The sequence below is a fragment of the Streptomyces sp. NPDC102360 genome (assembly GCF_044766085.1).
In the GTDB taxonomy this organism is placed as follows: Bacteria; Actinomycetota; Actinomycetes; order Streptomycetales; family Streptomycetaceae; genus Streptomyces.
The window spans coordinates 1,587,940-1,642,378 of sequence record NZ_JBIWLG010000001.1; the positions used below are offsets into that span (position 1 = coordinate 1,587,940).

The following is a 54,439-nucleotide window of genomic DNA, read 5'->3' on the forward strand; positions in this document are numbered from 1 at the left end:
TGTCGCGGTAGACGGCGGGCCGGATCCGGAACTTGGTGAAGCGCCGAACCCGGAGCATTGCCAGGGCGGTGGCGTCGAGCTGCACGCGGCCGTTCGGATTGTCGTCAACCAAGAGAGCTTCTCCTGTAGTTGGTGCCGGAAGATGGGCGGGGGAGGGCCGGGTGTCAGCCCTTAAGGGCGCCGCCGAGACTCGATCGCATCAGGTGCCGGCGCAGGAAGATGTAGAGCACGGCGGGCGGTGCCATGTAGACGACGGCGCTCGCGGCGAGCACGCCCCAGTCGACCTGGTTGAAGGCGGTGAACGAGCGGAACAGGCCGATCGAGAGCGGATAGAGGTCGGGTGACTGGAGCAGCACCAGTGGGGTGAGAAAGTCTCCCCACACGGCCATGAAGGTGAGCATCGCGGCGGCGCCGAGCCCGGGGCCGACCAGCGGCAGAACGACCCGCCGGATGGCGCCGAAGCGGGTGTTCCCGTCGAGCCAGGCCGCCTCCTCCAGCTCGAACGGGACGGCGTCGATGGTCCCCTTCAGCAGCCACAGCGTGATCGGCAGCGCCGCCGCGGCCTCGACCAGGATCAGGCCGAGATACGAGTCGTCCAGGTGCATCTTGACCATGAGCAGGTACAGGGCCACGATCGTCGCGGGCGGCGGGATCACCCGGATCAGCAGGATCGCGAACATGAACGTCGTACGTCCGCGGAACCGGTAGCGGGAGAGCCCGTAGGCGCCGAAGACACCACAGGCCAGATTGAGCGCGGTCGCCGAGAACGACACGAGGACGCTGTTCAGGAACAGCCGCGGGGTGTCGCCGTCGGTGAAGAACCGGACGAAGTTGTCCAGGGTGAGCGTGGGAAGGCCGACCGTCGGCCCGCCGTCGGCGTCGAGCGCGGTGAGCGCGACCCAGGTGAACGGGACGAGACAGAACAGCCCGAGCAGCACCATCAGGGCGTACTGCAGCGTCCGTTGGACCCGCTTCCAGCGCGGCGCACGTGTCCGCGGGCCGGCGGGCGCGGCGCTCGGGCGGGGCTCGACCGCCGCCGTCTTCGTGGTCGTGGTAACCATCAGACCTTCACCTTGGCCAGCCGGGCGTATGTCAGGCCCAGGATCATCAGCAGGACGAGCAGGATCACCGAAGCGGCGCTTCCCAGGCCGATCTGGGAGTACTTGAAGGCGCGCTGGAAGATGTAGATGGACGCCAGCTGCGTCTCCTGGCCCGGACCGCCCTGGGTCAGGAAGAAGACCAGGCCGAAGACGCCGACCGTCGTGATGGTGGTGAGCAGCAGATAGAGGAAGACCGGGCCGCGGATCAGCGGCAGTGTGACGTGGCGGAACACCTGGAGCGGGCTCGCGCCGTCCACCCGCGACGCCTCGATCAGCTCGTCGGGTACGTCCTCCAGGGCGGCCTGGAACATGATCATGGCGAACGCGATGCCCCGCCAGACGTTGATGATGATCACCGACAGCATCGGATGGTCCTGCAGCGGAGCGGCCGCCCCGGAGCCGAACAGACCGAGCAGCCGGTTGAGGGTGCCGTCCCCGTCGGAGGACAGCACGCTCGCCCAGGTCAGCGAGGCCACGACCTCCGGCACCACCATCGGGAGGAGGATCAGCGCCCCGAACACACCTTTCCCGCGCAGCCACTTGGCGCGCAGCAGCAGCGCAGCGAGCATGCCGAGCACCGTCTGCCCGATGATCGCCGACCAGAGGACGAACTCGCCGGTGCGGCCGAGGGAGGCGAGGAAGTCCTTGGAGCCGAGCAGATCGCGGAAGTTGTCCAGGCCGACGAACTGCGGATCGCGGGCGCCCCAGCCGGTGAGCTGCGTGTCCGTGAGCCCGAGATAGAGGCCGTACGCGGCGGGCGCGATCACGAAGACCGCGATCAGCAGGACCGAGGGGCCGAGCAGCAGCGACAGCGCACCCCGCTCCCGCCATCGGTGGCCCGGCCGGGCGGACAACAGGGTGTCGGCGGAGGTCACTTGGCGACCCGGTTGTCGCCGAGGAGTTCCTTGGCCTCCGCCGCGAAGGCGGCGGCCGCCTCGCTGCCGCTCGTGCCCCCGGACAGCAGCTTCGCCGTCGCCTCCTGGGCCGCCTGGGAAACCTGGTCCTCGCCGTCGCCCAGCGGCGGCTGGATGCTGGTCTGGAGCTTGCGCTCCGCCTCCAGGAGCGACGGCTCGTCCTTGTACGGGGCGGTGCCGGAGAGGCCCTTGCGCGGCGAGACCGCACCGACCGTGGACAGCTGGGTGGCGAGGGCCTTTCCGGAGCTCAGCCACTTCGCCAGCTCGACGGCGGCATCGGGGGCCTCGGACTTGGCGTTGACGCTGTAGACGTAGCCACCACCGCTGACCGAGTACGGCTTGGTGTCCGGCACGAGAGCGGGATAGTCCCAGGTGCCGACCTTGTCCCGGACGTCCTTGATCGGCGCCGCGCCCTCGGGACCCCAGTCGTACTTCCAGCCCCAACTGCCCTGCGCCGACACGGGAAGCGTGCCCTTGGGGAACTTCTTGTACTTCGTCGGCTCCCAGGGGTTCGGGTTCTGCAGGTCACGGACCGGCAGCAGACCGTCCTTGACGAGGTCGGCGTACAGGTCGAAGGTCGCGCTCAGGCCCTCGCTCTTGAGCTGCCATTTCCCGGACTTGGCGTCGAAGAAGGTGCTGCCGGTGCCGGCCATGAGGGGGAGCAGGCCCTCCGTCCACGTGCCGGCGCCCCAGGCGGTGCCCGCGGGCAGCACGATCGGGGCCTCACCGGTCTTGGCCCTGACCTTCTTCAACCGCTTGGTCAACTCGTCCCAGGTACGCGGCTGCGAGGTGGAGACCCCGGCCTCCTTCAGCACGTCCTTGCGGTAGAAGAGGCTCTGCACGCTCGCTTCGTGGGGGAGGGAGTAGTAGCTGCCGTCGGGCTGCCGCGCGCCCTTCTTCACCGACGGGTAGTACTGGCCCCAGCCGTCCCACTTGTCCAGGTACTCGTCCAGCTTCAGGAGATAGCCGGCGCCGGCCATGCCGGTCACGTTGCTGCCGCCCATGTCGATGACGTCCGGTGCGGTTCCCGAGTGCAGCTGCTGGGTGATCTTGGTGTGGAACTGGTCGTCGGTGAGGGTGTCGGCGACCAGCTCGACCTTGACCTCGCGCCCCTGCTTCGCCATCGCCTTCTCGAACTGCGGTATCAGGCCCCTGACCACCTTGGCGCGGGCTTCCTGGTACTCAAGAAGCTTGATGGTCACCGGGCCGTCCTCGCCCGAGCCGGAGCCGGACCCCGACGAGCAGGCCGTGAGTCCCGCTGTGAGCAGCGCTCCGGCCGCGGCGGTTGCTAGGACACGGTTGCGCCTCATCGCGTCACCTCTCCTGACTCTGGTCCGTCCAGTGCTTTTATCAAGTGGATCGGATAAAGTTCGGCGATCGTAAGGAGCGTGTTCGCGCGTCGTCAAGGGTTTACGCACAGCCCACATGCCTTGGCAACAATCCGGCAGGTGCGTGCAGTTGGGTCCCGATGGCGATCCGATCGTCGATCGGTTTGATTAATGAAGGGGCTTGCATGCGACGAGGGAGTAACCAGCTCCGGCTGGCGGACTACAACCAGGCGGTGGTGCTGGAGTTGGTCCGCCGGTCGCCCGGAGTCAGCCGAGCCGACCTCCAGCGCGAGTCCGGACTGAGCTCGCAGACCATCTCGAACATCATCCGCCGGCTCGTCGACGACCAGCTGATACGGGAGATCGCCCCGGCCGGCAGCGCCCGCGGCCGTCCGAGCATCCCGCTCGTCCCCGAGCCCGACGGCGCCTACTCGGTCGGCGTGCACATCGACCCCGCCCGGCTCACCGTCGTCCTCCTCGACCTCGCGGGCGAGGTCCGGCTGGCCCGGCAGGAACGCACGCCGCAGGCCACGAACCCGTCCGAAGTGACCGCCTTCATCGCCGACGTCGTCGACGGACTGATCGCCGAGGCCGCACCCGACCGGTCCCGGGTCCTCGGCCTGGGCATCGCGGCGCCGGGACCGCTCGACGTGGAGGCAGGTCTGCTGCTCGACCCGCCCCAACTGGCCAACTGGCGCGACGTCCAGCTCCGCGCGGACCTGCACGAGGCGACCGGGCTCCCCGTCCTCCTCGACAAGGACGTCACCGCCGCCGCCACGGCGGAGCTGCGCCGCTCCCCGGAGGCGTCGAACACCTTCGTCTTCCTGTACCTGGGCTCCGGGGTGGGCGCCTCGGTCGTCCTCGACAACCAGGTCGTCCGCGGTGTCACCAACAACATGGGCGAGGTCGGCGACCTGCTTGTCGACCCGGACGCCGAACAGTTGGAGTGGGACGGCCGCCGCGGCGGTCTGGCCGCCGCCTGTGTCCCGGAGGCCCTCGTCCTCCAGGCCGCCCGCGTCGGGCTGATGCCGCTACCGAACATGAACGACTACGTGGCCGTCGACGACGCCTGCTCCGTGCTGTGCGACCTCGCGGCCTCGGGCGACGCCGTCGCCTCCCGCATCCTGCATCGGTCGGCGCGCGGGGTCGCCGTCGGCCTCGGTGTGCTGGTGAACCTGCTCGACGTGCGCAGAGTGGTGCTCGGCGGGCCGCTGTGGGACCGGCTCAGCCCGGCGTTCCTCCCGGTCGTCCCGGGCCTCGTGGCGAACGAACTCGTGGCGGCTCGCGAAGGCATCCGCGTCGAGGGTTCCGCGGTGGGGGACCGGGTCGCCGCGCAGGGCGCCGCGGAGCTGGTGATGGACCACTTCCTGGCGCCGCGGGCCTCGGCGTTGATGGTGGACTGAGGCTGGCCGGGCACGTCCGTATCGCGGCCGCCCGCTGAACCGCCCGCGCCCGCCGGCCCCTTGCCCGGAGCGGCGCCCGTATGCGATCTTAAAGTCATCCATGCTATGGAAACGTTTCCATGGATTCCGTGAGGTTCATGGCGTCCGCGGAATCCATGAATCCACGAGGAGGTGGAGCAACGGATGGCCACGATCAAGGACGTCGCGGCGCGGGCCGGGGTCGCGCTGGGGACCGCTTCGCGGGTGCTCAGTGGGAGCAGTCAGACCTCGGCCGATTCGCGGGCGCGCGTGCTCGCGGCCGCCGCCGAGCTGGGCTACGTCGCCAACGGGCCCGCCCGAGCCCTGCGGCGCGCACGGACCGACGTACTGGGGCTGCTCGTCTCGGACATCCGCAACCCGTTCTTCTCCGAACTGGCGCACGCCGCCGAGCAGGAGGCCCGCCGGCACGGCTACACCGTCCTGCTGGCCAACGCCAACGAGGACGCCGACCAGGCCGACGCCTACCTGCGGACCTTCGCCTCTCAGCGCATCGACGGCCTGCTGTTCGCGCCGCAGAGCACCGTGTCGCCGCAGCTCGCCGCCACCGTCGCCGCCGGCCTTCCGCTCGTCTTCCTCAACCGCACCATCGACGGCATCGACGTGCCGATGTACGGGACGGACAACGCCCAGGGCGTCGGGCAGGTGCTCGACTGGCTGCGCCGGCGCGGGCATCGCGACGTCGCCTTCATCGGGGGCCCCGACACCATCTCCACCGGCGCCGAACGCCGCGCCGCCTACCTCGCAGGGCGCGAGCAGCACGGCATCAGCACCGCCGAAGGGCTGCTGGAGGCCGGTGACTTCCTCGCCGAGGGGGCGGCCAAGGCGATGAACAGGATCCTCGATCGCGGCGTCCCGTTCACGGCCGTGTTCGGCGCGAACGGCCCGACCACGCTCGGCGCCGTGCGCGCGCTGCGCGAGCGGCTCGGCGTCGAGGAGGCGGCCCGGATCGAGGTCGTGTCCGTCGACGACCTCGACTGGTTCGAGTTCGCCTCGCCGCCCATCAGCGCGGTCCGCCAGGACGCGGCGGAGATCGGACGGCTCGGCGTACGCGGGGTCGTGGACCTCATCGCCGGGCGCGAAGCCACCGGCGAACGCGTGCCCACGTCCTTCGTCGACCGGTCGCCCGAGCCCCAACAGTGAGCGCCCGCACGGCACTTGCGCACAGTGAAATTCGAAAGGCAGGACAACACATGAGGGTCGCCCTCGGCGCGGACCACGCAGGTTTCGCACTCAAGGACACCGTCCGGCAGGCCATCGAGGCGCTCGGGCACGACGTGGTGGACTGCGGCACCCACGGCAGCGAACCCGTCGACTTCCCCGACATCACCCGCGCCACCTGCGAGCCGGTGCTCAGCGGCGCCGCCGACCGCGCCGTGCTCGTGTGCGGCACCGGACAGGGCGCCGTCATGGCCGCCAACAAGCTGCCCGGCATCCGCTGCGGTCTCGCCCACGAGCCGTACTCGGCCCATCAGTCGGTCGAGCACGACGACGCCAACGCCATCGCCATGGGTGCCTGGCTGGTGCCGCACGCGCTCGTGCCCGACATCGTCCGCGAGTTCCTCGGCGCCACCTTCGACGACGACGCGGACACCCGCCGCCGCGTCGCGAAGCTCAACGCCCTCGACACCTTGACGCCCACCACCGCCTGACACACCCTCCCCGCCGCACCACCCCCTGCTTTTCCCGTTCCCGCACCGACGCCCCTCCCCACGCCCGCGCACGCACCGCGCCGGGCGTCCCCTCGGCGTACCCGCACGTGCCCCGAACCCGCAGGAGATCCCCATGTCCACCCGCACACCCGCAGCACAGCCGAGCGTGCTCGGCTCCAAGGACCGCGTCAAAACCGCGATCGCCGCCGCCTTCGGCACCAGCGTCGAGAATTACGACTTCATCGCCTACGGCACCGCGTCCGCCCTCTACTTCGGCGCCGTCTTCTTCCCCGAGAGCGACCGCTTCGTCGGCACACTGCTCTCCTTCGCCACGCTCGCGGTCGGCTTCGTCATGCGCCCGCTCGGCGGCGCCGTCGGCGGCTACTTCGCCGACAAGTTCGGCCGCAAGCCCGTCCTCGTCGCCGCGATGATCGTCATGGGTGCGGCCACCTTCCTCATCGGCGCGCTCCCCACGTACGAACAGGTGGGCGTGCTCGCCCCGGTCCTGCTCACCGTGATCCGCATGGTGCAAGGCCTCGCGTTCGGCGCCGAGTGGGGCGGGGCGATCACCATGGCGTACGAGCACGCGCCCTGGCACCGGCGCGGCATGTTCGCCGCGATACCTCAGTCGGGCAACCCGCTGGGCATCGCCCTGGCCAGCGGCGTGTTCGCCTGGAGCTCCACGCTCGACGGCAGTTGGCAGTGGCGGACGCCGTTCCTGGTGAGCGCCGTCCTCGTGGTCGCCGCGCTGATCGTGCGCTCGCGGCTCTCCGAATCGCCCGAGTTCCAGGAGGCCCGGTCCGAGGGCAGGACGGAGAAGAACCCGTTCCTGGCGACGCTGGCGGGGGACTGGCGCGGCATCCTGCGCGTCATTGCGCTGCGTATCGTCGAGTCCTTCGCCTACTACTCCACCGCGACCTACCTGCTCAGCTACATCACCGACCACCACCCCGACCTGCGGCCCGTCGCCCTGGCCGCGATCACTGTCGCCAGCGTCCTGGCCATCGGCGTCACCTTCCTGGCCGGCGCGCTCACCGACCGCATCGGACGCCGACCCATCTACATCGCCGGGTGCGTGGCGGCCATCCTCTTCGCCTTCCCCATGTACCTGCTCACCAATTCCGCTCAACCCGCCCTGGTCGTCGCGGTGTTCATCGTCGGCATCGGCCTCATCCACGCCTCGCTCACCGGCACCCAGGGCTCCCTGCTCACCGAGCAGTTCCGCACGGCGACGCGTACGTCGGGCGCCTCGCTCGGCTACCAGATGGCGGCGGCCATCGGCGGCTTCGCCCCGCTGCTCGCCGCCGCGCTGGTGGGCGCCTTCGGCTGGCCGGGCGCCGCGCTGCTCTACCTCGGCGCGGCGGTGATCGGCCTCGTCGGCATCCTGGTCACGAAGGAGACGTGGGGCCGCGCCGAACGCGAGCGCGTAAGCGGCCTCGTCGCCGAGGAACTCCGCATCGCTGAGGACACCACCGCATCCGCGGCGAGCGGCGTGACGACCTGAGGCGATGCACGCCGGTTCATCCCGGCCCCGGCGCGGGCGACTCCAGTTGTGCGAGCCACGAGGTCAACAGGTGCTCCAGGGCCGCGGCCTCGGACGGGGGCAGAGCGGCGAGGAGCCGGTGTTCGTTGCGGATGTGGTCGGTGAACACCCGGTCGAAGAGGGCGCGGCCCGCGTCCGTGAGCGCCACGACCCGGCCGCGTCCGTCCCCCGTGGCGCGGCGCCGGGCGACCAGGCCCGCGTGCTCCAGGCGGTCGATGCGCTTGGAGATGGCTCCGGTGGTGACCATGGTGTGCGCGGCCAGTTCGCCGGGCGCGCGTTCAAAGGGGGCGCCCGCGCGCCGCAGGGCGGCCAGTACGTCGAACTCGCCCTCACTGAGGTCGTAGCGGCCGTAGACCGTGTACAGCTCCTGCGTGAGCAGCGTCGCGATCCGGTGCAGGCGGCCGATGACACCTTGCGGCGCGACGTCGAGGTCGGGGCGTTCCTGCCGCCAGGCGGCCTGGATGCGGGCGACGTGATCCATACGAGGCGTGTCCGCGTGAGTCACGTCTGCGTGAACCTTGTCGGCACTGGACGGGGTATCTTCCATGGAAGCTATATTACCTTCCATGGAAACTACTTACCGGTGGGGCGCCGTCACGGCGCTCGCCCCGGTGGCCTGGGGTGCCAACTACTTCGTCACGCATCAGTACCTCCCGGCCGACAGCCCCTGGTGGGGTGCCGCACTGCGGGCCCTGCCGGCCGGATGTCTGCTGCTGGCCCTGTCCCGCAGGCTTCCGCGGGGCGCCTGGTGGTGGAAGTCCGCGGTGCTCGGGCTGCTCAACACCAGTACGTTCTTCGTTCTCGTCTACCTCGCCGCCCATCTGCTGACCACGGCGACCGCCGCGACGCTGATGGCGCTGTCACCGGCGGCCCTGATGCTCAGCGCGTGGGCCCTGCTGTCCGAACGGCCACGGGTGGCGCCGCTGGCCGGTGCCGCGATCGGTTTGGGCGGTGTGGTGCTGATGCTGGCGGGTCAGGCCGGTGCGCCCAGCGTTGCCGGCCTGGCCGCTTCGACGGGGGCCCTCGCCTCGTCGTCGATCGGCTACGCCCTGTCCAAGCGCTGGGGCGCGGGGGCCGGAATCCTGGCCGGCACGGCCTGGCAACTCACCTTCGGGGGAGTGCTGTTGCTCGTCGCGGCCCTCGTCTTCGAAGGCGGGCCCCCGCCGCTCACCGCCCCCGGGGTGGCGGCCCTCGCGTATACGGCGCTGATCGCCACGGCGCTCGCGTTCGTCGCCTGGTTCGCGGGCCTGCGCCATCTGCCCGCCGCCACGGTCGGCCTCATCGGGCTGCTCAACCCGGTCACCGGCGTGGCTCTCGGAGTCGTAGTCGGGGGAGAGCCCCTCACCGTGCGCCAGGCGGCGGGCATGGCCCTGGTCCTGGTCGGTATCGCGCTGGGCCGGCCGGCCGCGTCCAGGAGCGTAAAACCTGTGACGGTCGACGCCACGGGTCCCGAGGCAACGGGCCGGCCGGAAACCGGGCGAACCAACTCCTCGGCTACGACTGGGTGATGGCGACGAGCGCCGCTGCGAAGGGGGCGGGGTCGACGTCGTCCCGTACGGCGAGCTGCTGGCTGTAGGCCTGGCAGAGGGCCACGAAGGCCTCGGCGATACGGTCCGCGTGCGCCGGTTCGTGGTCGGGCAGGAGTGCGACCACCGCCTGGCGCAGTTCCTTGAGTTGGCGCGCGACGAGCGAGGCGAGGTTCGCGGAGACCGCGGCCTCGGCGTAGATCTGGGCGACCAGCCGGGCGTGGCCCTCCTCGCGCGCCAGGGTGCGGATGTGATCGAGGAAGTCCTGGATGGCCCCGGCGGTCAGCTCCGCGGGGAACGCCTGGCCCGACTGCTCGCAGATCGCGGCGACGATCTCGTCCTTGCCCTTGAAGTACCGGTAGATCGCCCCGGTGGAGAGCCTGGAGGCCCGGACGATGTCGGGCATGGAGGTCCGCGCGAAGCCGTCGGTGGCGAAGCGGGCGCGAGCGGCGTCGATGATCTGCTGGCGGCGGGCGTCGAGGTGGGCCTGGCTGACCTTCGGCATAAGAGAATGACCATTCGTTTTACGTGTTAGTGTCGTCGACCGTACCGCAGATTCCGAGGAGGATTCCATGCGCTACCAGACCTTCGGACGACACAGCGGCCTGCGGGTGTCGCAGTATGTGCTGGGCACGGCCAACTTCGGCTCGGCCCCGGCGGCGGCGGGCCTGGCGGGGGCCAAAGGCATCTTCGAGTCGTTCGTGGCGGCCGGTGGGACCACCTTCGACGTCTCGAACATCTACCAGAACGGCGAGGCCGAGACCGTCCTCGGCGAGCTGCTGGGCCGCGAGCGCGACGACTACGTGGTGATCACCAAATACAGCGGCACCAGGAGCGCCCAGGTCCGCCCCGGCACCACGGGCAACAGCCGCAAGACCATGATCCGGTCCCTGGAGGAGAGCCTGCGGCGGCTGGGGACCGACTACGTCGATGTCTTCATGCCGCACTTTCCCGACGGTGTGACTCCGCTGCCGGAGGTCCTGGCCGCCTTCGAGGACCTGATCCGGGCGGGCAAGATCCGCTACGGCGGGTTGTCGAACTTCCCGGCCTGGCGGGTGGCGGGCGCCGCCGTCCGGTCGGAGCTGAGCGGACGCATGCCGTTGGTCGGGGTCCAGAGCGAGTACAGCCTGGCCGAACGCTCCGCGGAACGGGAGCTCTTGCCGATGGCCGAAGCGCACGGTCTCGGCGTCGTCCTCTATTCACCGCTGGCCGGTGGCCTGTTGACCGGGAAGTACCGTCACGGTGAGCAGGGCCGGCTGAGCGCGAGGGCCGCGACCGACGGCGCCGCCGGCGAGGGCGGCGACCAGCGCACCGCCGTGCTCGACGCCGTCCTCGCCGTGGCCGAGGAACTGGGCACCAGCCCGGTCCAGGTCGCACTGGCCTGGCTGCGTGAGCGCGCGGCGCGAGCCCGGACCTCGCTGATCCCCATCGTCGGGCCCCGCACCCCGGCCCATCTGGAGGGTTACCTCGACGCCCTGGACGTCGAACTCGCCCCGCACCACTACCAGAAGCTGGACGAGGTCAGCGCGATCCGGTTCGGCGCCCCGCACGAGGATGTGGCCGCCGCGCTGGCCCACGGCGCCGACGGGGACCGGGGCCGCCTCGACGGCCCGGTCGTCCCGGTGGCCTGACGCACCGGCCGGCTCGGCGTCCGGGTCACCCGCTCACCTCACGCCGTCCCGCGTGCCACCAGGCGGTGAGTCACCGTCAGATCCTGTGCGGGCACGGCGTTGCCGGGGCTGTATATGCGGTCGGCCAGGCACTGCAGGGAGCGCAGGGCGATCTGCTGCTTGTCGGGCGCGATCGTGGTCAGCGGCGGATGGCTGTAGCGCCCGTCCTCGATGTCGTCGAAGCCGACGACCGCGATGTCCTCCGGCACCCGCAGTCCCCGCTGGTGGGCCATGTGCAGGGCGCCCAGGGCGAGTTCGTCGCTGAAGGCGAACACCGCGTCCGGAGGTTCGGGGCCGTCGAGGAGTTCTGCCATGGCGTGGGCGCCGTCCGCGCGGTGCAGCGCGGCGACGGGCCGCTGCAGGTCATCGGCGGGGTGAGGGAGGCCTGCCCGCTCCAGCGCCTGGTGGTAGCCCTGCGCGCGCTGCTGCGCCGTGCCGTTCTGCAGATGCGGCTGCAGGCCGATGGCGGCGATGCGACGTCGGCCGATCCGGACGAGGTGGGAGGTGGCCTCGTCGGCGGCCGCGACGTTGTCCACGGCGACCCGGTCCAGGGCGCCGCGCGGGCTGCGCTCGCCCAGCAGGACGAGCGGGACGGCCGGAGCGGCGGTCGCGGCGAGTTCGGTCAGCTCGGCCGGGTCGAGTGCCCAGGGGCTGATGATGAGCCCGTCGACCACGCGTCCGCCGCCGCGTGTGAGCAGTCGGCGCTCGGCCTCGGCGTCGCCGCGGGTCTGGTCGATCACCACGGTCCAGGAGCGGCGCTGGGCCTCCTCCACGAGCAGGCCCGCGAGTTCGCCGAAGTAGGGGGAGTGCAGTTCGGGGATGGCCAGGCCGATGATCCCGGTGCGGCCCGCCCGCAGGCTGCGGGCGGCCAGATTGGGCCGGTAGCCCAACTCCTCGATGACTTCCTGTACGCGCTGCCGGGTCTCGGCGGCCACGGTGGCGGATCCGCTGACGACGTTCGACACCGTACGCACGGAGACCCCGGCCCGTGCGGCCACATCCTTCAGTCGGCTGCTCACCGGCTCATCCTTTCACGCATGCCGAAAATCCTTGCCAGAAGGGTATTGCAACGTTGCATGCATCGATGCAATCTTGTGGGCGGAAGTTCTGCTTGCAAGGAGGCAAGGATGGCTGTGCACGCTTCGACCAGTGTCGTATCGCCCGGCGGCGCATTTCCCGGTGTCGTTCCCGCCGAGCTCGATGTCGACGTGTCCGGGGATGTCGAGAACCTGTACACCGACGGCATCACCGCGCGGAAGGGCGCCTTCACCGCCGAGTGGGCCGACCGGCTGCGCGAGGACATCGAGACGGCCTACGAAGAGGCGCGCACCCGGCCCGGCGGCGCCGTGGGCCGGGGGCCGAACCGCTACTACGTCGAGATCCACCCCGAACAGCTGCGCGGCTTCGTCGACCTGGTCGACCACCCGTGGGTGCGCTCGGTGGCCACCGCCGTTCTCGGCCCGGACTACCGCATCGTCGAGCTCGGCTTCGACGTGCCGCTGGAGGGCGCCGTCAACCAGCCCTGGCACCGCGACTTCCCGATCCCGGACGAGACCCGCGACGAACGCCGCCTGACCTCCCTCGCGTTCAACGTCACCGGCGTCGACACGAAGGAGGACATGGGCCCCTTCGAGATCGTCCCCGGCACCCAGTGGGACGACGAACCCGACTTCGAGCACGGCATGTTCCCGCCCCGCGAGCACTACGCCCGCTACGAGGAGCGCGCCGTACGCAAGTACCCGCAGCGCGGCGACATCTCGGCCCGCACCGCGCTCACCATCCACCGCGGCACCAAGAACGAGTCGGCCACCTCACGGCCGGTGCTGATCCTCGGCATCGACGGTCCCGAGGCCACCAACGGCGACCGGCACGACACCGCCGTCACGCGCGCCTACTGGGAAGCCCTGCCCGAGCGCGTGCGCCGCCACCTCGACTGCCCGGTCGTCGACGAACTGACGCCGGTCACCCAGAAGCACACCATCGAGGGTCTGGTCATGGGCGATGCCTGAGCCGACCGCCGTGGCCGCGCGACCACCGGACCAGGACAGCGGAGCGAAGTTGGGGCGTACGCCCGGCCTTGTCTACGCCGTCGCCGCCGTCTCGGCACTGGGCGGCCTGCTCTTCGGGTACGACACCGGCATCATCTCCGGCGCCCTGCTCCACCTCAGGGACGACCTCGACCTGACCTCGCGCGAACAGGAGATCGTGGTCAGCGTCATCCTCCTCGGGGCGATGGTCGGCGCCGTCGTCTCGGGCCGCGCCGCCGTCCGGCACGGCCGCCGCAGGGTGGTCGCCGCCGTCGCGGTGATCTTCGCCCTGGGCGCGGTCGCGGCCGCGCTGGCGCCCGGGGTGGCGACACTGATCGCCGCCCGGTTCGTACTGGGCCTCGCGGTGGGCGGCGCGTCCAACATGGTGCCGGTCTACATCGCCGAGCTGTCGCCGCCCGCGATCCGCGGCCGACTGATGGTCGTCTTCCAACTCATGGTCGCCATCGGGCAGCTCATCGCCTACGTGTGCGGCTGGGCGCTGAACGAGAGCGGCGGCTGGCGGGTGATGTTCGGTCTCGCCGTCATCCCGGCCGCGGCGCTCGCGATCGGCATGACCTTCCTGCCCGAGAGCCCCCGCTGGCTGATCGAGAACGGCCGGACCGAAGCGGCGCTGCGCACGCTCCGGCGGCTGCGGCCCACGGGCACGGATGTCGCGGCCGAGGCCGCGGAGATCACGGCCGTCACGGCCGCCGCCCCCGCGCACGGCGGCAGTTGGCGGCGGCTGGGGCAGCGCTGGCTCCGCCCCGCCCTGCTGATCGCCGTGGGCATCGCCGCGTTCTCGCAGCTGACCGGGATCAACGCGATCGTCTACTACGCGCCCACGATCCTGGCCGACGCCGGCTTCGGGGACTCGGTGGCCCTCCTCACGGGCATCGGCATCGGAACGATGCTCGTCGTGGCCGGAGTGGTGGGCGCCATCGCCGTCGACAAGACGGGCCGGCGCCGTACGATCCTGTGGTTCCTGCCCGGTTCCGCGGTGGCGATGACCGTCCTCGCGCTCGCCTTCGGCGTCCTCGGCGACTCCTCCACCCAGCGCTGGACCGTGATCATCGCGCTGTTCGCGTACATCCTGTTCAACGGTGTCGGCATGCAGGCCGTCGTCTGGCTCATCGGCCCGGAGATCCTGCCGCTGAGCGTCCGCGGCCAGGCCACCAGCCTGGCAACGGTCTGCCTGTGGGGCTTCGACCTCCTCATCGCCATGACCGCCCTGACCGCGATCAACACCATCGGCCGTTCCGGCACGTTCCTCTTCTACGCGCTGATGAACGTGGCCTGCATCGCGTTCGTCGCCCTCAAGGTCCCGGAGACCAAGGGGCGTTCGCTGGAACGCATCGAACAGGCGCTGCACAGCCCACTGCCGTTCCGGAAGGCGCTGGAGGAACGGTGAGACATGAGCGGCCTGCGGTTTGCGGGCCGCTCATCGCCCGCGTTCCTCTTCCGCGAGCCCCCGCAGCGCGGCATCGTCCGTGCTGCCGGGGCACGCGAAGTAGACGTACAGGACGTGCCCTTCGGGCCCGGCGAGGGCGAACGTCTCGAAGTCGAGGGTGAGGACGCCGCTTTCACCGACTCCGTCGACCGCGAGCCGCTTCTCGCCGGTCACCCGGTCGTACACCTGGTGGGAGTCCCACAGGGCGCGGAAGGTCTCGCTGCGTTCCCGCATGTCCGCAACGAGGCCGTCGAGTTCGCCGGGGCGGGCCGCCGCGGTGGTGCGCAGACCGGCGACCGCCTGGAGGGCGATGTCCTGCCAGTCGGGGAACACCTCACGGGCGCGCGGGTCGAGGAAAGTGAACTCGATCAGGTTGCGCCCCGTGCTCCACGCCGGGTTGAGGCGCGTCGCGAGGGCGGTGGCCGCCAGTACGTCCCGGCCGGGGCCGACGACGAAGGCAGGCAGGTCGGCCCAGCGTTGGAGGAGCACCAGCACTCCCGGCCGTACGGGGCCCGTGCCCTGCCGGCCGGCGGAGGCGAGCGCCGGAGCCACGAGACTCCAGAGGTAACGGCGTTCGGTGTCATCCAGGCGCAGGACTTTGGCCAGGGCCTCGAGGATCTCGCGGGAGGGGTGCCGGTCGCGGCCCTGCTCGATGCGCGTGTAGTAGGAGGGGCTGACGCCGGCGAGCAGCGCCAGCTCCTCGCGGCGCAGGCCCTTGACCCGCCGCCGGGAGTTGTCGACGACGCCGGCCGAGGCGGCGTCGATCCGCTCCCGGCGACTGCGCAGGAAGGAACCGAGTGGGTTGTCGTCCTGGTTGCCGTCGTCGCGAGTCATCGGGTGGGACCTTACCGTCGGCGGCGGGCCCGGTGGCGGTCTGCTGAACCTGACCCTCCGAGGGCCACCCTCAAGGGGGCGTGGCACGCACACCGAAGCCCTGTTGCACTGAAGACATGACGAACCAAGACGCAGCAGAAATCGACGGGTTGACCGACGCGACCACTGCCGCCGACGAGAGCGCCCGGGTGTGGCTGATCACGGGATGCTCCAGCGGACTGGGGCGTGCCCTCGCCGAGCATGCTCTCTCGCGTGGTGACCGGGTGGCCGTCACCGCGCGCGACGTGACGAGCGTGACCGCTCTCGCCGCCGCCCACGGTGACCGCGGGCTCGCCCTGTCGCTGGATGTGACCGACCCGGCCTCGGTGGCCACGGCGGTCGAGGCGTGCGAGAAGGAGTTCGGCCGTATCGACATCCTGGTCAACAACGCCGGCCACGGATACCTCGCCGCCGTGGAGGAGGGCGAGGACGCCGAGGTCCGGGCCCTGTACGACACCAACGTGCACGGCGTCGTCACCGTCCTCAAAGAGGTGCTGCCCGGCATGCGGGCCCGCCGGTCGGGACGGATCGTGAACGTGTCCTCCTTCGGGGGCCTCGCCGCCTTCGCCGGGACCGGCCACTACCACGCCACCAAGTTCGCCCTCGAAGGGCTGTCGGAGTCGCTGGCCGCGGAGGTGGCTCCCCTCGGCATCGCGGTCACCCTGGTCGAGCCCGGCGGGCTGCGCACCCGGTGGGCCGGATCCTCGATGCGGCAGTCCGCAACACACCTCGCGGACTACGAGGAGACCGCGGGCCGGCGCCGGGCCTCCACCCTGGCGGTCTCCGGTCGCCAGCCCGGTGACCCCGTCCGAGCCGCGGCCGCGATCGCCACTGTTGTGGACGCCGAACTGCCGCCGTTGCGCCTCCTGCTCGGCTCGGACGCGCTGGCCGGCGCCCGGGCCCGTATCGAGCGCCTGCGTGACGAGGTGGACGCGAACGAGAAGCTGACCGTCAGCGCGGACCTGGCGCAGGTGTGAAGGACCGTGGCTGTGACCATTAGGTGAGGGCGGCATAACGGTTCGGACAGGTCCGCGCCCTCGTGCGGCGCAGTGTCGTTTCCCCGGTATGAGCGACACCGTGCGCGCCGAGCAACAGGCCGAGCTTTCCGATCCGTACTGGCTCGATTCACCCGTGCTCGGGCGCGGGCCCGCCGTCCGTGAGTGTGACGGCTCCGAGGCGCCACGGAACCGGGCGATGGCGCTGCGGTTGGTTCTCGTCGGAGTGGCGAGCGGGCTGATCGTCGTGGCGCTCGCGGTGTCCCTGATGGAGTAGGGGCCGCACTTCCCTCACGTCGCGCTGCGCTCGCCGGCCTCGCGGTACTCGCGTGAAACGGCCCGCGCGTACTTGTCCGCGGGACTTCCCGTACGCAGGAGTTCGCGCCACTGCTCGACGCTCCAGTCGCCGGGAGTGGTGGTGGCGATGAACTCCTCCAGAAGCCGGACGAACCGCGCGGGGTCGGTGTGGTGCGGGAAGTGCCCGGCGCCCGGGAAGATTTCGAGCCGGCTGCCCGGCATCGCCTCGTACGCCGTGTAGGCGTGCGCCACAGGCAGCACGCTGTCGCGGTCGCCCCAGACGAGGAGCGTGGGGAAGCCCCGCGCCAGATAGCAGCGGTCCAGCATGGTGACCACCTGGCCGCGCCAGTCCACGACGGCCCGCAGCGTCCGCGTGAAGGCGTCGCGGGAGTTCTGGTCGGGCAGGGCGTCGACGACGTTGACGAGGTCGGGCGCGTCCACGCCGAGACCGGTGTCCAGGAACTGGAGGGCGCGGACCGCCGCGGTGACCGGCAGGCGTGCCCCGGCCACCTTCAGCAGGCCGAGCGCGAGCCCCGCGCCGGGCAGGGTCGCGGCCCGCAGGATGGGCGTGACCTGGCGGCCGACCCCGCCGGTGGAGATCAGGACGAGCCGGTCGACGCGCTCGGGGAACTGGTACGCGAACTGCATCGCGACCCCGCCGCCGAAGGAGTGCCCGACAAGGGTGACGCGGTCGATGTCGAGCACACCGAGCAGGTCACGCAGGCCGTTCGCGTACGCGGCGACCGAGTAGTCGGCGCGCGGCTTCGCCGAATGGCCGTGCCCGAGCAGGTCGGGGGCGATGACCGTGTGCCGGCGCGCGAGTGTGTCGATGCAGTCCTCCCAGTGCGCGCAGGAGGCCCCGACGCCGTGGATCAGCAGGACGGCCGGGCCCTCGCCGGCGATCCGGTAGGCGCGGCGGTAGCCGTGGACGGTGGCGAAGGCGAGCGCGCTGCCGGACTCCGGCGCGCGCACGGCGGGCTTGCGGATCGGAATGACGTGCGCCATGGCCCTACTCCCCGTGCCGGTCCTGTACGGGCGCGTGCCGGATCCCGGGGCCCGGGACCGGTACGGCGAGCGTACGGAGCGCGGCGCGGCGGAGGGTTTCGTGCCGGTTGCGGCTGGATTCCGTTTCCCCGGCGGGCACGGGCGCGGCGTGCCTCATGGGCGATGCGGGGCCGGTCCGCCGCGCGCCGTGACGGACGGACGTGTCCTCACACCCCGCCCCACACCTCTTCCGCCGTCTCCACGATGAGGCGCAGCTTGGCCCTCTGGTCCTCCGCGGTGAGTTTGTTGCCCTCGACGGTGGAGGAGAACCCGCACTGCGGGGACAGGCTCAGCTGATCGATGTCGATGTACCGCGAGGCCTCCTCGATGCGCCGCTTGAGGGTGTCCTTGTCCTCCAGTTGCGGCCGCTTGGTGGTGACGAGGCCGAGGACGACCTGCTTGCCCTTGGGGACGTGGCGCAGTGGGGCGAAGCCGCCGGAGCGCTCGTCGTCGTACTCCAGGAAGAAGCCGTCGACGTCGAGGCCGCCGAAGACGGCCTCGGCGATGAAGTCGTAGCTGCCCGAAGCGGCCCAGGAGGAGGCGAAGTTGCCGCGGCACATGTGGGTGGTGACACGCAGGTCGTCGGGGCGGCCGGCGAGCGCCCGGTTGATGTTCGCGATGTACGTCTCGTGCTGGTGCTCCGCGTCGCCGCCGATGGACGCCACGTAGGAGCGCTGCTCGGGGTCGTTCAGGTAGGCGAGCGAGGTGTCGTCCAACTGGAGGTAACGGCAGCCCAGTTCGTACACGCCGCGGATCTGGGCCGCGTAGGTGTCGGTGAGGTCGGACCAGAAGGTGTCGAGGTCGGGGTAGACGGACGTGTCGATCGCGGCGCGGCCGCCGCGGTAGTGGACCATGCTCGGCGAGGGGATGGTCAGCTTCGGGGTGACGCCCTCGGCGACGGTGTCGCGCAGGAAGGCGAAGGCGTCCGCGAAGATCGTGCGTTCCAGTGTCACCTTGCCGTCGATGCGCGCGGAGGGCGGCGCGAACTCGATGTCGCCGTCCTCGTTGTGGAAGCGCACGTGCAGCGACTCGTCCTCGACGCGCCGGACGCCGCCGAGCGCGTAGATGAAGTCCATGTGCCACGAGGCGCGGCGGAACTCGCCGTCGGTGGCGCTGCGCAGTCCCGCTTCCTTCTGCATCGAGACCACCTCCCGCACCGCCGCGTCCTCGGCGGTGGCGAGCGCGGCGTCGTCGATCTTCCCTGCGGCGTGCTGCTCGCGGGCCCGGAGGAGCGCGGGCGGGCGCAGCAGGCTGCCGACGTGGTCGGCGCGGAACGGGGGCTGAGTGGTGGCGGCCATGGCGGGCATCCTTTCCTCGGCTACGGCCAACACCCTCACCCGAATCATTGCGCTCCTCAACCACTTTGACCGGGGCACCCGGACAGTGGCCAGATTCTTTCACCCCATGGCCGTCTGGCCACTGACGTCGTACGAGGGTCAGGGCGCACGCTCGAGGCATGAACATTCTCTGGGTCTTCGCCCACCCCGAACAGCGTTCCCTCAACGGTTCCCTGATGGCCGACGCGCTCGATGCCCTCGACGGGTTCGGGCACGCGTACCAGGTGTCCGACCTGTACGCGATGAAGTGGAAGGCGGTCCTCGACGCGGGCGACTTCGGCTGCGGATCGCCCGGCGGCGAGCGGCTGTTCGTCGGCGCCGAGCAGGAACGGGCCTATGCGGCAGGGGAGTTGAGCGCCGACATCCGGGGCGAGATCGAGAAGCTGGTCTGGGCCGATGTGGTGGTCCTGCACTTCCCACTGTGGTGGTTCGGGCCTCCGGCGATCCTCAAGGGCTGGTTCGACCGCGTCCTGGTGCAGGGGCTCGGGTTCGGCGTGAAGGCGCCGGACGGGCACACCCGCCGGTACGGCGACGGCGGTCTGGCCGGAAAGCGGGCCCTGGTCGTCACGTCGGTGGGGGCCAGGCCGTCCGGGTTCGGGCCGCGAGGGATCCACGGGCAGGCGGACCAGGTGCTGTTCCCGCTGCTGCACGGCACGTTCTGGTACACGGGGATGGCGCCGCTCGCGCCGTTCGTGACGTACGGCGCGGACCGGCACGACGCGGCGGACTACGCCCGCACCTCCGCCGCACTGAAGGAGCGGCTGCGTACGCTTCCCGACGAGGAACCGCTGGCGTACAGGACCGAGGCCGGCGGTGAGTACGACGAGGAACTCGTCCTGCGCCCCGAGCTCGCGGCGGGCGGCGAAGGGCTCGGGGTTCACCGGTTCCCGGCGCGTTCCGGGTCCTCCATGATGTAGACGTAGCGGTGCTCGGCCACCTCCCACACCGCCTCGATGTCGATCGGCGGGAACGACGGCTTCGCGCCGAAGAGCCGCTCTTACCAGGCGGGCGCCGCGGCGTGGTCGGTGACGGGGGTGCCGGTGAAGACGTCCAGGGGCATGGCGTTCTCTGTGGGGAGTCGAGATGCCGGCAGTGGCTGCCTGTTGTGCGTACTGACCGCCGCCGTGCCGAGAAGTCGTCGCGACGGGGTTGTGCGCTCCGCCCTACGCCGACGGCGCCCGCGGCGCCCCGCCCACCCGCCGCGTCAACTCCCTTGCCGTCTGCGCCACATGTCCCGCGATCCGCCGCTGCTCCGCCTCGTCGGCCGTCTCGTCGGGGAACGTCACCGCGATCCCGGCGATCGGGTGGGCGTGGTGGTCGAGGACGGGGGCGGCCACGGAGGACAGGCCCGGGGTGACCTCGCCTTCCTCCGTCGCGTAGCCGCGGCGGCGTGCCTGGGTGAGCAGGGTGCGCAGCGCGGTGAGCGTCGCCGGGCCCGCGCCGTGGCGTTGCACGAACGCCGAGCGGTCGGGGAAGAGCGCGCGCACCTGCGCGGGCGGAAGGAGGGCGAGGACCGCGCGTCCGCTCGCCGTCAGGTGGGCGGGCAGCCGGACGCCGACCTCGCTGATCAACGGCGGACGCCCCGGTGCGCGTTCCTCGATGACGTAGATGACCTCGCGGCCGTGCAGCACGGCGAGGTTCGCGTTGTGCCCCGTGCGGTCCACGAGCGCGGCGAGCGGGGCGCGGGCCAGACGCTGGAACGGGGCCTGGCGCTCGTAACCCGAGGCGAGCTCGAAGGCGCTGACCCCGAGCCCGTAGCGCCGCTCCTCCGGCAGATGGACCACGAAGCCGTCCGCCGCCAGGGTGTCGAGCAGGTGGTACGTCGTCGAGCGCGGCAGCCCGACGTCCCGGCTGATGGCGGCCGCGGGGACGGGGGCCGCCTGACGGGCCAGGTAGCGCAGGACGGCCAGGACCTGGGCGGCGGCCGGGACGATGCTCATGGGGCGAGCGTAGACCAGAGATGTCGCAAACCATCTGTCTGGTATCCCAGATGAAGCGTCTTGGATCCCAGACACAAGACGTGTCGTACGACTCGCGAACCCTTGCCCGCCTGCGGCTTCATAGGGGCATGAACGTTGTTGTTGGTGTCGGTGCCCTCGCAGCCGACGAAGTTGTTTCCGTTGCCCGTCACGGCGCCCAGGTGACCCTCGCCCCCGAGGCCCTCCAGGAGGTCGCCCGCAGTCGCGAGGTCATCAAGGCCCTCGCCGACGACGTCAAGCCCCACTACGGCGTCTCCACGGGCTTCGGCGCGCTGGCCACGCGGCACATCCCCACCGAGCTGCGCGCCCAGCTCCAGCGCAGCCTGGTGCGTTCCCACGCGGCGGGTTCGGGTCCCGAGGTCGAGCGCGAGGTCGTGCGCGCCCTCATGCTGCTGCGTCTTTCCACCCTCGCCACGGGCCGCACCGGCGTGCGCACCGAGACCGCCGAGGCCTACGCCGCGCTCCTGAACGCCGACATCACCCCGGTCGTTCACGAGTACGGCTCGCTGGGCTGCTCCGGCGACCTGGCCCCGCTCGCGCACTGCGCGCTCGCCGTCATGGGCGAGGGCGTCGTCCGCACCGCCGACGGTGAGAAGAAGCCCGCCGCCGAGGCCCTCGCCGCCGCCGGCATCACCCCGGTCGTCCTGGAGGAGAAGGAGGGTCTCGCCCTCATCAACGGCACCGACGGCATGCTCGGCATGCTCGTCCTCGCCGCCCACGACCTGCGCCGTCTGCTGAGCACCGCCGACATCGCCGCCGCCATGAGCGTCGAGGGCCAGCTCGGCACCGACGCCGTGTTCGCCGCCGACCTGCAGGCCATGCGCCCGCACCCCGGCCAGGGCGACAGCGCGGGCAACCTGCGCTCCCTGCTCGCCGATTCGGGGATCATCGCCAGCCACGCGGGCCCGGACTGCACCTACGTGCAGGACGCCTACTCGCTGCGCTGCACCCCGCAGGTCCACGGCTCCGCCCGTGACACCCTCGGCCACGCCGAACTCGTCGCCTCCCGCGAGCTCGCCAGCGCCGTCGACAACCCGGTCGTCACCCTCGACGGCCGCGTCGAGAGCAACGGCAACTTCCACGGCGCTCCGGTCGCCGCCGTGCTCGACTTCCTCGCGATCACGGTCGCCGATGTCGCCTCGATCTCCGAGCGCCGTACCGACCGCTTCCTCGACCCGGCCCGCAACCGCGGTCTGAACGCGTTCCTGGCCGACGACCCGGGCGTCGACTCCGGCCACATGATCGCCCAGTACACGCAGGCCGCGATCGTCTCCGAGCTCAAGCGGCTCGCCACCCCGGCCTCCGTCGACTCCATCCCCTCCAGCGCCATGCAGGAGGACCACGTCTCCATGGGCTGGTCGGCCGCCCGCAAGCTGCGCCGCGCCATCGACGGCCTCGGCCGCGTCCTCGCCGTCGAGCTCTATACCGCCGCCCGCGCCCTGGATCTGCGCGCCCCGCTGACCCCCGCCCCGGCCACCGCGGCCGTGCGCGACGGGCTGCGCGAGACCGTCGAGGGCCCCGGCACCGACCGCTGGCTCGCCCCCGAGATCGAGGAGGCCGTCCAGTACGTCGCCTCCGGCCGCGCCCTGGCCGCCGCCGAGTCGGTCACCGGCTCCCTGGTCTGACCCGGCCGCACTCCCTCCCACCTCCGGGGTCCCGCGGGGCCCCGGAGGTGCGGCAATTCCACCCGGCGCGTTCGCGTACGGTCGTCCGCATCACGGCACACGGCCGCGCGCCTGCATCCGGGCGCCGGTCGGGAGAGAGGACAACTCACCTTCATGGCACCCCAGATCCTGCGCGCGCACGAACGCACCCCCGCACCGTGGAAGAACGGCGGCGGCGTCACCACCGAGGTCCTGGCGTACCCCGAGGGCTCCGGCACGGACGACTTCGCGTGGCGTATCAGCCTCGCCGACGTCGCGGGCAGCGGGCCCTTCTCCGTGTTCGAGGGCGTCGACCGGATCATCACCGTCGTCGACGGTCCTGGGATGGCCCTCACCGTCGACGGCACGGAGCACGTCGTGGACGCCCGCTACGCGCCCTTCGCCTTCTCCGGCGACTCCACCACGGACTGCCGCCTCCTCGGCGGCCCCCTGGTCGATTTCAACGTCATGCTCCGCCGCACCGAGGCGAAGGGCGACGTCCGCATCGAGCGGGGTCCGACGCGGCTCGAACCGGCCCCCGGCACTCGCGTCCTGGCGCTCGTCCTGGACGGCGCCGCGACCCTGAGCGCGGACTCCGTCCAGCTCGACCGCCTGGACGCGGTGCTGCTCCAGGACGACGAGGAGCCCGCGGACATCGCCGTCGACGGGGTGCTGGCGGTCGTCTCCCTCACCGAGGTCCGCTGAGATTCTCTGCTGTCCACTGATGTCCACTGATGTCCGCTGCGGTCATTAACCTTTGGCGGAGCGTCAGCCGGATCGGTAGGTTCTCCGCGGTGACCTCGATGGAGACGCAGGGCCTCGCGCCGATGTCCGACGCGGCCCGGTTGAGCTGGACAGCGCTCGGAGACAGGACCCGGAAACCACCCGTCGTCCTGCTGCACGGCGGCCCGGGGCTTCCGGACTATCTGGGCGATGTCGCCGCCCTGGTCGGGGACCTCGCACCCGCGTACCGGTACGACCAGCGAGGAACGGGCCGGTCCCCATGGCAGGGGGGCCACACTCTGGCCCGGCATGTCGACGATCTCGCCGAGCTGCTCGACGCGTGGGGAGTGCCCGAGGCCGTGCTGATCGGGCACTCCTACGGGACCGACCTGGCGAGCCGGTTCTGCCTGGCCCACCCCGACCGAGTGGCCGCGATGCTACTGATGTGCGGGCCGTTCGTGGGTGATTGGCGTACCGGGTACCGGGCGGAGCGAGGCCGCCGGATGTCCGCGGCGCAGCAGGAGCGGTGCCGCGCACTGGAAGAACTGCCGGACCGCACGGAGGAGCAGGAAGTCGAGCTGCTCACGCTGGCATGGTTGACCGACCACGCCGATCCCGAACGGGGGTGGCACTGGGCCGCTCAGGCCGCCCGGCATCGCCGCCCCGTCAACTGGGCCATGAACGCCGAACTCGGCGGGGAAGGACGCGCGGACCCGCTCGACGGGCGTCTGGCCGAGCTGCGCGCGTGCCTGCCCGCGCGAACGGAACTCCTCGGCGGCGCCGACGATCCCCGCCCCGTGGCGGCCCTCGAATCTCTCGCGCTCCGCCTCGGTCTCCCGCTGACGCGTATCGAGGACGCCGGGCACGAACCCTGGTTGGAACAGCCCGACACCGTGCGTGCGCACCTCCGGCGCTTCGTGCGAGGTGCGGTGCCCAGGTCCTCCGCTGCGCGGGCGAGCCGGCTGAGGTAGGCGACCGTCGGAGTCGTCCGGCTGTCTGACGGGTCGTCGGCACGGTCGGTCAGAGCAGGCCGTGGCGCGGCGGCAGGGTGTCGTTGAGCACGTACCGTCCGATGTGCTGGATCTTCCAGCGGACCGGGTCGTGCAGGGTGTGGGTGCGGGCATCGCGCCAGTACCGGTGCAGGTTGAGGGAGTTGAGGGCCGAGCGGGTCCCGGACACCTCGAAGAGGGCGCCGGCCACTTCCACGGCGGTGCGCGCGGCCATCACCTTGGAGGCGGCAACGGCGATCGACGCCTTGGCCGCCGTGTCGTCGGTGAGGTCGGCGCGCGCGGTGTCCACGGCCCGCGCGGCGTCACCCAGCAGCGCCTCGGACGCCCTTACCTGGACGGCCAGTTCACCGAATTGCTGGATGAGAAGGGGGTCCTCGGCAGCCGTCTCGACGCCGCTCTCGAACCAGGGGCGGCTCTTGGTCCGTACGAACAGGGCGGCCTGGGCGAGGGCGCCCGCGGCAATGCCGGTGTCGATCGCCGCGTGCAACAACTGGGCGACGGCGCCGTGGAGTTGCGGCTCCTGGAAAGTGAGATGGTGCGGCAGGACGCGGTCGGCCGGCACATGCACGCCCTCCAGGCGAACGGTGCCACTGGCGGTCGTGCGCTGACCCAGGCCGTCCCAGTCGTCGACGACGGTGAGACCCGGCGCGTCATGGGGCACGTAGGCCACGTGCAAGGCGTCGTCGTCCGTGCGGGCCAGGACCGGGATCCAGTGGGCGAACAGGGCGCCGGTGGAGTAGTGCTTGATGCCCGTCAGGTCGTACGCGCCGTCGGGTCGCAGCTCCAGACGGGTACGGATGTCCTGGACGTGCTTGGTGCCGGCTTCCGACTGGGCGTTGCCGAGTCGTGCCCCCGCCAGCAGCTCGGCGAAGAAGAACTTGCGCTGCTCCTCGGTGCCCTGACGGTGGATCACATTGACGTAGGCGAAGTGGCTCTGCGGGATCTGGGCGAGGCTGGCGTCGGCGGCGGCGAGCAGGCGGAAGATCTCGGCGAGGGTCTTGGTGGAGACGTCCGCTCCGCCGTGGTCGGCGGGCACGGTCACGGCGAGCAGCCCGGATGCGGAGAGGCGGTCCAACTCCGCACGGGGCAGACGGCGTTCGACGTCCCGTGCGGAGGCCTCCGCACGGAACTCCTCGGCCAGCGACGCGGCGACCGCGAGGGCCTCCGCGTCGTCGGCGATGATGTGGGCGGCCATCGATCAGCCCGCCACGGCCAGCAGCGGCGCCCGGCCGAGGGCCGCCGAGAACTGGTCGAGGACCTGGGTCAGGGCCTCGCTCACGGCCGGCGCGATGGTCAGCGAGCCGTTCTCGTGGGCGGTGAGGTCCTTGTCGAGGGTGAACCAGCCCTGGACGATATGGCCGGCGCCCATCGAGCTGAGCACCGGGCGCAGGGCGTAGTCGATGGCCAGTATGTGGGCCGTGGTGCCGCCGGTGGCCAGGGGGAGCACGGTCTTGCCGGCGAGCGCGTACTGGGGGAGCAGGTCGAGGAGCGCCTTGAGGAGGCCGGAGTAGGCGGCCTTGTAGACGGGGGTGCCGATGACGATCCCGTCGGCACGGGCGAAGAGCTCGGTGGCCTCGACGATCGCGGGATGTCGGAAGTCGGCGCCGAGCAGTGCGTCGGCGGGGATGGTGCGGACGTCGAGCGGGATCACCTCGTGGCCCTGGGCGGCGAGGCGTGCGTCGAGGTGACGCAGCAGCTTTCCCGTGCGGGAGGAGGCGGAGGGACTGCCGGAGACGGACAGGACGGTGGCCATGGGTGCCCTTTCGGATGGCGGGGCGCCTCCCGTGGTGGGAGGCGCCCCGGGCGTGCGGTCAGGAGTACCAGGTCGGTTCGGGCAGTTGGCCGTCCAGGACCCAGCGGCCGACCTCGCGGCGCTTGTACGCGACCGGGTCGTGCAGGGTGTGGGTGCGCACGTTGCGCCAGAACCGGTCCAGGCCCTCGGCGCCGGCGGTGGAGCGGGCCCCGGTGACCTCGAAGATGCGGCTGGAGACCTCCAGGGCGACGTCGGTGGCCCGGGCCTTGACCGCGGCCACCCGCACCTCGAATTCGCCGCGGGTCTGCTCGGTGACCGCGTCGGGGTCCTCGTGCAGCGCCTGCCCCTCCGCGGCGACGGCGTCGGCCAGCGCCTCGACCGCCCAGAGCTTCGCGGTGAGGTCGCCGTAGACGTCGATGACGTACGGCTCGTCGACCGCGCGCTCATGGCCGCCGTGCAGCCAGGGGCGCGTCTTCTCGCGTGTGTAGGTGGCGGCCGTCTGCAGCGCCCCGGCCGCGATACCGAGGTAGAAGCTGACGAAGACCAGCTGGATGGTGGGGACGTTGAGGGTGTTGTAGACCCGCGGGCGGAACTGCTTGTCGACGTAACCGGCCGCGGAGGACCACGGGGTGCGGACACCGTCGAGGGTGACGCCGCCGCTCTCGGTGAGCCGCTGGCCGATGTTGTCCCAGTCGTCGTGGAAGGTCAGGCCGTCGCTGTCGGAGGGCACGATCGCGAAGACGTGCTGGTCGGTGCCTTCGAAGACGCCTTCGAGTACGGTGACGTCCGAGATCTTGCTGCCGGTGGAGAAGGACTTGCGGCCGGTGAAGACCAGGTCGTCGCCGTCCTCGGTCACGACGACGTCCGCGTCGCGCGGATTGACGGCGCCACCGAAGAACCAGCGGTTCCTGGCCGCCTCGGCCTCCACGTGCTCCCACTGTTCGCGGGTGCCCACCAGGCGGGCGGCCCAGTTCCACAGGTAGTGGTAGCCGAGCAGCTGGCCGATGGAACCGTCGGCCTTGGAGACCTCGCGGACCACCCGGTACGCGGTCGTCCAGTCCTCGCCGGCGCCCCCGTGCTCGGTGGGGCCGAGCAGAGTGACCAGGCCGGAGTCCTTGAGGAGTTGGACCTCGGCGTACGGGGTGGCGCCCGCGTGGTCGCGGGCGGCGGCGTCGGTGGCGAGAACGGTGGCGACCTCGGCGGCGCGGGCGATCCACTGCTCGGCGGACTGCGGGGCGGGGCGGGCCTGCCAGTCGACGGGCGTGACAGTGCTCATGGTGAGTGACCTCTTTCGTGGTGCGGTGCGCTACGGAAGGCGGGTGGGCGTCGTCAGGCGGAAGCGGAAGCGGACTCGTCCTCGTTGTCCGGGAGTTGGGACTCCAGTTCGCGCACCAGGGGCAGGATCCGTCGGCCGAAGTACTCGACTTCCTCGTGGTAGTGCAGGAAGCCGAGGAGAAGCAGATCGACGCCGAGCTTCTTGTACGCGACGATCCGCTCGGCGATCTGCTCCGGGGTGCCGATGAGGCCGGTGCGGAATCCGTCGTTGTACTGCACCAGGTCCTCGAAGGAGGAGTCCTGCCACATGCCCTTGCCGTCGGCGGCCGACCGGCCGGCCTGTTTGACGGCCGCGCCGAAGCCCTCGACGGCCTCGGTGTCGGCCCGAGCGACGATCTCGCGCAGTGTCTCGCGCGCCTCGGCCTCCGTGTCACGGGCGATGAGGAATCCGTTGAGACCGAACTTCGGTGCGGTGCGGCCCACTTCGGCGGCTGCCTTGCGGACGTCGTCGAGCTGCTCGGTGACCCCGGCGAAGTCCTTGCCGTTGGAGAAGTACCAGTCGGAGACACGGCCGGCCATGGCGCGTGCGGCCGTGGAGTTGCCGCCCTGGAAGATCTCCGGATGCGGACGCTCGGGCGTGTTCAGCGGCTTGGGCTTGAGGGAGAAGTCGCGCAACCGGTAGAAGTCGCCGGCGAGTTCGGTGTGGTCCTCGGTCCAGATCTGCCGGAGAGCGCGGATGAACTCCTCGGAGCGGCGGTAGCGCTCGTCGTGCTCCAGCCAGGGCTCGCCCAGGGCGGTGAACTCGCCCTTGAACCAGCCGCTGACGACATTGACCGCGAACCGGCCCTTGGAGAGATGGTCCGCGGTGGCGCCGAGTTTGGCGAGGACGCCGGGGTGCCACAGGCCGGGATGCACGGCGGCGATGACCTTCAGGCGTTCGGTGGCCAGCAGCAGGGCGAGGCTGAAGCTGGTCGACTCGTGCTGGTACTCGGCGCCGTAGCTGGCCATGTAGCGGACCTGGCTGAGGGCGTAGTCGAAGCCGTTGTTCTCGGCGAGGACGGCGAGCTCGCGGTTGTAGTCGTATCCCCAGTCGGTGCGCTGCTCGATATTACTGGTGACCAGGCCGCCGCTGACATTGGGAACCCAATAGGCGAATTGGAGAGGGGCAGGCATGCAGAACTCCTGAAGCGGAATGATCGGAATTTCAGGCACGCCGAATTCGGCAGGTGTGCGCGGAAGCCGGATTCAGGCGGTGTGTGGACAGCGCGGCACCCCGTTCGTGACGACGACGGGTGCGGGCGCCGGGAAAGCGCGGCGGATCAGGAAATCAGGCCGCGGAGCCGGACGGGCGACAGGAGGCGCCGGAGACGCGGGCAAGGTCGACGTGGCGTCGCCGCGTGAGATCCAGTCGCGTGTTCATGAACTCGATGCTGGCAGCTGGTCGTGAGAACCGTCAAGGAAAACCGGACCGGTTTCGTGTCCTGGACCATTGAATTTCATGAGCCTGTGACAGGGAAACCCTTGCACGGTCCGGAAACCCACCCGCATTCTGCTGGGATGCGGACCGAACAACTGGAATACATCGCGGCGGTCACCCGGCTCGGTTCGCTGCGCCGGGCGGCCGAGGAACTGCGCCTTTCGCAGCCCGCGTTGAGCGAGACCGTCCGGAACCTGGAGCGGGAACTGGGCGTCGGCCTCCTGGAGCGCAGGCGCTCGGGGTCGACGATGAGCGCGCAGGGCCGGGAACTGCTCCCGCACATCGTGGGCGTGCTGGAGGCGCTGGACCGCCTCCGGGCCGCGGCCGGTGAGCAGCACCGGATCAGCCGCATGCTCCGCGTCGGCACGGTGAACGCGGCGACCGTGCCGTTGCTCGTGCCGGTGCTGCGGGACTTCCGCGCGACGCATCCCGTCACGCAGGTCGAGGTGGTCGGGGCGCAGCAGGCCGAGATCCAACGCGCCCTGTCCGAGGGCGGGTTCGACCTCGGGCTCGTCAACCAGCTCGACGGCGATGACGTGCCTGCCGGACTGGAGGCCGTCCGGCTCCTGTGCGGCCGTCCGGTGGTGTGCGTGCACCCCGGCAGCCCGCTCGCGTCCCGTCCGTCGGTCACGGTGGAAGAGCTTCTCCGTGAACCTCTGGTCGGGATGCGCTCCGGCTATGTCATGCACCGGTTCGCGCGCCGGCTCTTGGCGGGCCGTTCCCCCGTCTTCTCGTACTCCACCGACGGCGCCGAGATGGGCAAGCTGATGGTGGCCGAGGGTCTCGGCGCGACGGTCCTGCCGGATTTCAGTGTGATCGGCGATCCGCTGGAGCGGCTGGGCCGGATCACCTACCGGCCGATCGCGGACGACTCCACCCGCGTGCTGCTGATGCTGCAGCGCCGCAAGGGCGACTCGGTACCGCAGTCGGCGCAGGCCCTGCATCGGGCTTTCGTGGACCGTGCGAGGGAACTGAACGGGGCTTCGGGTGCCCTTTCCTCGACGGCATGACATCGGCACCACACCCCGGAAACCCACGCACTGCCGATGATGGGCGCACTGCGCGCGGCCACGGGCGTGGTCGCCGCCGCCCCTCGTAGGATTCGGTGGACGCAGGAGGAGCCGGCAGCGGGCGAGTGGATGGCGAGGACAGTGGGCGGTGCGACGGTGGAACCGGCGGAGCTGGCGCGGTGGTACACGGAGGGCGCGAGCGGCGCCGTGCCCGCGTACCAGCGCGTCAAGGAGCTCGTCGAGCGGCAGATCAGGGACGGCCACTGGCAGGAGGACGACGCCCTGCCCTCGGAGAGCCAGTTCGTCGAGGCGCTCGGCCTGTCCCGGATGACGGTCAACCGCGCACTGCGCGAGCTCGCCGCCGACGGGCTCATCCGGCGGGTCATGGGCGTCGGCAGCTTCGTCGCCGAGCGCAAGGCCAGCTCCGCGCTCCTGGAGGTCCACAACATCGCCGACGAGGTGCACGGCCGCGGCCACCGCTACTCGGCCCGCGTGCTGTCCCTGGGCGAGGAAGAAGCCGACGAGCGGACCGGCGCACACCTCGGCCTCGGCAAGGGGCGGCCGGTCTTTCGCTCACAGGTCGTGCACTACGAGGACGAGGTGCCGCTCCAGTTGGAGGACCGGTACGTCAACCCGGCCTTCGCGCCCGGCTACCTGGAGCAGGACTTCACGCTGCAGACGCCGTTCGCGTTCCTGTCGAAGGTCGCGCCGCTCGGCCGCGGCGAGCACATCGTGGAGGCGGTCCTGGCCTCGCCGGAGGAGTGCGCGATCCTCGACGTGGGCCCGGCCGAGCCGTGTCTGCTGATTCAGCGCCGCACCTGGTCGCGGGACGCCCTCGTGAGCATCGCGCGGCTGCTCCACCCCGGGACCCGTTATCGCCTCGAGGGCGCGTTCGCCACGCACTGAGCCTGCTGCGGGAGGCCGACCGGAGCGGAACGCCCAGGTCACGGGCTAGAGTATCGGCTTGCACCAGGCCAGGTCGGCCGACGGGGTACAGCAGGATGTCCAGAGCGCGTCCCACTGCCGGGGCGCGCTCGACGCAGTTCCGGGGGTCGCTCGGGACCGCTTGTGTGCTCACTCATCGGACCACCTCTTGACGCACCTGTATAGACAGGAATATACAGGCTGCCGTTCGTCATGGGGAGCCCGGACGACAGGTCCTCCAGAACGTCCGTTTGGTCCCGCCCCGAAGAGGGAGACACTCGTTTGCGTACCGAAAAGGCCGGCCTGAGCCGAGGGCTCAACTCGCGGCACATCCGCTTCATCGCGCTCGGCTCAGCCATCGGCACGGGGCTGTTCTACGGCTCCTCCGAGTCCATACAGGCGGGCGGCCCGGCCGTCCTGCTCGCCTATCTGATCGGCGGCGCCGCCGTCTTCCTCGTCCTGAGATCCCTGGGTGAGATGGCCGTGGCCTCGCCCACGGCCGGCTCCTTCGGCGAGTACGCGAACCGGTACCTCGGCCCGCTGGCCGGCTTCGTCACCGGCTGGACGTACGCCTTCGAGATGGTCATCGTGGCCGTCGCCGACGTCACCGCCATCGGCGTCTACATGGGCTTCTGGTTCCCGGACGTGCCCCGCTGGATCTGGGTGCTGGCCGCCGTCGTCATCGTCGGCGCGCTCAATCTCGTCAGCGTCAAGGTCTTCGGTGAGCTGGAGTTCTGGCTCTCCCTCGTGAAGATCGTCGCCATCGTCGCGATGATCCTCGTCGGCATCGCGGTCATCGCCTTCGGCCTCGGCAGCGGCCACGTCCACGTCGGCTTCGACAATCTCTGGAGCCACGGAGGCTTCTTCGCGGGCGGCATCGACGGCTTCGTGATCTCCTTCGCCATCGTCATGTTCGCCTTCGGCGGCACCGAGATCATCGGCGTCACGGCGGGCGAGGCGCAGTCCCCGGAGAAGACGATCCCGGGCGCGGTCAACTCGATCCCGCTGCGCATCATCCTGTTCTACGTCCTGACCCTCGCCGTGATCATGTCGATCACCCCCTGGCAGCAGATCGACGACTCGGGCAGCCCCTTCGTGCAGATCTTCGCCGGGGTCGGCCTCAAGTCCGCGGCCGCCGTCCTGAACGTGGTCGTCCTGACCGCCGCGCTTTCTGCCATCAACAGCGACATCTTCGCCGCGGGACGCACGATGTACGGTCTCGCCGAGCGTGGCCACGGCCCCGCCGCGATGCGCCGCACGACCCGTAACGGCGTGCCCTGGGTGACCACCCTCGTCATGATCGGCGCCCTGCTCTTCGGTGTCGTCATGAACGCCGTCGTCCCCGGCGAGATCTTCCTGATCATCTCCTCGATCGCGACGTTCGCCACGGTCTTCGTCTGGGTGATGATCATGCTCACCCACATGAAGGCCCGCGGCTCGATGTCGGCCGAGGAATCCGCGGCCCTGAAGTTCCCGGCCCCGTTCTGGCCCTACGGACAGATCATCACGGTCGTCTTCATGGCCGCAGTACTGGTCCTGCTCGGCTTCCACGAGAGCACCCGCGTGGCGCTCGAGGTGGGCGCGGTCTGGCTGGCGCTGCTCACGGTGGTCTACGTCCTCGCGGTGCGCCGCCGGACCGGTACGGGCCCGCAGTCCGTACCGGCCGAGGCGGAGGCCGGTACGACCTCGGAGGAGGAGCGGGCCGAGGTCGCGGGCTGACCTGACGGACAGTTCTGCGGCCCGGACCGCGACGTCGACCGTGCACCTGCCGTGCAACCGACGCCGCGGTCCGGGCCGCAGCGCGTCGGAGACCTGTCGGCGATATGTCGGTAGGGCCTGCCACCCTGGGGACATGGGTGCTCCCCAGGAGCACGCCGCCCCAGACCGCAAGGAGCCCGAAACCGTGTCTTCCGTATCCCGCCGCCGTCCGTGGGACGTTCACCGGCTGCCGACCGCCGAGGGCAGCACCTTCCTCGTCACCGGGGGCAACGCCGGGATCGGCTACTTCACCGCGGAGCAGCTCGCAGCCACCGGCGCGCACGTCGTCCTCGGCAGCCGGGACCGCGCCAAGGCCGACGCCGCCATGGCCTCGATCCGCTCGCGCGTCCCCGACGCGCACATGAGCCACCTTCCCCTGGACCTCGCCGACCTGTCGTCCCTGAAGTCGGCCGTGGACGGGCTTGACCTCGACCGCCTCGACGCCGTGGTCCACAACGCCGGGGTCGCGCTCGACGACCCACCCCGCCGGGAGACCGCCGACGGCCACGAGCTCATGTTCGGCACCAACCACCTCGGCCACTTCGCCCTGACCCAGTGGCTGGCCCCGCTCCTCTCCGCGGCGCCGGCGGGCCGCGTCGTGACGGTGGGAAGCTTCGCGGCACGCTCCGAGCGACTGGACCTCGGCGACCTGCAGTCGGCCCAGGACTACCGGCCCAAGCGCACCTACGGCCGCTCCAAGCTCGCCCAGATGTGCTTCGGCTTCGAGCTGGACCGCCGGCTGCGTGCCATCAACAGCACGGTGCTCAGCGTGGTGGCCCACCCCGGCGGCGCCCTGGACTCCCTCACCCCGTCCCGACCGCCGGTGTCCGTGACCACACCCGGCGAGCGGCTGCGCGCACTGCCCGCCGCACTCCTGGTGCAGGGCAAGGACGCCGGAGCCTGGCCCGTCGTACGCGCCGTCCTCGACCCGGAGGTGCGGGGAGGGCAGCTGTGGGGGCCGCGGGTCTTCGGCCTGCGCGGCACACCGCGGTGTGAGCCCGTCCCCGCGCACATGGCCGACGCGGACGTGGCCGCTCGCCTGTGGGCCGCCAGTGGGGAGCTGACCGGCACCGACCCGGGCCTCGGCTTCCGGTAGGCGCGGAGCCGCGAGCGAGGGCTGTCCCGAGGCGGCTGCCGGGCATCAGGTTTTGGCGAGGGCATGTCGGCGTATGCCTTCGAGGAGCACGAGGAGCACGAGGAGCGCACCAAGGTCGAGCACGTCATTACGGAGATCACCGGTGACTCGCGCGCCGGGGGAGGACGGTGGCATGACGGACGCTGTTGCCCGGCAGGCCGAGGGGGTGGGGCCCGGTGCGACGCTCGGCCAACTCGGCCTCGGCAGCGGACGACTGGCCGCGGCCCACACGGTCATGGACGAGGCTGAAGCCATCGCCCTGACCCGCGCACGGTGGTCCATCGATGTCGTCGCCGCGACCCGGCTGGCGACCGAGAAGGACGACACGTTCCGCCTCGACACCGCGGAAGGTGAGCGGTTCGTCGTCAAGGTCTCCCACCCGGACGAGGACGACGACGAAGTCGCCTTCGAGACCGAGCTGATGCGGCACGTGCATGAATCCGGGTACCGAGTGCCGGTCCCCGCACTGCTTCCCTCGGCGGGGGGCCGGTTGCTCGAACCGGTGAGGGACGGGGCCGGCCGACACCGCCTGGCACGCGCCATGACCTTCGCCGTGGGCACACCTCTCGACACCACCGGGACCTCCGCGCCGGAACGGGAACGCGTGGGGGAGATGCTGGCCCAACTACGTTACGCCACCGCCGACTTCCGGCACCCGGCGGACGGCAGGGTGTGCGCCTGGGACGTCCGCCACCTAACGGCACTGCGCCCACTGCTCGACGAAGTCCCGGACCCCGCACAACGTCAGGCCCTGGCCAGGGGCCTCGCCCGCTTCACGGACGTGGTCGTGCCCCAACTGCCGTCCCTGCGAAGCCACGTGCTGCACAACGACTTCAGCACGTCCAACCTCCTCGTCGACCACGACGCCGCCGAATTCGTCACCGGTGTCATCGACTTCGGCGACGCCGTGCACACCGCGATCGCGGTGGACGTCGCCACCGCACTGCTCAACCAACTGCCACGGGACGCCGCGCGGCGACCGGTACCGGACCTGTTCGCCGAGGCCCGCGACGTACTGCGCGGATACCTGCGCTGCGCCGACCTCACCGAGGCCGAACTGGCGCTGCTCCCGCACCTCGTCATGGGCCGGGTCGTCGCCCGGGCGCTGATCACCCTGCACCGCGCGTCACTGATCCCCGGGAACACCACGTACATCCTGCGCAACACCGCGCCTGGGTGGGGCCAGTTGGCGTGGTTCCTCGACCGTACGCCCGACGAGATCTCCTCGACGTTCCTCTGACCTCTGACCTCTGACCGAGCCGCCGGCGGACCGGCCCATCGCACACCCCAAGGACGAGCATGAGCACTCCTGAGACCAGGACCAAGGCGCGCGGAAAGATGAACAACGCGTTCGACCCGAGTGCGGCGGAGGGGCTCTCTCCGTCCTCCCGCCAACTCATCGAACGCCGCGAGAAGTTGCTGGGCCCCGCCTACCGGCTTTTCTATCGGCAGCCGCTCCACATCGTGCGCGGCAAGGGCTGTCGACTCTGGGACGACGAGGGGAACGAGTACCTCGACGCCTACAACAACGTGGTCTCGGTCGGCCACGCCCACCCGCACGTCGTCGAGGCCGTGCACCAGCAGATGCAGACGCTGTGCACCCACACCCGCTACCTCCAGGAAGGTGTCCTGGACTACGCCGAGGACCTGCTGGCCACCCTCACCGGGCCGGTCGCGGACGGCCACACCATGTTCACCTGCACCGGCTCGGAGGCCAACGACCTCGCGCTGCGCATCGCCAAGTACCGCACCGGCAAGCAGGGCGTCATCATCACCTCCGAGGCGTACCACGGAAACTCCGACCAAGTGGCGGGGATCTCGCCGGCGATGGGGGAGAACGCCGTGCTCGGCACCTGGGTGCGCCGGGTGCCGACCCCGGACTCGTACCGCATCCCGCACGAGGGAATGGCCGAGTGGTTCGCCGATCAAGTCCGGGACCAGATACGCGATCTGGAACGCCACGGAGTGGGCGTGGCCGCGCTCGTCGTCGACTCCCTCTTCAGCTCCGACGGTCTGTACGCCCACCCGACGGACCTCCTCGGCCCGGCCGTCAAGGCGGTGCAGGAGGCGGGCGGCCTGTTCATCGCGGACGAGGTGCAGTGCGGGTTCGCGCGCTCGGGGGAGCGGATGTGGGGTTACCAGCGCCACGACGTCCACCCCGACATCGTCACGATGGGCAAGCCCATGGGCAACGGCTACCCGGTCGCGGGCCTCGCCGTCACCCACGACGCCGTGGCCGAATTCGGCCACGACATGCGGTACTTCAACACCTTCGGCGGCAATACGGTCGCCATCGCCGCCGCCCAGGCGACCTTCGACGTCATCCGGGACGAGAATCTGCTCGACCACTCCCGCAGCGTCGGCGAGATCCTGCGCACGGGCCTCACCGACCTGAGTAAACGCCACCCGGCCATCGGCGACGTCCGCGGGGCAGGCTTGTACGTGGGCGTGGAACTCGTCACCGACCGCGACACCAAGACCCCGGACCAGGCATTGGCGACCGCGGTGGTCAACGGCCTGCGCGAACGCAAGGTCCTGATCTCGGCGACGGGAACGAACGGCAACGTCCTGAAGATCCGCCCACCACTGGTCTTCGACACGAACGACGCGGACCGTCTGCTCGCCGTCCTGGACGAGGTCCTCGGTAACAGTCACTGAGTATGACGCTTCAGCTTGTTATTTCTACCAGCACACGAGGTCTTCTCTAGCGAAGTGCCAAGCCTTAGCTTGGTTCCATGGTTGCGGACGACGAGGACTTGGCCACCGCTGAGCAACTGCGCTGGGGCGTCTCGCGCCTGGCGTCCCGGCTGCGGGCGGAACACCTGGGAAGCGCCGAGACGCTGACCCGCCTTTCGGCTTCGGTGCTGGCGAACCTCAAGCACCGTGGCCCGCTGGCGATCAGCGAGTTGGCGACCATCGAGGGGGTCCAGGCGCAGTCGCTGACACGCGTGGTGCAGGAGCTGGAGCGTCAGGGGCGAGTGACGCGCAGCCGGAGCACCGTCGACAAGCGTCGTCAGGACATCGTGGTCACCGAGGCGGGCGTGGAGGCGCTGCGGGAGCATGTCCGCGACGGCAATGCCTGGTTGGCGTCCGCCCTGGCGCGGACCCTGTCACCGGCCGAGCGCGGATTGTTGCGGCTGGCCGGTGAGCTGATGCAGCAACTCGCCCTGGTCGACGTGGAGGTGGACAGCGGAGACGAAGCCGCCGACGCGGCACGGCGCTCGGGTGCGGGGGGACGGCCGCGGTGATTGCGGGTTGGGCGCGAGCGGGCCGGGGGAAGGTCCGGGCGGGGTCCGGGGCCGGTTCACGGGTGCTGCTCCTGGCGGTGCTGGCCGGGCTTGGGGCGGCCAGTCCGCTGGCCACGGACATGTATGTCCCCGGCCTGCCGGACATGGCACGGTCGTTGGACACGAGCAGCGCGGGAACGCAGGTGACGCTCACCGCGTTCCTGCTCGGCGTCATCGTCGGGCAGCTCATCCTGGGGCCGCTCAGCGACATGGTGGGGCGCAGGCCAGTTCTGCTGCTGGGCACCTCGGTGTTCGCCCTGTTCGGAGTGGGGTGCGCGCTCGCGCCGACGATCGAAGCGATGACGGTGCTCCGTTTCGGGCAGGGCGTCTCGGGGGCCGCGGGCCTGGTGGTGGGGCGAGCCGTGGTCGTCGACCTGTTCCACGGGGTCGAACTCGCCCGCGTGTACGCGACGTTGTCGGGGATCGGCGCGCTGGGGCCGGTGCTCGCGCCGATGTTGGGTGGGGCCCTGTTGGCGGTGGCGCCGTGGCGGTTCGTGTTCGTGGCGCTCGCGTTCGTCGGTGTCGTCTTGGTGGTGGGCCTGGCGTGCGGCGTGCCCGAGTCCCTGCCGCCCCAGCGACGCATCGGGGGCGGGGCCGGCGGGGCGCTGCGCGCGACCGCGCGCCTCGTGGCGCGGCCCACCGTGCTGGCACCGGTGTTGACCATGGGCTTCATGGGCGCGGCGGTCTTCGCCTACGTGGCCGGAGCCACGTTCGTCCTGCACGACCTGCTGCGGCTGTCGCCCGCGATGAGCAGCGTCGTCTACGGGGTGAACGCGCTCGGGAACCTCGGGGCGTCGCTGCTGTACGGGCGACTGGTCCGTCGATTCGGCCCGGAATCGCTGATGGTGGCGGGCGCCGCGATCGGCCTGGCGGGTCAGGTCGTCCTGCTGTCCCTCGCCGGCACGGTGGGCGTCGGTCTGTGGCCGATCTGGGGGTGCCTGCTCGTGTCGGTGGGATCGTTCGGGTTCCTCTTTCCCGCGCTGACCACGGTGGGGCAGGGCCGAGGCCGGGAGGCCCCCGGCGCGATGTCGGCGCTGCTCGGTGCGGCGCAGTTCGCGTTCGGCGCCGCGGCTTCACCGCTGGTCGGCCTGTTCGGCACCCGCAGCGCCGCACCCATGGCGTTGGTGATGGGAGCCTTTCTGGCGCTGACGACGGCCGGGGCGGTGCTGTGTCGTCGACAGAGTGGTGCGGTGGCGGCGGGCGAGTGACCCGCGGCCGACTGTTGTGCGTTGTGCACCACCCTCAGAAGAACTGCAGGAGTTCGGTCAGCGACGAGATGGACGGCACGTCCGATACGGGGGTGTCGCGGCACAGCGTGCGTCCTGCGTAGCCGAGCCGGATGGCCGCGGCGACCAGGTCCGGGTCGTCATCGATGAACAGGCACTGCGCGGGCGCGAGTTCCAGCGCGGCGCTGGCGTGGTGGTACATGCGGGGGTCCGGCTTGTTGCAGCCGAGGACGGCGGAGATCGCGTACGCCTCGAAGAACCGGCCGATCCCGAGGCCGGCGTGGAGGTCGGGCAGGCCGGGCCAGGCATCCGACACCACGGCCATCCGCACGCTCCGCCGGCTCAGTTCCTCCAGGGTCTCCTCGACGTCCGGGTAGGTCTCCAGGAACGCGGTCGGAGGCACTTCGCGGCGCAGGTCGGCGAGGAGCCGCGAGGTCGGCTCCACACCGAGGTGATGCAGCATCAGCCGGTGGTAATCGTCGTAGTCGGGCGTCGACGGCGAGGTGGCGAAGAGGTGGTCGCCCACGCCGATGGCCGCGGTGAACTGTGCCAGTGTGATCGACGGGGCGTGGGTGAGGACGGTCTGCTCGAAGTCCGCTCGCGGGTTCCAGCGGCCGCCGATCGGCCGCATGAGCACGCCGCCCGAGTCGAAGAGGACGGCCTGGAGGGTTTCTGGGGAGGCGGGTGGTGTCGTCACCCGCCCAGTTCGAGGGGCGGATGCCCGCCGGTCGCCCCCTTCGGGCGTGATGCCGGTCCGCGTCACGAAGTCACGTCCGGTAGCCGCCAGTTCATGTGCTCACGATGAGTTCCGGTCCCGGAACCGGTCCACCTTCCGAACCGACCTGGAGGAGGGGTGCAGGTGGACCTGTACAGCGTGATGTGCGTGAGCGACCGGACCAAGGCGCTGGAGTGGTACGCGGTGTTCTTCGGGCGCCCGGCCGACGAAGTCATCGGCGAGGAGTATCTGTGGCAGCTCGGCGCGAACGCGTGGATCGTCGTCGACGACCGGGACGTGCGCGCCGAGCGTGTGGGCGGTGCCATGGTCACGCTCGGCGTGAACGATCTCGACGAGACCCTGGCCAGGCTGGCGGCACACGGTATCGGCCACGACCCGGTCGAGACCTACGGCAACGGCGTACGCCACGTCGTCGTGCTGGACCCCGACGGCAACAGTCTCTCGCTCGCCCAGGCACCCGAGGAGTGAGACCGCCTCGGGCCCGGGAGCGCGCGACGGCACGCCCCCGGGGCCATCGGCGTCAGCGCCGCGCCGTCGCCCCCAGGGCAGAGCCGAAGCGGGCCTTGGCCGCCGGGTGGTCCAGGTCCTCCGGGGTGAAGAGGATCGAACCCGTGCTGGTCGGGCCGTCCGCGGAGCCGGGGATGACGCTGACCGCGCCGGTGCCGAGGTACTTGCCGGGTGCGCCGACGGTGAGGTCGGCCGTGCCGTCCGCGTCGTAGTCGCCGGCGGCCACCGAGGAGCCGAAGAGGTCGTTGCCCTCGCTGGAGCCGGTCACGCCGGGCGTGGCCAGGGTGATGGTGTGCGCCCCCTGCGCGTCGAGGCCGGAGTCGGCGCCGGGCACGACCGTGACCGCCCCCGCGTTGTTGAACCCGTCCGGGTCGGTCGCGGTGGTGTCGGAGGTGACGAGGTCGGCGTGGCCGTCGCCGTCGAGGTCGGCGAGGACGCCGGCTCGGCCGGATTCCGCCTTGCCCCCGTAGGGCACGCCCGCGCCCATCCCCGAAGCGGTGCCCGGGAACATGCGCAGCAGGAAGTCGTCCGGGCCGTCCACGGCGGTGGTGTCGACGACGATGTCGTCCTTGCCGTCGCCGGTGACATCACCGGCGACGATGCTGTAGCCCGCGAACGGCAGACCCGTCTTGCCCAGCGTCGTGCCGGTGAGGCCCTTGGCCGATCCGGCCAGGACGGCGAGGGTGCCCTCGTCCGCCGCGTCGTCGGCGTACGCGACGGTGGCGAGGTCCAGGTATCCGTCACCGTTGACGTCGCCCGCGGCGATCTGCCCGGTTCCGGCGCCGCCCCCGGGCGGGGCGAGGGCCTTCATGGCAGGCGTCGGGGTGTCGCGCAGATGGGTGGCCCCCTTCACCACGTGCACCTTCGTGCCGGCCGCGACCGCGATGTCGGCGCGGCCGTCGTGGTCGAAGTCGCCGACGGCCAGCCTGTCACCGAAGGCCTGCCGGGCCGTCGGCGTAGGGGCGTGGAAGGCGATGGCGTCCGCACTGAGCCCGCCCTTCGCGCCGAAGACGACGGTGACCGAACCGGCGCCCTTGACGGAGCCGATGGCCTCCCCGCCCGCGCCGATGACCAGGTCCGCGTACCCGTCGCCGTCCACGTCCCCGACGGCCGTCGCCGAACCGAACCGGTCGCCCGCCTCCGGGGTGCCGGGGATGCCCGCCGTGCGCTGGGTGATGCCCTTGTGCCGGGTGGTGCGCACGCCCTGTGCGGTGCCGTACGCCACCGAGACGTAGCCCGCCTTCGCGAACCCGGCGATTGTCCCCTCGGGCGCGCCCACCGCGAGGTCGCCGAAGCCGTCGCCGTCGAAGTCACCCGCGCGGGGGGCCGCGGCCCGGGGCTCGGACTGCGCGGGCGCCGCCACCAGCAGCACGCCTCCCGTCACCGCCAGAGCCGTCGCGCACGCCGCGAGCATCCGTTGCCGTCTCATGCCGTTCACACACACTCCCGTTGTCCTGTCGCCGTGGTGCCGGTGCGCGGGGATTCCCTGCGGAATGCGGCGCAGCGTCATCACAGCAGACCGCCGAGGAAGGCGACTGGTTGTACACGCCGGGGTGGAAGTGGTGTGAACGGCACAGGTCCCGCCGGTGCCACCGAAGCGAGTGACGGACGGCACCCGCGGAGCGCACAGGCTGTGAGCCCACCCATATGAGCCACGGCACATGCTAAGGACGGTAGTAATTCCGGCCGCCGTGGAACGCCGCCGCCCGGCGCCCGCCCGAAGTGCCCGATCTGCCGGTTCTGCGTACCCGGGTAGTACGTCACACCTTTGCGTCCGGCCACCGCGCGCCGCTACCCCTGATGAAGTCCCGAGCAGCCGGGAGGGTCGGAGAGCACCGGCACCGGCTCGCGCCGCACGACGCACTTCGTGCCGCCCCCCCCGTAGAACCGTTGGAGAGCCACCCCTCATGCTGATGCCCTTTGCCCCGATGCCGACGAACGCCGCCAACCGCACCGACCGCATGCGCAGGATCTCCGCCGCCGGTATCGCCACGGCGGCTGCCGCCGCGGCGGCCCTCACCCTGGTCCCCTCCTCGCCGGCGCAGGCATCCGAGCACACCGCGCCCGCCAAGGCCGCCACCACGACCAAGACCGCGGCGCCCGCCAAGACGTACTCCAACAACCTCGACGGCTGGATCCGTGAGTCCCTCGACATCATGAAGTCCAAGGGCATCCCCGGTACGTACGAGGGCCTGCACCGCAACATCATGCGCGAGTCCTCCGGCAACCCGAACGCCGAGAACGGCTGGGACGTCAACGCCCAGAACGGCGTCCCGTCCAAGGGCCTGCTCCAGGTGATCCAGCCCACCTTCGACACCTACCACGTCGCCGGCACGTCCCATGACCTGACGGACCCGGTCGCCAACATCACCGCGGCCGCCAACTACGCCGCCGACCGCTACGGCTCCATCGACAACGTCGACTCGGCGTACTGACCCACTGGTCAGCGAGTACCGAGCAGCACGCAGCACGATCAGTGAGGAAGCCCCCATGCCGCACGAGAGCGGGAACGAGCACCAGGTGCACCCGGCCGACGAACCCGCGGCGCCCGTGGTGCCCGCCTACGGCCCCGCCCGGCTGCGCCGCTCCCGGCACCGCAGGCGCAAGCGTGCACTGCGCTGGATCGCGGGCGGTGCCCTGGGCCTGACCCTGGTCGGTGGCGGCGGCGTGGCCTACGCCTGGCAGCACCTCAACGGCAACATCAAGGGCACGGACGTGGACGCCGCCCTCGGCTCCAACCGGCCCGACGAACAGCACGACGGCGGCGCGATGAACATCCTGCTGCTCGGCTCCGACTCCCGGGCGGGAACCCACGGCGAGTACGGCAGCGGCGTGATGGGCGCCCGCGCGGACACGGCGATGGTCCTGCACGTCGACAAGACCCACAAGAAGGCTTCGGTCGTCAGCATCCCGCGCGACACCGAGGTCGACCGCCCCACCTGCAAGACCTCGCACGGCGACGTCCAGGCGGCCCACAAGGCCGTGTTCAACTCCTCGTACGCGCTGGGCGGGCCCGCCTGCACCGTGAAGACGGTCGAGAAGATGTCGGGCGTCCGCATGGACCACTACCTCGAAGTCGACTTCAAGGGCTTCCAGAAGCTGATCGACGAGCTCGGCGGCGTGGACATCACCACCCGCAACGCCATCCACGACAGCAACAGCGGCCTCTCCCTGGACTCCGGGAAGCACCGTCTGAAGGGGAAGGACGCGCTCGCGCTCGTACGCACCCGGCACGGCGTGGGCGACGGCAGTGACCTGGGCCGCATCCAGCTCCAGCAGGCGTTCATCAAGGCCCTGATCCACCGGGCGGACACGGTCGACCCGCTCGGCAGCCCGAGCAAGTCCTACGCCCTGGCGGACACGGCGACGAAGTCCATCAGCGCGGACTCCGAGCTGGCGTCCGCCGACAAACTCCTCGGCCTCGCCAAGGAGTTGAAGGGCATCAGCCCCGACCGCACCCGCATGACCACGCTGCCGGTCACCTACGACGCGCAGGACGCGGGCCGTGTCCTCCCCCTCGAAAAGGCCTCGCACCAGGTCTGGAAGTCCCTGCGCCACGACCAGCCGATCCCGAAGAAGGCGACACAGGGCTCAGTGGCAGACCGGACGGATTCACCGGTGGTGTCGGGGGCGGGGGTCTGACGGCCGAGACCGCCGACTCGGCGCACGCTCGTGGTCACCGCGCGGGCCGGTGCCGCAGCCCGGTCATGCCCGCGTAGTGGCCGCGATGGAAGAGCAGTGGACGGGTGTGCAGCGTCGCACCGAGATCGTCGACCGCGCCGATGACGATGCGGTGGTCACCTCCGGGGTGGACCTCCGCGACCGTGCAGTCGAGCCACGCGCAGGTCTCGTCCAGGCGGGGCAGCCCCGAGGGGGATCGGGTCCACGCCACGTCGGCGAACTTGTCGATGCCCGGTGTTGCGAATGTCGTGCTGATGTCCCCTTGATGGTCGGCGAGAATGTTCACGCAGAATCGGCCGCCGGCCGCGATGCGCGGCCAGCTGGTGGACGATCGTCCCGGCAGCACGATGATTTGCGGTGGGTCCAGCGACAGCGACGAGAACGACTGACATGTGAAGCCCACCGGTCCGTGCTCGTCGGTCCCGGTCACGACGGTCACGCCGGACGCGAAGTGGCCCAGGACATCGCGGAACGACGGCAGTTGTTTCGTGTGCATATGTGTCTCTCCTGGTCCGTGCGGATGGCCCGTGCCGATGGCGCGTGCGCAGGTCTCGGTGCGCGAGGTCGAGGTGTGGCGGGGGATCAGGTCCTGACCGGCACGGTGCCTGCGGCCCGCAGGTCGGCCAGGGTCGGGAAGCCGTCTATCGCCATCAACAGATCCAGCTCCGCGAGGATCGCCCGTAGTTGCGCCACCACGCCGTCCGCGCCCCCGACCGCGAGCGCGTAGGCGTACGGCCGTCCGACCCCGACCGCCGTCGCGCCCAGCGCGAGTGCTTTCGCCACGTCGGAGCCGGAGCGGACACCGGAGTCGAACAGCACCGGCATCCCGTCGGCGGCCTCGACCACACCCGGCAGTGCGTCAAGGGCGGGCAGTCCGCCGTTGGCCTGGCGGCCCCCGTGGTTGGAGCAGTAGATGCCATCGATGCCGTGGTCGCGGGCACGGCGGACGCAGATGCCTTTGAGCAGGATCGGCAGCGACGTGAGCGAGCGCAGCCAGGGGAGATCGCCCCACTGCAGGGAGTTGGCCCAGATGCCGATCCACTCGCGAACCGCTGCCCGCAGGTCCTCGGCCGGAGGTGCGGAGAGCCGCTTGAGGAACGTCGGGTCCGAGAAGTAGTTCTGCAGGACGAGCCCGCGCAGCTGCGGGAAATTGCCCGTGTTGAGGTCTCTGGGGCGCCAGCCGGTCGTCCAGGTGTCCACGGTGACCACGATCGCGCGGTATCCGGCCGCCTCGGCGCGTTCTACCAGGCTCGCCGCCAGGTCGCGGTCGCGGGGAACGTAGAGCTGAAACATCCCCGGGGTGTCGCCACAGTGCGGCGTGATGTCCTCCATCGGGTCCTGCATGAGCACGGATCCGACCATGGGGACGCCGGTGCGCGCCGAAGCCTGCGCTACGGCGATGTCACCGTGGAAGTCCTGGCTGCACAGGCCGATCACCCCGATCGGAGCCATGAACAGCGGGCTGGGCAGCGACATCCCGAACAGGTCGACCGACAGGTCCCGTTCGTAGGCGCCGTTCAGCATCCGCGGCACGATCCCGTGCCGGCTGAACGCCGCCACGTTCGCGCGCTGGGTCCCCTCGTCGCCGCACCCGCCGGCGACGTAGGAGTGCACCCACCAGGGGAGCACCTCGGCGGCCTTGCGTTCGAGCGACGCCGCGTCGACCGGGAAGCGTGGGGCGACGCCGTCGAGGGCATCGAAGTAGATCTCGTACTGGTAGTCGCCGTACTGCGGTGCGGGCATGACGGTCCCTTCGTACGGGAAATATGGGCGGGGCGCACGGGAAGCAGGGGCGGGCGCCGTTCAGAACGCGGGCCCGGCAAGGTGGTTGGTGAAGTCGAAGCGAGCGATCTCGTCCAGCTGCTCACCGAGCCGCGCGGTCATCGCGTCGAAGGCCCGCCGCCCGTCGTCCGCGGTCGCTTTTGTCGGGTCGCCGAGGTAGCCGTCAGGACCGAAGTCGTCGGACAGCCAGCCGAAGCTCACGCTGCCTGCGAACCGGACATGCGTATTGCCGGCCAGACCGCGAGGCAGGTGCGGCGCGGCGGCGTCCATGTCGACGAGATCCGGCCGCAGGTGCAGCATGAGCGACGTCTCGCCTGCCCCGCCGTGGATTCCCTGCCCCTGCTCGATGCCGACGAACGGATCCTCCTCCGGCGGCGGGAAGGCGTTCACGGCGAAGGTCAGCAGGCCGTGGGCGCGGCGGAGGTCGCGCAGCATCGTCTGGATCTCGGAGGAGTTGCCACCATGCCCGTTGACCAGCACGAGCCGGCGGATCCCGGCCGCGGCGACGCTGCGGCCGAGGTCGGCGAGTACGGCGGCAAACGTGCTGGTGGACAGGGACAGGGTCCCCGCAGACCACTCGTGTTCCACGGATCGGCCGTAGGACAGCGTCGGGAGGAGCCACAGATCCAGGTCTTCACCGCGGCGGTCCACGGCCGACGCGCTCGCGGCCTCCGCGACGAGCGCGTCCGTGATCAGGGGGAGATGCGGACCGTGCTGCTCGACGGCGCCGACCGGCAGGACCGCGACGGAGTCGGCGGAGCACCGCTCGCGGACCTGGGCCATGCTCAGCTCGGCGAAGAGGTGCGATGGGGATGTCATGAACCCTCCTGCGGGGTCGGATCGGGGAGGTAGGCGGTCGCGCGGATCTCCACGCGCATCGCAGGCGTCGCCAGACGCGGATAGATCAGCAGGGACGCGTAGTCGCGCCGGGCGTACAGGCCGGGACCGTGCTCGGCGAGCCACCGGTCCCGTACGTCCATGTACGCGGCCCGCTGCGCGGGGTCGGCCAGGTACTGGTCGAGCGCCACGATGTCGTCGACGGCGCATCCCGCGTCGGCGAGGATGGTCCGGATGCGCTCCAGCACCATGAGGGTCTGGGCCTCGATGCCGGACAGGGCGGTACCACGGTCGTCGACGACGCCGTCGATGCCGCTCGTGATCACCCAGCGGCCGGCCGCGGCTCCGCGGCTCCAGGGCTGCTCGGTCGCCCCGTAGTGCAGCGGGCCAAGACCCCGCTTGGCCGTCACGCCGGGCTCCGGTCCATGCCGGTGTTCGTGGTGTGCTTCGTGCGGGATCCCACCGACCAGGACGGGCGGGTGCACCGGATCGCCGCATACGCCAGCGACGCGGCGGCCCCGCCGATCCAGTAGGCGATGTCACCGAGGAACGGGTACCGCGAGGCGATGGGGCCGACGTACAGAGCCTGGTTCATGAACGGGACCGACACCAGGACGCCGAGGGCGAAGGCGGGGAGTCCCGGGCCGACCCGCCAGGTCCGGTCGTAGAACCAGGCCGCGCGCACCCCCTCGCGGCGCTGGAAGACGAGGTGGTCGGTGAGCGTCACACCGAGCCAGGGACCCACCCAATAGCCCATGAGGAACAGGAAGTTCTGGAAGTGGGCGAACGCCGCGTCGCCGAGGCCGGCCCACCAGGCCAGCGAGCCTCCGGCGACTCCAGTGACCAGTGCGGACACCCAGCGTCGCATCGGGATGTCGGCGATGAGCAGGGCGAGCGATCCGGAATAGATGTCGATGACACCGGCGGCGACAGTCGAGGCCAGCAGCGGGATGAGCGCGATGACCGCGGCGACCGGCGGTGCGATGGCGGTGACGAGGTCTGTCGGACTCTGCGGAAAGATCACCGATCCGATCGCCGCGCCGAGCAGATGCATCCAGAGCCCTGCCACGGAGGCCCCGAGGAACGTCGCTCCTGTCACCTTCTTCCGGCTGGTGCCGCTGTGCAGATAGCGGGTGTAGTCGGAGGCACAGATCGCGAAGCCGAAGGTCCGCGACGAACTGAGCGCGACCGCCGTGAGCATGGCGCCGACGATGCCGTGTTCGGTGCCCTTGCCGGGGGCGGTCAGGTCGCCGGCCTTCAGCCCGTAGACCGTCACCACGACGAACAGAACGCTCATGATCGGTACAAGTGCCCGCTCGACCTTGTGGACGAGATCGTGACCGATGATCACGATGCCCATCTGGAATCCGGTGACGAGGACGACGGCACCGAGGAACGGAATGCCGAACAGGTACCGCACGATGTAGGCGCCGAGTGCGGTGTTGACGGCGAAAAAGCCGAAACCCGACATGAACAGGAGCAGGGTCGGCAGGAAGTTGCCGACATACCCGAACGGGCCCCGGGACTGGACCATTTGAGCCGTTCCGGCCCGCGGCCCCATCGACGAGGTGAGCCCGAGCAGCAGGCTCCCGACGAGTGTGCCGACCGTGAGTGCGAGGGCGGCCTGGCCGAAGCTCAGCCCCAGGAACGCCGTGGGCAGGGCGCCGACGACGATCGCCGAGTACTGGAGATTTCCCGAGAACCAGAGCGTGAACGACGAGGAGACCTTGCCCCGCCGTTCGTCCTCGGCGACGTGTTCGATCCCGTTGTTCTCGACAGGAAGACTCTGATGCCGTCGAGATCCGGAGTTACCACTCATGGGGCCCTCCAACGCTGGAGCCGTGTCGCCGAGCGCATGTGTCGTGCCGTTCCCGTTCAACTGCTCACATCTGGGCGACTGTTGATGTCACGAACATCTGGAAACGAGAGTTGGGCCCAAATCCTCTGCTGTCAAGGCTTGTTGCGCGTCTTGACGGAGACACGAATGTAAGTATCACTTACAAGCAGCGTCGGGACGAGACCCGCTCGACGGCCCCGCTACTGGGAGGTGCGGCGTGCGATACGGCGTCTTCTACTTCGGATCGATCGAGATGGCCGATGTCAAGAACGGACAGTGGCTCCCGGCCGGCCAACGCCGGGCCTCTCGAGAGGAGGTGTGGCACGCGACCGAGCGCCTGCTCGAACTCGGCGTCCTGGCCGAGGAGCTCGGCTACGACAGCTACTGGCTCGCCGAGCACCACTTCCAGCACGAGGGGTACGAGGTCGTCCCCAACTCCCTGCTGCTCGAGGCGAACCTGGTCGCTCGCACCGAACGCATCCAGGTGGGCGCGATGTTCAACATCGTCCCCCAGTGGCATCCGCTGCGTCTCGCCGAGGACTTCAGCACGCTGCTGAACCTCTCCGGCGGGCGAGCCGTACTCGGGGTGGGCCGCGGGACGGTCCCCCGTGAGCTGCGCAGTCTTGCCATGCACCAGGCGGACATCCACCTGGCCGAGGGCGACGTCCGAGCCGCGGTCGACGAGCGGAACCGGGAGGTGTTCGCCGAGTATATGGAGATCATCCGGACCGCGCTGGCGCAGGAGACCTTCTCCTACAAGGGCAAGCACTTCGAGTTCCCGCCGCCGGGGACGCAGGGTCCCGACGGCCCGGTCGAGACGCTGTCCCTGCTGCCCGGCCCGCTGCACCCGGTGGAGATCTGGCAGGCAGTCACCAGCCCGCCCACACTGACCTACGCCGCGGAGGCAGGGCACGGCTGCGTGTGGTGGAACCAGCACCACTCGTTCATCGAGTCGCAGTGGAAGCGCTACGGCGAGCTCTACGCCGAGCACCACGACGACGCGCTGCGACCCGGCCAGAACCGCATCCTGGTGCTCCCGTTCCACATCGGGGACACCCACGAGCAGGCGTGGACGACAGGCCGGCGCGGGCACGACGAGTTCTGGAACCTGCTCGCGCCGTTCGGCTGGAGCCGTGGCTACATGGGTCCTGACGGCAAGCCGGCGCCTCCCGGTCTCGTCCCCACCCTCGAGGAGTCGACGGCGCAGAAGACCTGGGCTGTCGGGACAGCGGAGGAGGTCGCCGAACTCGTCGCCCACTACCGCGACGCCCTCGGCCTGGAGCACCTGGTGCTGTTCCCGCACTTTCCCGGGCACACCTACGACATGGCCGCCGAACAGATGCGGCGCTTTGCTGAGGACGTCGTCCCGATGCTCGGCTGACGGCAGTAGGTAGTCTTCTCCCGTGGCACGGAAACCGGTCGCTGACGGCCCCCGCCCCGAAGACGACCACCTGATGCGGCTGTTGGGTGTCCGGATCAGGTCCCTGCGCCGGGCTCGGAAGCTGACATTGCAGCAGCTCGGACAGAGCGCCGACCTGTCGCATGCCTTCCTCAGCCAGCTCGAACGCGGGCTCACCACGGCCAGTATCACCACGCTGAACCGGATCGCCCGGACCCTGGACACGACGATCTCGGCCCTTCTCGCGCACCCCGCCGAACAGGAAGTGGATGTGCTCCGCGAGGCCGACGGGATCCGGGTGCCCCGCACCGACACCCCCAACGGGGCCGTCGTGCGCTCACTCACCCGGCATGACTGGCCGGTCCAGCCGCTCGAATACACGGGTGGCCCGGCGGAGTTCGAGGAGTACTTCCAGCACCCCGGGCACGAGCTCATCTATGTCGTGACCGGGTGGATCGAACTCGACTTTGAAGGCGGCCGACGGGAACGGCTCGGACCCACGGAAGTCATCAGCTATCCCGGGTCGCTCCCGCACCGGTGGCGGGTGCTCGACGACTCCGAGGTGCGCCTGCTCCTCATCGTCTCGAAGCAGTGAGTCCACGAACTCCAGCGGCCAGGGGCCTCCTTGCACATGGGTACCGACGCCGTCATCGAGATCGACGGTGACCGGGCCACGGCCCGTGGGGCCCAGTTGAGTACCCATGTGCTGGCCGATGGCTCCGGTAGCGTCTTCATCTCCGCGTCGGCGCCGCGGGTGGCATGGACGCGGGGACCGCTTCCGCGGCTGCCGGACGATGTCACGCTTCAGTCCGTGTAGACCTCCGCCCGGTCCACGCTCACGAACGCGCCCGAGGAAGGTGCGCCGTGGTCGCCGGTCACCCGGACCCGGAGGGTGTGCGGGCCGTTGGTGAGGCGGGGGCTGAGGTACTGGAGGGTTTCGCCGGTGCGGATCGCGCCGTAGAAGTCGACGCGCTGCTCGGGGCCGCCGTCGACGCTGATCGCGGCGATGCCGTTGCCGGTGTCCTTGACGGACAGCAGGGCGATCCGGGTGCCGGTGAAGGAGTACGTCGCGGTGTTGCCCGCCTTGTCGCTCCAGTGGTCGTCGCTCCAGAAGCACTGCGCCGCGCAGCCCGTACCGGAGTTCCACGTGCCGGTGTACTTGACGGAGCCTGACCCGCTGGAGCGGCCGTCGTCGTTGATCCAGTGGTTGCCCGATCCGGGGTCGCCGGAGGGCAGGTTCTGGGTGGCGCCGAGGGCGAGTGGCGTGCCGAGGTTCGGGCTGCCGTCCGCGTTCCAGCCGATCTTCTGGGCGCGGGTCGTGCGGTTGCTGTAGGTGTTCGTCGACGTGGTCTTGGCGTGGTAGATCAGCCAGTCCTCCTTGCCGTCGGGGGACTTGAAGAAGGCGTGGTGGCCGGGGCCGAACACACCGCGGTCGTCCGCCCGCTTGAAGACCGGTCCGTCGTGCTGCTTCCAGTTGCCGGCCACCAGCGGGTCTGCGCCGTCCGCGAGCGACATCATCCACACCTGGTAGTCGGGCTTGCCCGTGTCACAGGTCGAATACGTCAGCCACGTACGGCCGCCCCGGTTCAGGAACTCCGGGCCCTCGCGGACCTCGGGGCAGCCGCCCGCGCCGTCGATGGCGACCGCGTCGCCGGAGACGGTGTACGGGTTCGACATCGGCGCGATGTTGAGGCCGTTGTGCTGGTACGGGTTGATGCCGCTGTACGCGAGGTAGAGCTTGCCGTCGTGCTGGAGGATGCCCGGGTCGATCGCGAAGTCGTCTCCGTGGTTGGGCGGGGTGAGCTTCGCCTTGAAGTGGTACGGGCCCGTGGGATCGTCGCCCGCCGACTCCAGGACGTAGAGGCGGTGGTGCTCGTCCGTGCCGTCGTCAGCCGTGTAGTACATGTACCAGCGCTCACCGGAGCGGTAGAACTCCGGTGCCCAGATGTGCTGATTGCGCGAGGTGTCGGTGTCCGTCCACACCGTCTTCGGGTCGGCGTCGAGCAGCGTGGCCAGGGAGGGCGAGCTCCACATCTTGATGCTGTCGCCCTGGGTGGTGGTGAGGTGGTAGGCCCCGTTCGCGTAGGACAGGAACGGGTCGGGGCCGGTGTTGAGCGGATTGCGGAAGGTGCTCGATGCGGCCGCGGCCGGTGCCGGCTTCCGCGCGGAGGTCGGCGCCGGCCTCTCCGCGGTGGCCTGCTCCGCGCTGACCAGGCCCGCGAACAGGGCGATCAACGCGGCGGCCAAGGTGGCGACCAGAGCGGCACGGTGTCGTGCGCGCATGAACGACTCCTTACATCGATGTAAGTCCCAAGGCTTCAGGACGGTAGGGAAGGGGCAGAGGCGTGTCAACGCGGCAGCTGTGGCGGCGAGTCGGCCATCCGGCGCGGCCGGGTGGATACGCTCACGGGCGCCGGACGAGCGGGAGGGGTGAGTGGGGTGGCGGCGAGGCCGAGGATCAAGGACGTGGCGGAGTACGCGGGGGTCTCGCCCAAGACCGTCTCCAACGTGATCAACAACTTCGAGCACGTGTCGGACCGGACGCGCGAGGCCGTCAAAGAGGCGATCGACGCGCTCGGCTACCGGGTCAACATCGCGGGCCGGCAACTGCGCCAGGGCCGCACCGGCATGATCACCCTGGCCGTGCCCGAGCTCGACGTCGCGTACTTCGCCGAACTGGCCAAGCTGGTGATGGCCGAGGCGGACCGGCGGGGCCTGACCGTCCTTCTGCACCAGACGAACGGGGTACGCGAGCGTGAACTGGCCGCGCTGCACGGCTTCGACGCCCGCTTCACCGACGGCGTGGTCCTCAGCCCGCTCGCGCTGCACCCGCGTGACCTGGCCGCCCGCGACCGCGCCCTCCCCGTGGTCCTGCTCGGCGAGCGGCCCGCCGAGGGCGGCACGGACCACGTCGCCATCGACAACGTGGCGGCAGCGCGGGAGGCCACCGCGCATCTGCTGTCCCGGGGCCGGCGTCGTATCGCCGTCGTCGGCGGCAGGGCGCGCGGCCCCCAGGGCACGGACCGGCTGCGCACCGACGGCTACCGCAAGGCGCTGAAGGAGGCCGGAGTCCCCTTCGACAACGATCTCGTGGTGCCGGTGGGCGCCTTCCAGTGGCGCGACGGCGCACGGGCCGCGACCACGCTGCTCGACATGGACCCGCGCCCCGACGCCCTGCTCTGCCTCAACGACCACCTCGCCCTGGGCGCGCTGCGGGCCCTGCACGAGCGGCGGGTGGGTGTGCCGGGGGGCCTCGACGTGGTGGGCTTCGACGACATCGAGGCGTCGCGCTTCAGCGTGCCGAGCCTGACGACGGTGGCCCCGGACAAGCAGGAGATCGCCCGGGCCGCCGTGGCCCTCCTGCTCGACCGCATCGACGATCCGGGCGGGGCCCCGCCACGGGATCACGTCGTCGGCCACGAGCTCATCGTGCGGGAGAGCACGGGGGGTTGAGACCCCCGGTGGTCTCTGGGGTTCTGTTCGGCTCCGATTTCTGCTCCCATTCGGCTCCGATTCGGCTCCGATTCTGCTTTTATGCGGCCCAGGAGCGCTCCAGCAGGGCCCGGAAGTCCGCGGGCCGACGGCCGATCAACTCAGCAAGGGTCGGGTCGACCGCGCTGAACTCGCCGCCCCGCGCCGCCGCGAAGATGCTCAGCATCAGGTCAACCGTCGGAGCGGGCGCGCCGTGCGCCAGAGCCTGCTCGCGGAAAGTGTCGTCGGGGACGACGGTGCGCGTGAAGGGACGCCCGGCGGCCTGGGCCGCGAGCTCGGCGACGGCGGCGAAGTCGAGCGCCGCCGGACCAGTGAGCGGCGGGGTGGGCCCCTCGAAACGGCCCTCGTCGGTGAGGATCGCGGCGGTGGCCTCGGCGAGGTCGTCATGGCCGGTCCACGCGACGGGGCCGTCCGCGGGCAGCGTTATGTCTCCGCTGCGGCGGGCGGGCTCCAGGAACTGCAGGGCGCTGGCGGCGTAGAAACCGTTGCGCAGCGAGGTCCAGGGCAGGCCGGTGGCGCGCAGCAGGTCCTCGGTCCTCGCGTGGTCGCGGCACGCCTGGAAACGCGAGTCGTGGGCGGCGCCCATCTGGCTGGTGTAGAGGATGCGGCCGACGCCGGCCTTCACGGCGGCGTCGATGGCGGTGCGGTGGCCTGCGACGCACTCCTCTCCGGTGCGGTCGAGGGAGACGAGGAGCAGCTGCTCGGCGTTCTCGAAGGAGTGCACGAGGGAGGCGGGGTCGTCGAAGTCGCCCTGCCGTACGCGGACGCCGCGGTCGGCGAAGTCCTGGGCCTTGCGGGTGTCGCGGACGCTGACGCCGACGCGCTCGGCGGGGACGCGGTCCAGTAGGCGCTCGACGACGCGACGTCCGAGCTTTCCGGTGGCTCCGGTCACGATGATCACAGGGTTCTCCCCACGCTGTTTCCAGTGGTGCTTCCGATGGTGTTTCCGGTGGAATCAGTTCAACGGTATCACTGGAAATAGCGATGGAAGCGGAAAGTCGTTATCGTTGATACATGCCTCTCCGTGACGCCGCAGACAACCCCCGCAGCCGCATCGTCGAAGCGGCCGTCGAGCTACTGGAGAGCGGGGGACCGGACGCGGTGAGCACCCGCGCGGTCGCCGCCGCGGCCGGGATGCAGCCGCCTGCGATCTACCGGCTGTTCGGCGACAAGGACGGACTCCTGGAAGCGGTGGCCGAGCACGGCTACGCACAGTTCCTGGAGAACAAGCGCGCACACCTCGACCCCGCACCGCAGGATCCGGTGGAGGAGCTGCGCAGCGGCTGGGACATGGTCGTGGAGTTCGGGATCTCGCGTCCCGAGCTGTACGCGGTGATGAACAGGTCCACCGGCCGGGAGACGGACGCGGCGCACCACGCGGGCCTGGAGATCCTCCGGGGCCGAGTGCGACGGCTCGCCGCCGCAGGATGGCTGCGGGTCGGCGAGGAGCTGGCGGCGCAGATCATCCAGGCCACCGGCCAGGGCGCCGTCATCACCTGGCAGGCCACCCCGGCGGAACGCCGCGACCCGGCGCTGCTGACCGTCCTGCGCGAAGCCATGATCGCCGCCATCACCCGCGCCGAACCCGCCTTCTCCGCCGCGGAGTCCGGCCCTGCCCCGGCCGCCCGAGCCCTGCGCGCCGCGCTGCCCGACGCCGACGCCGACGCCGACACGGGCACCGACACCGACACCGTCACGGGCGCCGACACCGACACGGGCACCGACAAGACGGATGTCCTCAGTCGGGCCGAGCAGAGCCTGCTGCGCGAATGGCTC

The 54,439-nt window shown here is 70.7% G+C and carries 54 protein-coding genes and 1 pseudogene (2 of these 55 running past the window's edge); 30 read left to right on the forward strand and 25 right to left on the reverse strand.

Annotation, left to right across the window (positions count from 1 at the left end):
- The 4 genes from ACIRHA_RS07220 to ACIRHA_RS07235 all read right to left on the reverse strand — a co-directional run.
- A protein-coding gene (locus ACIRHA_RS07220; protein ID WP_403842170.1) for an alpha-mannosidase crosses the window boundary here: on the reverse strand, positions 1-58 show its 5' end (the start). It extends 2,915 nt beyond the left edge of the window; only the first 58 of its 2,973 coding nucleotides appear in the window; it begins with the start codon at positions 56-58; its stop codon lies off the left edge, out of view.
- 106 nt (positions 59-164) lie between these two features.
- Entirely contained in the window at positions 165-1,061 is an 897-nt protein-coding gene (locus ACIRHA_RS07225; RefSeq protein WP_403840895.1) for a carbohydrate ABC transporter permease, read from the reverse strand.
- Positions 1,061-1,975: a carbohydrate ABC transporter permease gene (locus tag ACIRHA_RS07230; protein ID WP_403840898.1), complete on the reverse strand. Its 915-nt coding sequence runs from the start codon at positions 1,973-1,975 to the stop codon at positions 1,061-1,063. Before ACIRHA_RS07230 ends, ACIRHA_RS07225 begins: the two co-directional genes overlap by 1 nt.
- Positions 1,972-3,324, reverse strand: coding sequence for an ABC transporter substrate-binding protein (locus ACIRHA_RS07235; protein ID WP_403840901.1), 1,353 nt, complete (start codon positions 3,322-3,324; stop codon positions 1,972-1,974). The genes ACIRHA_RS07230 and ACIRHA_RS07235 overlap by 4 nt, the downstream gene beginning before the upstream one ends.
- Positions 3,325-3,527: 203 nt before the next feature.
- On the opposite strand from ACIRHA_RS07235, the gene ACIRHA_RS07240 reads away from it, so the two are divergent.
- The 4 genes from ACIRHA_RS07240 (at position 3,528) to ACIRHA_RS07255 (ending at position 7,937) form a co-directional block, all read left to right on the forward strand.
- Positions 3,528-4,745 carry an ROK family protein gene (locus ACIRHA_RS07240; protein WP_403840904.1) on the forward strand — a complete coding sequence of 406 codons (1,218 nt, stop codon included), beginning with the start codon at positions 3,528-3,530 and terminating at the stop codon, positions 4,743-4,745.
- Positions 4,746-4,928: 183 nt separating this feature from the next.
- Positions 4,929-5,924 (forward strand): LacI family DNA-binding transcriptional regulator, encoded by a 996-nt coding sequence (locus tag ACIRHA_RS07245; RefSeq protein WP_403840907.1) that lies wholly within the window; start codon positions 4,929-4,931, stop codon positions 5,922-5,924.
- A gap of 50 nt (positions 5,925-5,974) precedes the next feature.
- Positions 5,975-6,433: an RpiB/LacA/LacB family sugar-phosphate isomerase gene (locus ACIRHA_RS07250; RefSeq protein ID WP_403840910.1), complete on the forward strand. Its 459-nt coding sequence runs from the start codon at positions 5,975-5,977 to the stop codon at positions 6,431-6,433.
- Between the two features lie 133 nt (positions 6,434-6,566).
- Positions 6,567-7,937, forward strand: a complete 1,371-nt coding sequence (locus ACIRHA_RS07255; RefSeq protein ID WP_403840913.1) for an MFS transporter — start codon at positions 6,567-6,569, stop codon at positions 7,935-7,937.
- Positions 7,938-7,953: 16 nt separating this feature from the next.
- Here ACIRHA_RS07255 and ACIRHA_RS07260 read toward each other — a convergent pair whose 3' ends face one another.
- A complete protein-coding gene (locus tag ACIRHA_RS07260) occupies positions 7,954-8,457 on the reverse strand; it encodes a MarR family winged helix-turn-helix transcriptional regulator (RefSeq protein ID WP_403840915.1) in 504 nt (167 codons plus the stop codon).
- Positions 8,458-8,542: 85 nt separating this feature from the next.
- Between ACIRHA_RS07260 and ACIRHA_RS07265 the strand changes: the two genes are divergently transcribed.
- Positions 8,543-9,484: a DMT family transporter gene (locus tag ACIRHA_RS07265; protein WP_403840918.1), complete on the forward strand. Its 942-nt coding sequence runs from the start codon at positions 8,543-8,545 to the stop codon at positions 9,482-9,484.
- Here ACIRHA_RS07265 and ACIRHA_RS07270 read toward each other — a convergent pair.
- Entirely contained in the window at positions 9,471-10,007 is a 537-nt protein-coding gene (locus tag ACIRHA_RS07270) for a TetR/AcrR family transcriptional regulator (protein ID WP_403840921.1), read from the reverse strand. The genes ACIRHA_RS07265 and ACIRHA_RS07270 overlap by 14 nt on opposite strands.
- 67 nt (positions 10,008-10,074) lie before the next feature.
- Here ACIRHA_RS07270 and ACIRHA_RS07275 point away from each other — a divergent pair, with 67 nt between their 5' ends.
- The gene (locus ACIRHA_RS07275; RefSeq protein ID WP_403840924.1) at positions 10,075-11,133 is read left to right on the forward strand and encodes an aldo/keto reductase; all 1,059 of its coding nucleotides are present in this window, start codon (positions 10,075-10,077) and stop codon (positions 11,131-11,133) included.
- Positions 11,134-11,171: 38 nt separating this feature from the next.
- Here ACIRHA_RS07275 and ACIRHA_RS07280 read toward each other — a convergent pair whose 3' ends face one another.
- Positions 11,172-12,191: a LacI family DNA-binding transcriptional regulator gene (locus tag ACIRHA_RS07280; protein WP_403840926.1), complete on the reverse strand. Its 1,020-nt coding sequence runs from the start codon at positions 12,189-12,191 to the stop codon at positions 11,172-11,174.
- 108 nt (positions 12,192-12,299) lie between these two features.
- Here ACIRHA_RS07280 and ACIRHA_RS07285 point away from each other — a divergent pair, with 108 nt between their 5' ends.
- Both ACIRHA_RS07285 and ACIRHA_RS07290 read left to right on the forward strand, forming a co-directional pair.
- Positions 12,300-13,181: a phytanoyl-CoA dioxygenase family protein gene (locus ACIRHA_RS07285; RefSeq protein WP_403840927.1), complete on the forward strand. Its 882-nt coding sequence runs from the start codon at positions 12,300-12,302 to the stop codon at positions 13,179-13,181.
- A complete protein-coding gene (locus ACIRHA_RS07290) occupies positions 13,174-14,607 on the forward strand; it encodes a sugar porter family MFS transporter (protein WP_403840930.1) in 1,434 nt (477 codons plus the stop codon). Before ACIRHA_RS07285 ends, ACIRHA_RS07290 begins: the two co-directional genes overlap by 8 nt.
- A 30-nt stretch (positions 14,608-14,637) precedes the next feature.
- On the opposite strand, the gene ACIRHA_RS07295 is transcribed toward ACIRHA_RS07290, so the two are convergent.
- Positions 14,638-15,480 (reverse strand): helix-turn-helix domain-containing protein, encoded by an 843-nt coding sequence (locus tag ACIRHA_RS07295; protein ID WP_403840933.1) that lies wholly within the window; start codon positions 15,478-15,480, stop codon positions 14,638-14,640.
- Positions 15,481-15,596: 116 nt separating this feature from the next.
- On the opposite strand from ACIRHA_RS07295, the gene ACIRHA_RS07300 reads away from it, so the two are divergent.
- Complete coding sequence (locus tag ACIRHA_RS07300) at positions 15,597-16,496, forward strand: oxidoreductase (protein ID WP_403840935.1); 900 nt, start codon at positions 15,597-15,599, stop codon at positions 16,494-16,496.
- 88 nt (positions 16,497-16,584) lie between these two features.
- Complete coding sequence (locus ACIRHA_RS07305) at positions 16,585-16,791, forward strand: hypothetical protein (protein ID WP_403840938.1); 207 nt, start codon at positions 16,585-16,587, stop codon at positions 16,789-16,791.
- 14 nt (positions 16,792-16,805) lie between these two features.
- On the opposite strand, the gene ACIRHA_RS07310 is transcribed toward ACIRHA_RS07305, so the two are convergent.
- Both ACIRHA_RS07310 and ACIRHA_RS07315 read right to left on the reverse strand, forming a co-directional pair.
- A complete protein-coding gene (locus tag ACIRHA_RS07310; protein WP_403840940.1) occupies positions 16,806-17,816 on the reverse strand; it encodes an alpha/beta fold hydrolase in 1,011 nt (336 codons plus the stop codon).
- 206 nt (positions 17,817-18,022) lie between these two features.
- Complete coding sequence (locus tag ACIRHA_RS07315) at positions 18,023-19,153, reverse strand: 5-methyltetrahydropteroyltriglutamate--homocysteine S-methyltransferase (protein ID WP_403840943.1); 1,131 nt, start codon at positions 19,151-19,153, stop codon at positions 18,023-18,025.
- 158 nt (positions 19,154-19,311) lie between these two features.
- Between ACIRHA_RS07315 and ACIRHA_RS07320 the strand changes: the two genes are divergently transcribed.
- Positions 19,312-20,109, forward strand: coding sequence for an NAD(P)H-dependent oxidoreductase (locus ACIRHA_RS07320; RefSeq protein WP_403840945.1), 798 nt, complete (start codon positions 19,312-19,314; stop codon positions 20,107-20,109).
- A 246-nt stretch (positions 20,110-20,355) separates the two neighbouring features.
- On the opposite strand, the gene ACIRHA_RS07325 is transcribed toward ACIRHA_RS07320, so the two are convergent.
- Complete coding sequence (locus ACIRHA_RS07325) at positions 20,356-21,132, reverse strand: IclR family transcriptional regulator (protein ID WP_403840948.1); 777 nt, start codon at positions 21,130-21,132, stop codon at positions 20,356-20,358.
- Between the two features lie 128 nt (positions 21,133-21,260).
- Here ACIRHA_RS07325 and hutH point away from each other — a divergent pair, with 128 nt between their 5' ends.
- From hutH to ACIRHA_RS07340, 3 genes are all read left to right on the forward strand, one after another.
- Positions 21,261-22,796: a histidine ammonia-lyase gene (hutH, locus tag ACIRHA_RS07330; RefSeq protein WP_403840951.1), complete on the forward strand. Its 1,536-nt coding sequence runs from the start codon at positions 21,261-21,263 to the stop codon at positions 22,794-22,796.
- A gap of 153 nt (positions 22,797-22,949) precedes the next feature.
- Positions 22,950-23,519 carry a HutD family protein gene (locus tag ACIRHA_RS07335; protein WP_403840953.1) on the forward strand — a complete coding sequence of 190 codons (570 nt, stop codon included), beginning with the start codon at positions 22,950-22,952 and terminating at the stop codon, positions 23,517-23,519.
- A gap of 98 nt (positions 23,520-23,617) precedes the next feature.
- On the forward strand, positions 23,618-24,508 hold the full coding sequence (locus tag ACIRHA_RS07340) for an alpha/beta fold hydrolase (RefSeq protein ID WP_403842173.1): 891 nt from the start codon (positions 23,618-23,620) through the stop codon (positions 24,506-24,508).
- 49 nt (positions 24,509-24,557) lie between these two features.
- On the opposite strand, the gene ACIRHA_RS07345 is transcribed toward ACIRHA_RS07340, so the two are convergent.
- The 5 genes from ACIRHA_RS07345 to ACIRHA_RS07365 form a co-directional block, all read right to left on the reverse strand.
- The gene (locus tag ACIRHA_RS07345; RefSeq protein WP_403840956.1) at positions 24,558-25,742 is read right to left on the reverse strand and encodes an SfnB family sulfur acquisition oxidoreductase; all 1,185 of its coding nucleotides are present in this window, start codon (positions 25,740-25,742) and stop codon (positions 24,558-24,560) included.
- Between the two features lie 3 nt (positions 25,743-25,745).
- Positions 25,746-26,300, reverse strand: a complete 555-nt coding sequence (gene ssuE / locus ACIRHA_RS07350; protein ID WP_403840959.1) for an NADPH-dependent FMN reductase — start codon at positions 26,298-26,300, stop codon at positions 25,746-25,748.
- Positions 26,301-26,358: 58 nt separating this feature from the next.
- Positions 26,359-27,576 carry an acyl-CoA dehydrogenase family protein gene (locus tag ACIRHA_RS07355; protein ID WP_403840962.1) on the reverse strand — a complete coding sequence of 406 codons (1,218 nt, stop codon included), beginning with the start codon at positions 27,574-27,576 and terminating at the stop codon, positions 26,359-26,361.
- Positions 27,577-27,629: 53 nt separating this feature from the next.
- Positions 27,630-28,748 (reverse strand): dimethylsulfone monooxygenase SfnG, encoded by a 1,119-nt coding sequence (gene sfnG, locus ACIRHA_RS07360; RefSeq protein WP_403840964.1) that lies wholly within the window; start codon positions 28,746-28,748, stop codon positions 27,630-27,632.
- Between the two features lie 154 nt (positions 28,749-28,902).
- Entirely contained in the window at positions 28,903-28,995 is a 93-nt protein-coding gene (locus ACIRHA_RS07365; RefSeq protein ID WP_403840967.1) for a putative leader peptide, read from the reverse strand.
- 137 nt (positions 28,996-29,132) lie between these two features.
- Between ACIRHA_RS07365 and ACIRHA_RS07370 the strand changes: the two genes are divergently transcribed.
- The 8 genes from ACIRHA_RS07370 (at position 29,133) to ACIRHA_RS07405 (ending at position 38,374) form a co-directional block, all read left to right on the forward strand.
- Positions 29,133-30,062, forward strand: a complete 930-nt coding sequence (locus ACIRHA_RS07370; RefSeq protein WP_403840970.1) for a LysR family transcriptional regulator — start codon at positions 29,133-29,135, stop codon at positions 30,060-30,062.
- A gap of 36 nt (positions 30,063-30,098) precedes the next feature.
- Positions 30,099-30,968, forward strand: a complete 870-nt coding sequence (gene hutC / locus ACIRHA_RS07375) for a histidine utilization repressor (protein ID WP_403840973.1) — start codon at positions 30,099-30,101, stop codon at positions 30,966-30,968.
- Positions 30,969-31,268: 300 nt separating this feature from the next.
- On the forward strand, positions 31,269-32,705 hold the full coding sequence (locus ACIRHA_RS07380) for an amino acid permease (protein ID WP_403840975.1): 1,437 nt from the start codon (positions 31,269-31,271) through the stop codon (positions 32,703-32,705).
- 184 nt (positions 32,706-32,889) lie between these two features.
- Positions 32,890-33,840: an SDR family NAD(P)-dependent oxidoreductase gene (locus ACIRHA_RS07385; RefSeq protein WP_403840979.1), complete on the forward strand. Its 951-nt coding sequence runs from the start codon at positions 32,890-32,892 to the stop codon at positions 33,838-33,840.
- A gap of 172 nt (positions 33,841-34,012) precedes the next feature.
- The gene (locus ACIRHA_RS07390; protein ID WP_403840982.1) at positions 34,013-35,119 is read left to right on the forward strand and encodes a phosphotransferase enzyme family protein; all 1,107 of its coding nucleotides are present in this window, start codon (positions 34,013-34,015) and stop codon (positions 35,117-35,119) included.
- A gap of 59 nt (positions 35,120-35,178) precedes the next feature.
- A complete protein-coding gene (locus ACIRHA_RS07395) occupies positions 35,179-36,537 on the forward strand; it encodes an aspartate aminotransferase family protein (protein WP_403840984.1) in 1,359 nt (452 codons plus the stop codon).
- A gap of 77 nt (positions 36,538-36,614) precedes the next feature.
- Positions 36,615-37,127, forward strand: coding sequence for a MarR family winged helix-turn-helix transcriptional regulator (locus ACIRHA_RS07400; protein WP_403840986.1), 513 nt, complete (start codon positions 36,615-36,617; stop codon positions 37,125-37,127).
- Between the two features lie 62 nt (positions 37,128-37,189).
- Positions 37,190-38,374, forward strand: a complete 1,185-nt coding sequence (locus ACIRHA_RS07405; RefSeq protein ID WP_403840989.1) for a multidrug effflux MFS transporter — start codon at positions 37,190-37,192, stop codon at positions 38,372-38,374.
- Between the two features lie 34 nt (positions 38,375-38,408).
- On the opposite strand, the gene ACIRHA_RS07410 is transcribed toward ACIRHA_RS07405, so the two are convergent.
- A complete protein-coding gene (locus ACIRHA_RS07410; RefSeq protein ID WP_403840992.1) occupies positions 38,409-39,089 on the reverse strand; it encodes an HAD family hydrolase in 681 nt (226 codons plus the stop codon).
- A 162-nt stretch (positions 39,090-39,251) separates the two neighbouring features.
- Here ACIRHA_RS07410 and ACIRHA_RS07415 point away from each other — a divergent pair, with 162 nt between their 5' ends.
- Positions 39,252-39,596, forward strand: a complete 345-nt coding sequence (locus tag ACIRHA_RS07415) for a VOC family protein (RefSeq protein ID WP_403840995.1) — start codon at positions 39,252-39,254, stop codon at positions 39,594-39,596.
- 52 nt (positions 39,597-39,648) lie between these two features.
- Here ACIRHA_RS07415 and ACIRHA_RS07420 read toward each other — a convergent pair whose 3' ends face one another.
- Positions 39,649-41,064 carry an FG-GAP-like repeat-containing protein gene (locus tag ACIRHA_RS07420; protein WP_403842175.1) on the reverse strand — a complete coding sequence of 472 codons (1,416 nt, stop codon included), beginning with the start codon at positions 41,062-41,064 and terminating at the stop codon, positions 39,649-39,651.
- A gap of 478 nt (positions 41,065-41,542) precedes the next feature.
- Between ACIRHA_RS07420 and ACIRHA_RS07425 the strand changes: the two genes are divergently transcribed.
- Together ACIRHA_RS07425 and ACIRHA_RS07430 are read left to right on the forward strand one after the other, a co-directional pair.
- Positions 41,543-42,070, forward strand: coding sequence for a transglycosylase SLT domain-containing protein (locus ACIRHA_RS07425; protein ID WP_403840998.1), 528 nt, complete (start codon positions 41,543-41,545; stop codon positions 42,068-42,070).
- Positions 42,071-42,125: 55 nt separating this feature from the next.
- Positions 42,126-43,277 carry an LCP family protein gene (locus ACIRHA_RS07430; protein ID WP_403841001.1) on the forward strand — a complete coding sequence of 384 codons (1,152 nt, stop codon included), beginning with the start codon at positions 42,126-42,128 and terminating at the stop codon, positions 43,275-43,277.
- Between the two features lie 34 nt (positions 43,278-43,311).
- On the opposite strand, the gene ACIRHA_RS07435 is transcribed toward ACIRHA_RS07430, so the two are convergent.
- The 5 genes from ACIRHA_RS07435 to ACIRHA_RS07455 form a co-directional block, all read right to left on the reverse strand.
- Entirely contained in the window at positions 43,312-43,812 is a 501-nt protein-coding gene (locus tag ACIRHA_RS07435) for a flavin reductase family protein (RefSeq protein ID WP_403841004.1), read from the reverse strand.
- A gap of 86 nt (positions 43,813-43,898) precedes the next feature.
- Positions 43,899-45,059 (reverse strand): alpha-hydroxy-acid oxidizing protein, encoded by a 1,161-nt coding sequence (locus tag ACIRHA_RS07440; protein WP_403841007.1) that lies wholly within the window; start codon positions 45,057-45,059, stop codon positions 43,899-43,901.
- Between the two features lie 60 nt (positions 45,060-45,119).
- Positions 45,120-45,917: a creatininase family protein gene (locus ACIRHA_RS07445; protein ID WP_403841010.1), complete on the reverse strand. Its 798-nt coding sequence runs from the start codon at positions 45,915-45,917 to the stop codon at positions 45,120-45,122.
- Positions 45,914-46,345 (reverse strand): RidA family protein, encoded by a 432-nt coding sequence (locus ACIRHA_RS07450; protein ID WP_403841012.1) that lies wholly within the window; start codon positions 46,343-46,345, stop codon positions 45,914-45,916. Before ACIRHA_RS07450 ends, ACIRHA_RS07445 begins: the two co-directional genes overlap by 4 nt.
- Entirely contained in the window at positions 46,342-47,754 is a 1,413-nt protein-coding gene (locus ACIRHA_RS07455; protein ID WP_403841015.1) for a purine-cytosine permease family protein, read from the reverse strand. The genes ACIRHA_RS07450 and ACIRHA_RS07455 overlap by 4 nt, the downstream gene beginning before the upstream one ends.
- Positions 47,755-47,989: 235 nt before the next feature.
- On the opposite strand from ACIRHA_RS07455, the gene ACIRHA_RS07460 reads away from it, so the two are divergent.
- From ACIRHA_RS07460 to ACIRHA_RS07470, 3 genes and pseudogenes are all read left to right on the forward strand, one after another.
- A complete protein-coding gene (locus ACIRHA_RS07460; protein WP_403841018.1) occupies positions 47,990-49,153 on the forward strand; it encodes an LLM class flavin-dependent oxidoreductase in 1,164 nt (387 codons plus the stop codon).
- A 22-nt stretch (positions 49,154-49,175) separates the two neighbouring features.
- A complete protein-coding gene (locus tag ACIRHA_RS07465) occupies positions 49,176-49,766 on the forward strand; it encodes a helix-turn-helix domain-containing protein (protein ID WP_403841021.1) in 591 nt (196 codons plus the stop codon).
- 21 nt (positions 49,767-49,787) lie between these two features.
- A pseudogene (locus tag ACIRHA_RS07470) lies at positions 49,788-49,988 on the forward strand (nuclear transport factor 2 family protein); the annotation flags it as partial.
- On the opposite strand, the gene ACIRHA_RS07475 reads toward ACIRHA_RS07470, so the two are convergent.
- Positions 49,976-51,454: a family 43 glycosylhydrolase gene (locus ACIRHA_RS07475; RefSeq protein ID WP_403841024.1), complete on the reverse strand. Its 1,479-nt coding sequence runs from the start codon at positions 51,452-51,454 to the stop codon at positions 49,976-49,978. The pseudogene ACIRHA_RS07470 and the gene ACIRHA_RS07475 overlap by 13 nt on opposite strands.
- A gap of 183 nt (positions 51,455-51,637) precedes the next feature.
- On the opposite strand from ACIRHA_RS07475, the gene ACIRHA_RS07480 reads away from it, so the two are divergent.
- Entirely contained in the window at positions 51,638-52,624 is a 987-nt protein-coding gene (locus tag ACIRHA_RS07480; RefSeq protein ID WP_403841027.1) for a LacI family DNA-binding transcriptional regulator, read from the forward strand.
- Positions 52,625-52,703: 79 nt separating this feature from the next.
- Here the strand turns inward: ACIRHA_RS07480 and ACIRHA_RS07485 are convergent, their stop codons facing one another.
- A complete protein-coding gene (locus tag ACIRHA_RS07485) occupies positions 52,704-53,564 on the reverse strand; it encodes an SDR family oxidoreductase (protein ID WP_403841030.1) in 861 nt (286 codons plus the stop codon).
- Between the two features lie 113 nt (positions 53,565-53,677).
- Between ACIRHA_RS07485 and ACIRHA_RS07490 the strand changes: the two genes are divergently transcribed.
- Positions 53,678-54,439, forward strand: partial view of a TetR/AcrR family transcriptional regulator gene (locus ACIRHA_RS07490; protein ID WP_403841033.1) — the 5' portion only. 39 nt of this gene lie beyond the right edge of the window; only the first 762 of its 801 coding nucleotides appear in the window; the start codon lies at positions 53,678-53,680; its stop codon lies off the right edge, out of view.

Excerpts from the sequence above, each read along its gene's own strand:
- ACIRHA_RS07445 (WP_403841010.1), bottom strand. The coding sequence starts at position 45,917 with ATGACATCCCCATCGCACCTCTTCGCCGAGCTGAGCATGGCCCAGGTC.
- hutC (WP_403840973.1), top strand. The coding sequence starts at position 30,099 with ATGATGGGCGCACTGCGCGCGGCCACGGGCGTGGTCGCCGCCGCCCCT.
- ACIRHA_RS07400 (WP_403840986.1), top strand. The coding sequence starts at position 36,615 with ATGGTTGCGGACGACGAGGACTTGGCCACCGCTGAGCAACTGCGCTGG.
- hutH (WP_403840951.1), top strand. The coding sequence starts at position 21,261 with ATGAACGTTGTTGTTGGTGTCGGTGCCCTCGCAGCCGACGAAGTTGTT.
- ACIRHA_RS07310 (WP_403840940.1), bottom strand. The coding sequence starts at position 17,816 with ATGGCGCACGTCATTCCGATCCGCAAGCCCGCCGTGCGCGCGCCGGAG.
- ACIRHA_RS07365 (WP_403840967.1), bottom strand. The coding sequence starts at position 28,995 with ATGAACACGCGACTGGATCTCACGCGGCGACGCCACGTCGACCTTGCC.
- ACIRHA_RS07255 (WP_403840913.1), top strand. The coding sequence starts at position 6,567 with ATGTCCACCCGCACACCCGCAGCACAGCCGAGCGTGCTCGGCTCCAAG.
- ACIRHA_RS07265 (WP_403840918.1), top strand. The coding sequence starts at position 8,543 with ATGGAAACTACTTACCGGTGGGGCGCCGTCACGGCGCTCGCCCCGGTG.
- ACIRHA_RS07305 (WP_403840938.1), top strand. The coding sequence starts at position 16,585 with ATGAGCGACACCGTGCGCGCCGAGCAACAGGCCGAGCTTTCCGATCCG.
- ACIRHA_RS07325 (WP_403840948.1), bottom strand. The coding sequence starts at position 21,132 with ATGAGCATCGTCCCGGCCGCCGCCCAGGTCCTGGCCGTCCTGCGCTAC.
- ACIRHA_RS07370 (WP_403840970.1), top strand. The coding sequence starts at position 29,133 with ATGCGGACCGAACAACTGGAATACATCGCGGCGGTCACCCGGCTCGGT.
- ACIRHA_RS07390 (WP_403840982.1), top strand. The coding sequence starts at position 34,013 with ATGACGGACGCTGTTGCCCGGCAGGCCGAGGGGGTGGGGCCCGGTGCG.
- ACIRHA_RS07245 (WP_403840907.1), top strand. The coding sequence starts at position 4,929 with ATGGCCACGATCAAGGACGTCGCGGCGCGGGCCGGGGTCGCGCTGGGG.
- ACIRHA_RS07355 (WP_403840962.1), bottom strand. The coding sequence starts at position 27,576 with ATGAGCACTGTCACGCCCGTCGACTGGCAGGCCCGCCCCGCCCCGCAG.
- ACIRHA_RS07315 (WP_403840943.1), bottom strand. The coding sequence starts at position 19,153 with ATGGCCGCCACCACTCAGCCCCCGTTCCGCGCCGACCACGTCGGCAGC.
- ACIRHA_RS07345 (WP_403840956.1), bottom strand. The coding sequence starts at position 25,742 with ATGGCCGCCCACATCATCGCCGACGACGCGGAGGCCCTCGCGGTCGCC.
- ACIRHA_RS07250 (WP_403840910.1), top strand. The coding sequence starts at position 5,975 with ATGAGGGTCGCCCTCGGCGCGGACCACGCAGGTTTCGCACTCAAGGAC.
- ACIRHA_RS07435 (WP_403841004.1), bottom strand. The coding sequence starts at position 43,812 with ATGCACACGAAACAACTGCCGTCGTTCCGCGATGTCCTGGGCCACTTC.
- ACIRHA_RS07290 (WP_403840930.1), top strand. The coding sequence starts at position 13,174 with ATGCCTGAGCCGACCGCCGTGGCCGCGCGACCACCGGACCAGGACAGC.
- ACIRHA_RS07300 (WP_403840935.1), top strand. The coding sequence starts at position 15,597 with ATGACGAACCAAGACGCAGCAGAAATCGACGGGTTGACCGACGCGACC.
- ACIRHA_RS07475 (WP_403841024.1), bottom strand. The coding sequence starts at position 51,454 with ATGCGCGCACGACACCGTGCCGCTCTGGTCGCCACCTTGGCCGCCGCG.
- ACIRHA_RS07340 (WP_403842173.1), top strand. The coding sequence starts at position 23,618 with ATGGAGACGCAGGGCCTCGCGCCGATGTCCGACGCGGCCCGGTTGAGC.
- ACIRHA_RS07320 (WP_403840945.1), top strand. The coding sequence starts at position 19,312 with ATGAACATTCTCTGGGTCTTCGCCCACCCCGAACAGCGTTCCCTCAAC.
- ACIRHA_RS07335 (WP_403840953.1), top strand. The coding sequence starts at position 22,950 with ATGGCACCCCAGATCCTGCGCGCGCACGAACGCACCCCCGCACCGTGG.
- ACIRHA_RS07430 (WP_403841001.1), top strand. The coding sequence starts at position 42,126 with ATGCCGCACGAGAGCGGGAACGAGCACCAGGTGCACCCGGCCGACGAA.
- ACIRHA_RS07455 (WP_403841015.1), bottom strand. The coding sequence starts at position 47,754 with ATGAGTGGTAACTCCGGATCTCGACGGCATCAGAGTCTTCCTGTCGAG.
- ACIRHA_RS07260 (WP_403840915.1), bottom strand. The coding sequence starts at position 8,457 with ATGGATCACGTCGCCCGCATCCAGGCCGCCTGGCGGCAGGAACGCCCC.
- ACIRHA_RS07295 (WP_403840933.1), bottom strand. The coding sequence starts at position 15,480 with ATGACTCGCGACGACGGCAACCAGGACGACAACCCACTCGGTTCCTTC.
- ACIRHA_RS07395 (WP_403840984.1), top strand. The coding sequence starts at position 35,179 with ATGAGCACTCCTGAGACCAGGACCAAGGCGCGCGGAAAGATGAACAAC.
- ACIRHA_RS07235 (WP_403840901.1), bottom strand. The coding sequence starts at position 3,324 with ATGAGGCGCAACCGTGTCCTAGCAACCGCCGCGGCCGGAGCGCTGCTC.
- ACIRHA_RS07285 (WP_403840927.1), top strand. The coding sequence starts at position 12,300 with ATGGCTGTGCACGCTTCGACCAGTGTCGTATCGCCCGGCGGCGCATTT.
- ACIRHA_RS07225 (WP_403840895.1), bottom strand. The coding sequence starts at position 1,061 with ATGGTTACCACGACCACGAAGACGGCGGCGGTCGAGCCCCGCCCGAGC.
- ACIRHA_RS07425 (WP_403840998.1), top strand. The coding sequence starts at position 41,543 with ATGCTGATGCCCTTTGCCCCGATGCCGACGAACGCCGCCAACCGCACC.
- ssuE (WP_403840959.1), bottom strand. The coding sequence starts at position 26,300 with ATGGCCACCGTCCTGTCCGTCTCCGGCAGTCCCTCCGCCTCCTCCCGC.
- ACIRHA_RS07440 (WP_403841007.1), bottom strand. The coding sequence starts at position 45,059 with ATGCCCGCACCGCAGTACGGCGACTACCAGTACGAGATCTACTTCGAT.
- ACIRHA_RS07275 (WP_403840924.1), top strand. The coding sequence starts at position 10,075 with ATGCGCTACCAGACCTTCGGACGACACAGCGGCCTGCGGGTGTCGCAG.
- ACIRHA_RS07270 (WP_403840921.1), bottom strand. The coding sequence starts at position 10,007 with ATGCCGAAGGTCAGCCAGGCCCACCTCGACGCCCGCCGCCAGCAGATC.
- ACIRHA_RS07240 (WP_403840904.1), top strand. The coding sequence starts at position 3,528 with ATGCGACGAGGGAGTAACCAGCTCCGGCTGGCGGACTACAACCAGGCG.
- sfnG (WP_403840964.1), bottom strand. The coding sequence starts at position 28,748 with ATGCCTGCCCCTCTCCAATTCGCCTATTGGGTTCCCAATGTCAGCGGC.
- ACIRHA_RS07420 (WP_403842175.1), bottom strand. The coding sequence starts at position 41,064 with ATGAGACGGCAACGGATGCTCGCGGCGTGCGCGACGGCTCTGGCGGTG.